This is a genomic window from Bacteroidota bacterium (genome assembly GCA_016183775.1).
Lineage (GTDB): Bacteria > Bacteroidota > Bacteroidia > JABDFU01 > JABDFU01 > JABDFU01.
Genome location: JACPDY010000007.1, coordinates 1 through 45,218, shown reverse-complemented (window position 1 = coordinate 45,218; position 45,218 = coordinate 1). Strand labels below are relative to the sequence as shown.

Sequence of the window (45,218 nt, the reverse complement as noted above, 5' to 3'; positions counted from 1 at the left end):
CTTATGGACATCTATACCGCAACCGGTTGTTACAACCTGTTTGAATTTTATTTCTTGCATTACGTTTCATGTTTTGCACGAAGTTAAATATTCATCCTCGGTTGGTGTGCTTCATTCTAGCTCATGACCATTTCATGTTTAGTAAGTATTATATAATTCATTGGCTCGCCTTACGATAGAGTGAACCATCTAACCCAGCAATATTGATACCACAAAGGTATGGACTATGGGATGAATTCAAGATTAGAATTTGATTAGAAGTACTTGCAAATTGAAATAAATGCGGAACTTTGCTGTAACAATGGATATAAAAATTCTCATAATTGAAGATGAACCCAAAGTAGCATCTTTTATTAAGAAAGGACTGGAGGTTAATAAATTTCAAGCGGAAACCGCTTACGATGGGGAAATAGGTCTGCGAAAGGCACTTTCAAAAAAGTATGATGCAATTATTCTTGACATTAACCTTCCCAAAGTTAACGGCTTTGATGTATGTAAGCAGATACGGGAACACAACGCACGTGTTCCTATTTTGATGCTTACTGCACTTGGAACAACTTCTGATAAAGTTACAGGTTTTAATCTCGGAGCAGATGATTACCTTGTGAAACCCTTTGAATTTGACGAGCTGCTTGTGAGAATAAGAGCTTTGTTGAAAAGAAGTCAATCCGAAGTATTATCAGATAGCTTACTGAAAGTAGCTGACCTGGAAATGGATTTAAACAGCAAAACGGTAAAAAGAGCAGGAAAAAAACTTTTGATACAGGGACGAATATCATTGACCTTTATATTTTTTACCTGAGAAAAAAGATTGACAAGAATTTTTCTCCCAAGCTGATACACACACAGGTTGGTATGGGGTACCTTCTTAAAGAAGGAGACGAATAATGCAGATCAGAACAAAGCTGACATATCAGTTTACCATCAACGTTGCACTAATATTGATTCTTTTTTCTGTGGCTATTTATTACTTCTCCTCCAATTATCGAGAACAGGAGTTTTACTCCAGATTAAAAGATAAAGCCATTACTACTGCCAAACTTCTTTCACAAGATGTAAAGGAAGTGAATCCTTCAATATTGAAAGCAATTGATAGAAATTCTGTAAATAACCTTCCCGGAGAAAAAGTTACGATATACGATTTTAAGAACACTTTACTTTATGATAGTAATGATGATAGTACACTTGCTGCTGCTGAACTGATAAACAAAATAAGGCTTGAAAAAGAAGTTCGATACACTGAAGGAGAAAGCGAAGTAATCGGTGTATTATTTGAGGGGCAATACGACAGGTTTGTTGTTATAGCTTCAGCCTTTGACAAGTATGGTTTTAGTAAACTCCGATTTTTAAAATACGTCTTATTGATTGGAGTGCTTATTACTATTGTCCTTACGGTTATTACGGGATTGTTTTTTTCCAAGCAGGCATTACAACCCATAGCAAATGTGGTAGGTGAGGTAGATAAGATCACAGTTTCCAATTTGTATTCACGTGTAAATGAAGGAAACGGAACAGATGAGATTGCTCAACTGGCTATTAAGTTTAACAAAATGTTGGAACGTTTGGAAGCAGCCTTTGAGATGCAGCGGAGTTTTGTTTCCAACGCCTCACATGAGTTAAGAACCCCTCTTACATCGCTAACGGGGCAAATTGAAGTATCATTAATGAATGATAAAATCAATGAGGATACCAAGCAGCTTCTAAAATCTCTATTAGACGATATTAAAAATCTAAACAAACTTTCCAATGGATTACTCGACCTTGCTCAGGCAAGCCTGGATATTTCAGAAATCAAAGTGGCTCAGATACGAATTGATGAATTAATTGGTCATGCAAGAGCGGAATTATTAAAACGAAATAAAAATTATAAAATAGGCGCTGATTTTAAAGAGTTCCCGGAGGAAGAGAAAAAACTTATATTGACCGGTAGTGAACAGTTATTAAAAGCAGCTATTATTAACATTATTGAAAATTCTTGCAAATATTCTGTCCATAAGGAAGCGAATGTTGCAATTTCTTTTAAGGAAACCGGAATACATTTAATTATTACTGATAAAGGAATAGGCATACCGCAAAAAGACCTGGAACACATTTTTGAGCCCTTTTTCAGAAGTGAAAATGTAAAATCTTATTTGGGTCATGGAATCGGATTAACATTAACGCAAAGAATTATTAAGCTACACCAGGGAGAAATAAGCATTAACTCCGAATTAAATAAAGGAACCTCCGTTAGTATTTTCTTGCCATATTGATGGGCAAATCGTACTATTCATGTCCACACTATTTCAATTAATTATATTTGTTCTTTTTGTCCCATTTCATTTATCACAAATAGTATCGGATCGGAAATTAAAAAACACCATGCTTTTTATGCAATACCTGTACCTACCTCTTGGTATGTTGATTGGGGGCATAATTGTAGCAGTATGGATAATAGCTCAGTTTTTCAAGGCTATTTTTCATTGCATTTATATTCTAATTGATTCACCAACATCACAAATAAAATTATTCTAATTGGATTCTAATCTAAATCTAATACTCCTCAAATTCTAATTTAAAATCTTTGTACCGGTGCAATAGTTATAACCGGACAATTACTGAAGCAATTATGTTTACTGATCGAATTAAAAGTTACTCCATTTTTTCTGATATCGGTTTTGCATTGCTTATTTTTCTTTTACTGGCAATGCTTTCCTCCTGCAAAACCATGCAACCTTATATAGATAAAACGGATAAGCTATTGCAGTCTAAAAGGTACAGGGCTTGTCTAAAAGAGAGGGATGAATTGTGCAGTGCTAACCAACAATTAAAAAATGATACCACTGCGCTTGGTCAGCAATTACGAAAGCTGCATGGAGAGTATAATGACCTGGGCGATAAATACAAAACACTTTCCACTACTTCGGGCATGAAGCTGGCTCAAATGAGTGAAGATTTAAAAAATAAATCCAAAGAGCTGGAGAGAAAAGAAAAACTGCTCCAGGAGCGTGAACAAAAGCTAAAAGAGATGCAAAGCATAATTGACAGGCAGGATTCCCTGGTTAACCGATTGAATACTGTTGTCAAAAATGCTTTGCTTGGTTTTAATCCTGATGAATTGACAGTAGAAATGAAAAATGGGAAAGTATATGTTTCCATGTCAGACAAGCTCCTTTTCAAATCCGGGAGTGCCGAAGTAGAGGTGAAAGGAAAAGAGGCTTTAAAAAAATTAATGGAAGTGCTGAATAAAAATACAGATGTAGATATACTAATTGAAGGGCATACCGATAACGTTCCCATTAAAACAGCTGTTTACAAAGATAATTGGGACTTAAGTGCGGCCAGGGCAACGTCTGTTGTGCGCCTTTTAACGGATGAATACAATGTTGAAGCGAAACGGGTAACCGCATCAGGCAAGGGAGAGTATTTCCTGTGGCTCCCAATCTGACAAGTGAGGGCAAAGCCAAAAACAGGAGAACAGAGATTATCCTCTCTCCCAAGCTCGATGAATTATTTAAACTATTAGAAACCCGGAAAAAATAACACGCTGATACCATGAATACAGAAGATGATAAAACAAAAATCAGAAAGCAATTAAAATATTTGCTTATACTGTTGCTCCTGCTAATAGGATCGGGTATTGGGAATGTTTTTTTTATGCTAAACCGGAATAGCCTCAATACAGAAAGAGATACAGCCCTTCTTCATGCTGACTCTTCACTTTCAGTAAAACTCCAGGTTGAAAAGTATTTAATGGAAGCGCAGGCAGCTTTGAATAATTGTAAAAGCAACAATGATGAATTAAATGCTGCTATCTCAAAATTGAATAACGAGATAACAGAGAAGCGAACGGTTATTGAAAAAATAACTAAAGACAATGGTAACGTTTCGGCACTGAGAAAACAGCTTAAAGATACAAAGAAACTCCGTGATGACTGTGAAAAACAGGTAAACTCAATCCTGAAAGGCAACGGAGACCTCCAAGCTAAAATAGCTGCATTAAACAAAACACTTGCTGATCTTAAAAAGGACAATGAAGGTCTCAAAAAGAAATTAGAGTGGGCAAAAGACCTGAAAGCCTATGAAGTAGGAGTGATGAATTATAAAGTAACCAAGAGCAAGCAGAAACCAACCATAAGAGCAAAAAAAGTAAATAGAATATCCGTATCATTTACACTTGCAGAGAATATGGTTGCAGAATCCGGCAGCAAAAATATCTACCTCGTTATCTATGATCCACAGAAAAGTGTATTGGCAAAGACCAGTGAAAAATTCACGAATACTAAAACTAATACGGAACAGGTTTATTCTTCTTTGAAAACAATAGACTTCAAAAATGATGAACAGAAAATAACTGTTAATTACGATACAGATGATAAACTAACAAAAGGAAAATACAAGATGGAAATATATGCAGATGGCAGCCTAAGCGGTAAAAAAGAATTTGAATTGAGATAATATAATGTCATACGGTAATTATAAAAGGCACAGTATGCGTTCAACATGGGCTTTGATTATAGCCATTGTTGCACTGATACTATCGCTTGCCTGCTTATTAGAACAATACAGAATAATTAAACTATACTAAAACAAAATCAATATGAAAAAAGCTATCAAAGCCGGAGTTGCTATAATGACAGCAGGCATCTTTTTAACAGCCTGCAAACAGCAGATTGATGAATCTGTTATTCAATCTTATACCAATGAAAATCAAATTTTGGAGCAAAAAGTATCCGAGATGAAAGCCTTTAAATACAAAACATCTTCTGATATAGAGAAAAAACAGACAGAGATGGTTGCTGCCATTGATCCTAAGAAAAAAGTAGCCTATGAAAAGGATAATGGGGTAAAATCAGAATTGAAAAGCATAAAGGAGAAAATAGATAAAGCAACCAAAGAGTACGAAGGAAATTATAGTTCATTGGCTAAAAGCATTGAAACCAACAATACTTTTATTGCTTCAATTCCCAAGTCTGAACAAGACGAAGAAGCTATTAAAACAGATTGGCAACAAAATATGTCCGTGTTTAATGGGATTATTGAAGCAAACAATGAGTTGCAAAAACAGATAACAAGTTTATCGCAGCAGTACAATGATCTGGTAAAGCAGATTGTGAAAAAATATGGTAAAACCGAGACAGATAAAAAAGCTATAAAGAAAAAGTAATTTTACATTGTGCAACAGACAGTAATAAGTTCGTTTTCATTTCTTGTTTGGTGTTTTGATTGAAGTTTTATTGTTGCACTTTAAGTTGAAGGGGAGAAGTGTTACGTCTCAGCAGCGGTAATACTTCTCCCTTCTTCATTTTTTATGTCTTCTAATGAAAGGATCGCAAGTAAAGCATAAAGTGAGCGATTTTATATCAATAGCTGCTTCTGTTTCTGTAATAAGAGGTATCGCTACCGTATGAAGCCATTGGCAAAAGGAACTATAAACTGGAGAAAGATGCTGCTTACGGATCGCGATTCAAAATCGAAGCCTTTTTGATAGTTGCAACTACTTCTAGTGATGTAAAAATTAAGTCAATCATTTTTGAGGGCAAATGAGCGGATTGTCCGGCTGAAAGGAAGAATTATTTTTTTATTTCGATAAACGAACATATTTATATGAAAAATTATAGTTAAAATTTGCTTATGGATAAGCCATATTTGAAAAATTACCTGATAAAACTATCTTTCCGGCGCTATTAGAGGCTTTTACCCGATTGTGCAACAGTTCGACCCCAAATGGCGCCCTTTAGAGGTTGTTTAAAATTTATCCCTGCATTTTGCTATGGCGCTTTTTTTCTTCTTAACACCCAATACACCCCTTTTACATCATTTTTCCACTTTGGCAGCAATAAAATAAGAATAATTTCTTCTATCAATTCAAATGCAGTTATTACTGTAGCAACATAAAACAACCCGTAAAAAATTGTTTCAAAAAAGAATACGGACAGTAAAAAAACTCCTTGTAATAAAGCAGCTGTTTTTGCCAAGTAAGTATGGAAATTACTGGGTTTTTTATATTTTAATAAAGAAAGGGATAATTGAATAAAAAATAAAACCAGTAATCCAATAATAGCTAATCCTTCTTCCCTGATAAATTCCGGGTTGGTTTTAAATAGCGCTATTATTGCTACTAAAACAGTTAAGTCATCGCCAATAGAATCCAATTTTGATCCTAAAATGCTCGCGGCTTTATATTTCCGGGCAAGATAACCATCAATCATATCGGTACAAAAACTCGCAAGAAGCAACCATTTGAAAATATTCAACTGACCTGAAAATATAAGGATAATCAGTAGCGGGGAAGTAATAATCCGATAGAGCGTAATGATATTTACTATCCTTACTGCACGTCCTGACATAAAAAGCAGCCCATTAATAGTTTTAAGATTTCTCTTCTTCATCTTTTTTAAATACCAGACATTTTATAATCAAAAATCATTCCTATTCATTCTAGAGATTACAAATCAATTTTTTCATCTGCAGTAAGGTAAACGAGGCATTGTTTTTGAACTTTTAAGGAAAAACTGAACTGATGGATTCAATTACTCATACCGCTCTGGGAGCTTGTTTGGGGGAAGTTATTGCCGGCAGACAATTGGGAAAAAAAGCTATTCTAGCAGGCATAATAGCAAATAATATTCCGGATGCAGATGTGATTTTTCAGCTTTGGATGCAGCCGGTGGAGGGACTATTGGCTCACCGGGGTTTTACGCATTCTATTTTGTTTGTCCTGCTTTTTTCTCCCGCATTGGCATTTGTTTTTAAAAAGATATTTGCCCATGCAATGGTTTCCTATAAACGCTGGCTGTTTTTATTTCTAAGTGGCTTAGGACTGCATATTTTTATTGATGCGTTTACAGTATATGGTACGGGTTGGCTTGAGCCCTTCAGCCATACGCGTATTAGCTTTAACTCATTATTTATTATCGACCCCCTTTTTACTCTCCCGCTTTTGCTTGGCACTGCGCTACTCCCATTTCAGAAAAATTCAATTAAAAGAGCAAAGTGGGTGAAAATAAGTTTGGTCATAAGTGGAATTTATTTCACAGCTGCAGCGTTGAATAAACTCCATATAAATAAGGTGGTTGAAAAAAATATTTCAATACAACAACTCCCCCATGATGATTACATGACTACTCCCACTCCTTTCAATAATTTATTGTGGTATATTATCATACCCACTAAAAACAAATATTACACTGGCTATTATTCTGTATTTGACGGCAATCGGCTTGTTCCCTTTCAAATTATTAATAAAAACGATTCCCTCTTATCCCAACTATGCGACTCTGAAGAACTGCATAATTTTATCCGCTTTACAAAAGGATATTATTGTATCAACCTGCAAAATGATTCAGCTGTTATAAGTGATATGCGCTTTGGACAAAATGGCGGATGGTATATACATAACGCCCCTTTCATTTTTAATTTTTACACACATGGAGATAAGCATTATTGTAAAAACCTTCAACAGAGTAGATTTGAATCTTTAAATGCTCAATCAATATATGGATTAATCAGACGGATAAAAGGAAAGAATATGAGCTATGAAAAATGAAATGGTCTTTTATATACTTTACCAGGCTTTTGTTTTTTGTAATAAAACCGGCTCTTGCGGAGAAATTTTTTTGAAATTTTTTTTCTTCCGGGCGCCTTTCTTGCTTATATCCCCCCGATAACCAGCTTCTTTTTCTTTACGACTATCCAAATCATCTCTTATTTCTGGGCGAGGTTTTTTTGATATGCCCTGTTTACTTTGACGATTATTTGTACTTCTTGATGTTTTCATTTTCGTTATACCTGAACAGGTGATTCAACATTTGCATCCATGGTAATCTTCAGCTTGAGGGCTTTCGATACGGGACATTCATTCTTTGACTTTTCAGCACAATCTAAAAAATTCTTTTCGCTTATACCGGGCACTTTTGCTTTTACAACAAGATGCGATTGAGTAATAGTATTCTCTTCCAATGTAACGGTAGATGTTGTTTCAATCATTTCAGGAGCATAACCTGCGTCACTTAACAGGAAACTTAATTTCATTGTAAAACAACCTGCATGTGCAGCTGCAAGTAATTCTTCAGGGTTCGTCCCTTTGTCTTCGGAATAACGGGTGTTCCATGCATAAAAAGCATTGTTTAACAATTTGCTTTGCGATGTAATTTTTCCGCTTCCTTCTTTACCTGAGCCATGCCATATAGCAGTTGAAGATCTTTTCATGTATATATATTTTTTAGATTATTATTAAATGTATAAGTATACCAAACCCCGTTACCGGGGTTTGGTTGATTTTTCTGCTTTCCTTTCGCCAGCATTACCTGGGTCAAGTTGTAAGGGTTTGCTTCTCAGATTTCTCTGTTGGAATCTCCCCTAAGCAGATTATCATTTAATCTAATACATAAATATCATGCCATTGCGAATTGAGAACATTTGATAAGAAAATTGTTAACATGATGGGGAATTTATTGCCGGTTTAGTGATTTTTTTTCTCTTTCCAAGTATCACATAAAGCATAAACTCAAACTATATATTTATTAAAACTTCCGTAGTTATTAATTATTTTCCCTTTCCTGAAACTTAATATTATTAACAAAAATCCACTTATCAATTCGTTGTAGATAATTATTTCGCCTGCAAGTAAAAAAGGAGACAACATTATCCATAATCCGGAGGCAATATTTATAAATCGTATGGGCCTTATTATTTCTCCCATAGCAATTACAGAAAATGTTATTATCAAAGCTCCAACAAAATGATCGCTGTCGGCTAATGCGTTTGTGTGCCCGAAGACAAAGGGAGAGAACATCAGCCAAACCCCGATCAAAGATGAAAGGATTAAATTCCAGGGAACTGAAAAATCTGAAAAAATTTCTTTTACGGTTTTTCTAAAAGAAGTCAGATCATGTCTTATGTATTCAATGGATTTTTCCGAAGTGGTACCTCCCAGCCAGAATATTCTCCATACTGATTTTCCTTCCTTTTTACTTTTTCTTAAAAATTGAATTGAAGCAAATACTTCATCAAAGGAGCAGGGAATCATAATAAGCATAACAATAGCAGTAAAAAGACAGATAGAACACCATGAACCAACAGCAAGAGGCTGCAAAATAATTAAAGTAATACTTATTGCTCCCAAAGGAATTATTAAAATCCCGAAAAAAATTACGGCCCAGGGCATAGTTCTCCAGCGGTTTTCTCCGCCTAAATATCCCATCATTGCGTCCAGCATATAAGAAAAAGCGCCGAGCCCGGCATCTGAAACGGGCCAGGCTTTTGAAACATCTGAGTTTAAAACATTTTCAGTTCCTTCACCAAAAAAAGGATCCCAGGCAGTGTTAATATATCCCAATTGATAGGCAGCTAAATAACGTGAAGCAAAAAAGCCGATCCAGCCAAGAAAGATTATGGGAATCCGCTGTATCCATGAGGAAGGGTTAACTGACCAGCCCGGTGGCACATCGGGTCCTGGTTCTTCATATAGTTTCACTCCGGGAACACCCGGAGCTACAATTGCAAAGGCAATTACAAGAATACCAATAATGGTATCGTTGTTATAACTAACCGCCTCGGGCGCCCAAAATATAAGAGGGGCAACATTTAACCACAGTCCGACAATAGCTGCAGCCCAGGGAGCCCACAGCCTGAAAGGATTGATAGAAAGTAAAGTAAATAAGCATATTAAAAAGCCGCAAATAAAATCATTAATCACCATGGGCTCACTATTATAGATGAAAGTTAAAGGGGCAGCGATCAACCAAACGCCAAGAAAGAAATTAGCAAAATGCATCCACACTGTTTGCCGGTGATGAACATGATGATTGAGCATCTTTTGGTCTTCCCTCACATTATCTGTTTCTTCTGTTTCAATTACCATAATTTTATTTTTTAAATCGGGAGGGCAGCTTTAATTTATTCCGGAGATACCATTTTTTGGGGTCGGATTTTAATGCGGCGATCATTTTAGGCAATGTTTTCCGCAAAGAATATTGAGGTTCCCAATCCAATATTTTTTTCGCTTTTGAAATATCAAGCTCCATGTGGTTGTCGGCCATATCGATCATCCAGGGTTTGATAAAAGAATCTCCGAAAATGCCCTGTACCCACGCCCCGGTTTTCGCAATAAGTTTAGGGATCCTATATGTTTTAAACGCTTCGCCATGAATCAATCTGCCAATCTCCTTTTGCAGGTATTCATAACTTAATGTTTCCGGCTCTCCGATATTAATAGTAATATCTGCAGGAAGTTCGGCACGCTTTTCAACAACTTTAACAATTGCTTCCACCAGGTCATTTATGTGAACAAAAGGATTTCCATGTGTTATCTCCCCGGGGAAAAAATGAGCTGTTATTTGATTTTCATAAATGCGTTGTATGTGGTTGGCAAGCGGAATAGAGTTGCCGGTATCATTATAAACCCCCGCAATCCTTAAAATCACAACGGGGATATTGGCTCTTTCGGAATGAAGGATTGCTTCTGATTTTATTTTTGATTCAGGATAGTCCCATCCTGGTGCGAGGGGCCAGTCTTCGTTAATTTTTTGACCCGGCCTTGAAGGAGCATAAACCAACAAACTACTGGAGAAAATAAATTGTTTAACATCAAAATTTTGTAAAGCCTTCAATAATTTTTGCGTGCCCTGAACAGTAATTTTATCATATAGCGGACTTGGCTTTCCCGAAAAATCATAATAAGCTGCAAAATGAATTACTGAAGCGATTTTATTTCCGTAACCCGACCGGATTTGAGCCATCGCCGTTTTAATACTTTCTTCTGAAGCGATATCCATATGAATAAATTCAGAAGTGTTTTGATATTCGCCCCTATCCGTACCAACCACACGATACTGTTTAGAAAGCCTGCTCATTACCGCTCCCCCAATGAAGCCGCTGCCGCCGGTAATAATAATAACATCCTTTTCTTTTTTTGTTACTTCTTCATCCATGATTAACCAGATATTAATTACACTTACATTATAGCTAAAAACCATGCCGCTAATCTGTGCTGAAGAAGAAAGGATTTTATACCAGTAAATATCTTATAAAGTCAAGGTTTCAATGAACTACCCCTCCCCAGAGGATCGGTATCAAAAAAAGTCCTCTTCTGCCAGCGGAAAATTCGCAGCAGAGCTGCGGGATATTGAACCCGATCCCTCATCTCGCTCAAGAGCCTTTCCCGGCAGGGAAGGGCAAGACTATGTTTTCGCAAAAAAAGTGAAACCCAAGTCTCGCTAATAAAATTTTGCGAATTATTTTCCCCATAATGCCATAAAATTTCCACTTATCATTCTGCATTTTAGATATAGAATATATTTATTAAAGCCAATTTGAATTTGGCATATAATTTATGCAGGAAACATGACTAAAATTTAATAATTAATTAAAAAAATCTAAAAATGAAAACAAAACTATTTTTAATTGCTGCAATCATCTTTTCCATAAGTGTAAGTGCAGAGAATTCTTTCAAACATGAATATTGCGCCAAATTGAAAGACGGAATCCTTACCGTAACGCATGAAGGGACTCCAATAACATCGGATATAACCCTTGCCAACGGAACCACAATTAAAATTGATGGGACAGTAATACAGAAAGACGGAAGTACAGTGATGTTAAAAGAAGGGGAGTGTATCAATAAGGACGGAAAAATAATGAAGGAGAAAAAAGAAAAATCTCAAGAAAAAACGACTAAAGAAAAATACAAATAATTGCTATCCGGCCTAAAAAGATTATTATAATTCAATAACCTGCCAAAAGCAATAAAAAATAAAATTTATGAAAACAGAATTGAAAATTAAAAAACATATAAATAATGAGGGCCAAACAGAAACCGCTGTCAGCGAGATCAGAGATTATACCGGTTATATTAAGACAAACCTTCCGCCATCTTCCAAACGAAGCGATTCTGATATTAAAAATGCTGTATTAAATGTTATAAAATGGAACAGCTCAATTGATGAAAACAAAATAAAAATAAAGGTCAGGGATGGATGGGTAACACTGGAAGGTTATGTGGATTGGGAGTATCAAAAATCAAGAGCAACATATTTAGCAGAAGATATTAAAGGCGTTGTGGGAGTTAACAATTTAATTACTGTTGTTCCTGTAATAACCCCGGCATTGAAAGAAAAAATAAATGCCGCCTTTCGGGCGCAACTATTATCCTGATGCGAAAAAAGCAACAAGTATAAATACGCATTCATATAAGGGAATATAAACCGGGTCCGAAAAAAAATTAAAGTGAAATCATATAGAAGTTTTTATGTAAAACAGAATATATCATGCACTTCTATAAAATATAATTATGGAAACAAAGGAAATTAATATTCCGGTCAGAAACCTCACGTTAAAAGGTCACTTAAATATTCCTTTGGGGGCTAATTCCCTTGTTATATTTTCTCATGGAAGCGGCAGCAGTCGTTTCAGCGCCAGAAATAATTATGTTGCAGAAATATTGAACAAAGAAAAAATCGCAACACTACTCGTCGATCTGCTAACAGAGAGCGAAGACCGTATTTTTGAAAATCGTTTTAATATTTACTTGCTTACCAAACGTCTTATTACTGTTACCTCATATATTCACCAATTACCTGAACTGAAAAAACTTCCCATCGGTTATTTTGGAGCGAGTACAGGCGCGGCTTCGGCATTGCAAGCTGCGGCACAATTAAACGACCTGATCCATGCCATCGTTTCATGCGGCGTCCGCCCCGATCTGGCCGGTACATTAATCCAGGTAGAAGCGCCCACATTACTAATTGTTGGCAGCCTGGATACCAGTGTTATTGAACTAAATGAACAGGCGTATTCCTTACTTCGTTGCGAAAAGAGAATGGAAATTGTGGAAGGAGCATCTCATTTATTTGAAGAACCGGGAAAACTCGATAAAGTTGCCGAATTGGCTACTAAATGGCTCAAAAAGCATCTTGTAAATCCTAAAATTAAAACTCATGCTGTTTCAGAATCGACATGATGCGGCATTGCAGCCGATCCCTTACTTAAAAAAAGATAAGGATGAACAACCTGAACACGAGGAAGAATTCTCGATCGATGTTGATTCATATAAAGTGGTATACCACTCCTCCATACGAATACCGGGAGAATTATGCATTCACCTACCCTGTTCCCATTTGGGATAATATAAAATCATTAACACTCTTAAAAATAAATCAAAAAATGGAAAACAAACAAATTACAGATGAACTGTATTTCTGCGCCGCGCAATGCACCAGATGCTATGATGCCTGCCAGATAGAAAAGGAGAAAGATAAATTACAACGCTGTATGATGCTCGACCAGGACTGCGCCGATATATGCCGGCTAACTGGTCAGCTTTTAGAAAGAAACTCTGAAAACACAGAGCTTTTTCTAAAATTATGTGGTGAAATCTGCGAACGGTGTGCGACAGAATGCGAAAAGCACTCCGACTTAGAACATTGTAAAAGATGCGCAGAGGCGTGCCGTAAATGTGCCGAAACGTGCCATAATCAACAGCCCGTGCATTAAAACAACCTATCTACAAAAATATTGGCAATGTTTACTTTAAAATTAAGCTCCTAACTGCATAAGGGAACATATTGTGTCCTATCCGGTTATACATTATGAAAACTTAAATAGCAGCGGCTAAATACAAAAAAATGCCATAAACCGCTGGCATAAGCTGTTTCCTCAAAAGCATTTATGTTTCCTCATTAAGAAGGATTATTTTTATCTTAGCTCTATGCAAATAGACGAAAAAAATAAACCTATCCCGGATGAGGCCATTCCTGTTTCCTCCGAGTCTCAATTATTACCTGATATAGATGAAGTAACGGATGGAAATGCAGCTGAAACCATTGTATCAGAAGACGAACTGGCATCAATGAGTAAATCGCAGCTCGCGGATAAGCTGGAAGAACTTCTTGCACCCGAAGATGTAATGTCAGAAGTGGATATTATAAACCTGATCAAGTCAGCCTATGATAGATTGGTTAAAGAAGAGTACGCGCACAAGTTGAAAATCTTTACACAGGACGGAAGCCCGGAAGAAGACTTCACCCCACGCATTGATCCATTGGATGAGAAAGTCGAACGCCTTTATAAGGAATTTAATAAAAAGAAAGCTGAACTGCGCAGACAAAAGGAAAAAACACTGCAGGATAATCTATCAACCAAAAGACTCATCATTGATGAATTAAGAGAACTGTTAAAGAGCGAAGATCATTTTTCAAAAGCATATAATAAATTTCAGGCTCTCCAAAGTAAGTGGCGCGCAACGGGGAATGTACCCAGGCAGGACATGCATACCCTGCAGGAGAACCATCATTTTCTTACCGGAAAATTCTACGAAATAGTAAAGATCAGCAATGAGCTGCGCGAGCTTGACCGCAAAAAAAATCTTGAAATTAAAAATGAGCTCTGTGAAAAAGCGGATAAACTTGTTGAAGAGCCCTCATTGAAAAAAGCGCTTGACAGCCTTCGCTTTTTACAGGAAGAATGGCGTACATCAAATAACCTGAGTAAAGAGTTAAGCGATCCCTTATGGCAACGCTTTAAAGCCGCAACCGATAAAATATATGAGCGAAGAAAAGAACATGTGGCGCAGGTAAAACAACTGCAGCAAGCCAATCTTGCAGCCAAAATTGCCTTATGCGAACAACTGGACAAGCTGGCAGAAACTGATCTTTCCTCTTATAAATTATGCAGGGCGGCTTCTGAAAAAGCAGAAACAATATGGGCCGAATGGCAAAAAATCGGCTTTGTTCCTAAAAGTGATAACGGTGAGTGTTGGAAAAGATTTAAAAAAGCGCGCCAGCACTTTTACAATGTACTCGATGCATTTTATGCCAGGCAGCGTCGCGAATTCGGACAAAACCTGCAAAAGAAAATTGATATTTGTGTCAGAGCGGAATCATTGCAGGAAAATACCGACTGGGCCGCGACAGCGGAAATACTTAAAAAAATGCAGGTCGAATGGCAAGCTATAGGCCCGGTGGCTGTTAAGGATTCACAACCAATATGGAACCGGTTCAGGAAAGCCTGCGATCATTTCTTTGAAAATAAAAACAAGGAAATAAAAGAAAAGGAGAATGCACTTTTGGCGAATGTACAGGCAAAACAGGCAATAACAACAAGGGTTGATCAACTGCAACCATCAGGCGATATGAACCAAAACCTGGAAGAGCTTAAAAAGATACAGGAAGAATGGGCTGCTTCAGGACCTGTTCCGGTGAGAGAAATTGACAGGCTCAATAACACATTTGGAAAAGCCGTAGAAAATTTTCTTGAAAAAATAAAAGACAGTACTCCCGGACAGGAAAAAATATTTTACCGGCTTAAGTACGAGCAAATGCGTAAATACCCTCAGGGACAGGAACAGATAAAGCGAGAACGATTCGCTATACAGGATAAAATCAAGAAACTGGAAGCTGAAGCAAACCAGTTGGAAACCAACCTGGGCTTTTTTGGAAAATCAAAAAAGGCAAATCCAATCCTGGATGAATACACGAAAAAACTGGAAGAAGTGAAGCAAGACCTTGGTAAACTGCGGGAACAAATAAAATCAATTCCTTCTATTTAATCCGGCTTCGACTCCGCTCAACCGGCATACATTAAAAAACCAACGAGCCTTCTCATGAAAAAATTCTTAATTGCTTTTGGAGCGTTCGTTATGTTCTTTATTAGCATTGGGTCAATGTTTAAACTGATGCATTGGCCTGGTGCGGGCATTCTTTTGACATTCGGAATGTCATTACTTTCAATGATCTTTCTTCCATTTTTTTTCGGGCAAAGAATATATGAAAACAGAAGTGGGCTAAATATATTTGTAAATATTTTCGGATTTCTCTCCATTTCATCACTGTTTACTGGTGTATTATTCAAGGTTATGCACTGGCCCGGGGGTGGACTCATGATAGTTATGGGATCGTCATTATTAGTGTTTCCCACTTTAATATTATACACAATCCAACAGTACCAGGAATATGACAGAAAATTCAGCGAATTCTGGAGAATGGTATTTCTTACTCTATTCGTAAGTGTATTCTTTTTTGTCTATGGCCTTAATTATTCGAAAAATATTTTATATACCTATTTAAAAATAGAAGACGCTTTACTGAAGACAAATGAGAACACTAAAGAAATAAACACTTTACTGTTGGCTAACATAAAACTCAGAACTCAGGGAAACGCCGAAAACTATCAGCATTTACGGGACGCATCTGTGGCGATCAATGTACTATCAAACCAAACAATTAAAAATGTTGAACAATTAAAAAATGAATTGATCGCCCATGTAAGTTATCAGCCCGTTGACGGCACATCGGATCACTGGAATATGACCGGCTTAGATAATTACGATATTCCGACTCATTTTTTAGGCCAGGCCGAAAGTTCGAATGGTCGAGATTTGTATGAATCCTTAAATAACTATAACCAACAAATTATTGCCATCCTTACAGAACTTAAAATGGAAAAAGCAGAACAAAAGCTCTTGTCCTTCAACGGGCTTGATCTCAAGATCAAGGATAACATGAATATTGACGAATCTTCCACAACCACCTGGCACGAATCAATGTTCTATATGACTCCGCTATCGGGGGCTGTTACTTTATTAACAAGTATCCAAAGCCAGGTACTTAATATTGAGACAAGAGCACTTCTTATTATAAATAATTCTATAAAATAAATTAGGCTCCGGGAGTTTAAAATAAACATCTTTGGTTTTTTACTCCATTTCCCCATTCCTGAAATTCATATTACGTATGTTGTCGTGCATTGTACGTTTTACCCGTATGGGTGGTTGGTAGCAATAGCCTACCATGATCTCATGCGTGTTGTTGCTGTAATTTCTTATGGCTGATGTGGTCATATCAAATGAATAACCAAATCTGAATCCTCCATTTTGAAAACCTACCATTGCCACAACAGCATCCGTTAAACGGTACGAAACACCTCCCCATACCCTTTTTTGCCAAACAACCCTTACATTCAGATCAAGCTGTGTTGAAGTCAGGTCTGTCTTCGCTAAAACAGAAGGGATAACCTCCGCATTCCTTGAAACCGGGAATGGGCAACCAGCCATTACATACACATGCTTTGCATTTACGAAGCTGTAATCATCAGGTACATTCAGCGGATTGCCATTAGCTGCAGGGGCTTTTAATTTAAATGAAGAAGGAGTTAAATGAGTGGATGAAATACCGAAATACATGCCTATTGGATTGGTATAATAAACACCCAGTCCGAGATCATACGATTTCCTTCCTCCGGTATTAATATCGGGAATTGAGGCGTCCTGAGCAACAGGATCGGTCGCAATCCATACTCCGTTCAATTGCTTTTGCATCATGCTTGCCTCAAATCCCAGGGCTACAGTCCCTGCCCATAATGCTCTATGATAGGAATAGGAGATTTTAGCAAATGTGGTTTTATCAAAACCAAGCTGGTCCTGGCAAAACGTTAAGCCCGCACCACCGTGAAATGGAGTTGACTGAAATACAGGAGCATCAAGTGCTATCAGTCCTGTTCTGGGAGCACCTGGGAAATTCTCCCATTGTTGTCTCAACAATACTGTTCCACAAATGGCGCCATCGGTTCCTGCATAAGCCGGGTTGACAGGTAGTTTGTTGAACATGTTTTGACTGAACTGTGCGTCTTGCTGCGCAAATGAAACTCCGCATAGAAGTGTCAGTGCTATTATTTTTAGTGTCTTTTGCATGGTTAAATTTTTTATAGGGTGAACCGTTCCTTACAAATATTGTTTTGTAAAAAGTTAACTACTACGCAATTCCTTAAATCTTACTTCTGGATTTTTATATGATCAACGAATGGCCATTCCTGATCTATTATAAGGTCCCGGAAGTTTTATTCCTGTTGACCTGTAAGCTACTTCCCGCTATAATGATCACGGGTTAATTTTATTATGACTTCCTTTTGCGAATTCATCTATTTGAGCTAAAGCCAGTTCCTTATTCCCGACCACATCAACAGTAATTTTATTTTGCTGTCCCCTGTAAAGCCTGTTATAATCTCCTAAGCGAATAAAAACTATTTGCCCCTTATCGGATACTGCCCAAACCAGATTCTGACTTTTGGTGTTTATCTTAACTCCTCTTCCTTTATTATAAGTGAATACAGTGTTTTTATTTTTCTCCACAACATAAATATTATTACATACGATAACATTATTATTGTGGTCGAGAAGTAAATTTCCAAGATCTATACTTAACTCGTCAGGCAATGGAGAAAGCGGTCTATCGCAATTCCATACTCCCATTTGTGAAATCATAAAAACTCTGTTAGTTATCCCTGAAGTTTTAGCAATTGAAACCAATTGATCATTTCGTTTTTCTTCCTTAGTCGCAACATTTTCTTCATACTCTTTGTGCTCCCGGGTAAATTTTTCAAGAGCAGACTTATAATCATTTTCACTTAGCACAGGTTTTACGTTAACAGCTATAGTAGTGTCAGCCTTTTTTAGATTTGCGATATAACTTCCCATCGATGGCCCGGCTTTCAATATCATATTGTCCCATTTTATTTTGTAAAATTTTGAATTGAAATTATTATCGGTCACTTCAAACATAACGTTATCGTACAATGCCAATTCAGGAAATTGCTTTTTATCGACCTGCAATTGGAACCGGTATTTTGAATTATCCGCTACGTCAACATCATCAAATTTATCATCTGTAGGATATTCAAATTTTTGAATTTGTGCCGATGGTTTTGCAGCCATCTTATGACCACTTATTTTCTGAACAGAATCTCTACCCGCATATATCCATTCCCTTTTCTCTTCATCCAGCCTGTATAAATTATAATTATTATCGGTATAATCCGATTTCATTTTTACATGAATTCCTTTCCCTTGTTTTAATACTACAGGTTTATTATCGGAAAACCCGCTTAACTCTATCATCCCGGCCGACTCCAATGTGTAATTCTTGCCTGCTGAATCATACCCCATTGGAATTCCTGAAAGAAAAATATCTTTGGGACCATTAAATTCCCTGAACTTTATATTTACTTCTCCGATAACAGGTGACCCATCTTCAAAAACAAATGCATTAGCAGGCACATGGATAGATGTTCCTGAAGGATACCTGATCCAGGCTCCTTTTTTTGCGTCAATACTCCTTTCAGTGTATGCAACACTTATATCGTTTAAAGGAGGAGCAATGAACGGTGTTTCTGTATTTACATTCCGAGTGTCGGGGATGACTTTTGCTACCTGCTTGCCGGCAGTTTTAGTCTGAGTATTATACAATATCAAAGCTGTTGCGAAAACTGTTACTACAGCAACTACTGACCAAATCATCGTTTTGTGGAGCAATAGTTTTTTAATCAGGGTATAATTGCCCAGCACTTTATCGAAATTATTATATCCCGCTATCTCCGCACTGTCAGGCAGCTTTCTGTCAGTCAGTATTTTTTTGCGATTATTCATGGGTAAAATTATTTTTAAGTTTCTCCAATATCCTGTAGGTTTTAACCTTCGCGTTATTCTCCGTGATATTTACTATTTCTCCTACTTCCTTAAATGAATGTTTTTCAAAATAACGCAACTCAATAATTTCCAATTCATCTTCAGAAAGTGTGGTGAGCGCATTCTGTAATTGATTATACTTTTCCTCTGAATTATTCTCTCCTTCTATTTCAGCGGCCATTTCACGAACGCCCTCCTTTTCAACAGTTAATACCATACTTATTATATTTCGTGCGTTCTGATCATAGATCTCATTACGTGCGATACGGTATAACCAGGAACCAAAAGGAATTCCCTGCGGCTGGTATTTTTTAAGGTTTAACATGGCCTTTAAAAAAACCTGTGATGTAATATCTGCCGCATCATCCTTCGACTCTACCCTTCTTACTATGAACAGAAAAATCTGCTCATGGTACTTATTATACAGGAGTGCGAATTTTGAAGGATCTTCCTTCGCCTGCCGGATAAGATCGGCTTCCTTATTGATCTGCTCCGGGGTTAGGTGATATGCTGCATTCAAAGTCATTATCCGTGTTTTGTATTAATAACTGAACGAATGATCAAAAGATACAATGAAATGAAGCTATGTGTATAAATGACTAATATTCAATAGATTAAACTTATCTTACTCCAGACCGATCGTTTTAAAAATATCCGCCATCGTATCGAGGTTCTTATCCAGCACCTTTGTTTTCAATTCGAGTAGCTCTGATTTAACAGGTATTTTCTTACTGTTTATTTCTGAAGTAGACACAATCCCCAATGTACCATTCCTGAGTTCTACAATAATTACATTATTAGCATTTTGCCAGAATATAATATTGTTGGGCGACAACCCGAGTCCTCCTTCACTCTGATAATAACGGTTTCCCATTTTATCTATGGTAATAACATTTTTTACAGCCAATTTTCCGCCGCCATTCTCATCAATAAATTCAACCGAAACACTTATAAGTTTTCCATAGGTTATTTGTGACTTCTTGCTGTTATTGTTCCTGAGAATTGTGCTGTTATAACCCCTGATCTTCATACCTCTTTCAAAATACTCCAGTTGAAGGGAAGAATTATTTAATGCCAGCTTCTCATTGGTAATAATATTGTCGTAATATTCCAACCATTGCTTCTCGGTCATTACACGTTCTTCATTGCTCATTTGCAGTAGCAATTCGTCCCAGGCCTTTTGCTTAACTAAAATGTAATCGTTATCGTATCTTTTCTTATCCTTTAAGAGATTTTTCTCAAATCTTTTGGCCCGTCGCACCAATGCTTTCTGGTAGTTGGAGAATCTCCTGTTGTATGCTTCACGACTTTTTTCCAGTGTACCTTTATTATAGATCGGATATGCGCTTATTTTTTCAAAGCCCTTGTCATTTTTGAGCTCAATTGAAAACTGGCTGTTATTATTATCGAAGCTGATGCGAACATCATTCCACTCCTTTTTCTTAATATATTTTTTTAAAAATTGTTTTTTAGTTAATTCACCGTTATACACCCAATGCATACCGTTAAAGGCAGTCAGCTCATTGAAATCGATCGCTCTGGAATACCTTGAACCAATATTGAAAGCGACCTCCTTTCTCCTACCCTTCATTTTGTAAAGCGAGAACCGTCCCCCAGCATAATTACTCCTAACACGTTTTGTGGTATTTATATAAGAGGCGTCAGCGTATCGTTCGTTGAACAAAAGTGTGTCAAAATTGTAGTGTACCGACCGGAAAATATCCGGGTAATTAAGATACGCTGCCGACAGTATGCTGAAATCCTTTTTTACTACAAGGTTCCCCGCTTTTTCTTCAGTTTTTTTAGGGACAATTCTATCTGTAGCAGGAACAATGGCAGTCATCTGTGAATCATCATCCTCTTCATATACAGGGTAGTTGATTTCAGCTTTGGGAAACATCCTTTTTATTTGCTCAATTTCATCCCCGCTGATCTCCTTATCAATTGACAAATATTTAATGTCAGCATCCCTGAATTTTTCCAGCTCCCGAAATTGGTTTACAATAATATTACCATTAATACTTAAATTGTTTATAGCTTTTAAGGATGATACTCCTTCTGGCAATTCACTGAGTACGTTGTTGCTTACATCCAATTGCTTTAACGATTTTAGCCGGAAAATATTCTGGGGCAGCTGAGTAATAAAATTTATAGGAAGGGAAAGAGAATCCAATGCAGGCAGCTTTGACAGGTTATCTATCAGTTTTTCATAATTCAACCGGCTGCTTCCGCTGAGCGTTAAACTTCTCAGCGAGCTTATTTCCGATATCCCTTTAGGATCATTTTTAAAATCATTGTCGATCAATTTTAATCCGACAAGGTTGATCTCTGAAAGTTTATCAAACATATCATCAAAATCAAGATTATTGTTGCCTTCAATTGTTAAAGATGTTAAAGTTTTAATGTTCTTAACATTGTCCGGCATCTTCTTTAGTTCATTGTCGCGCAAGGTTATGTTTGCAAGGTTTTTTAAAACAGAGAGCCGGTAAAAAACTTTCTTTAAAGTGTTTTCGTTGGCTTCGCCTTCGAATTCAATTGATCGGAGATTTTTAAACTCATGTATCTTATCTAAAACCAGACCAACGTATTCGGGGTTGGTCATATCAACCGTCAGTTCTTCCTGCTGATACAGCTTATTGTACAATTGATCCTTGCCTGATGCAATTTGTGCTGTACTAATCTTTAAACCCAGAACAAATAATAAGAGGACGGCTGCTATTCTTTTCACACGTAAATGTTTTGTAAGTATTAATTATCATGCCTGCCTGTCGATAGACAGGGAATATACCATGCAATCTTCATTCCATTTTGTCCTGGCTTAGCAAAGATGGCCATTACATACAGAACAAATGTTGTTGATATAACTGATACAACAACATAAAGATACAGCTACACAATCAATTGTTACTAATTGAAAATCAAATACATACAATTTATACGGATAAAAATTAAATAAATGCCTTTCATGAAAGATATCGCTATTCTAAAACAATACACGTACTTTTGCCGGCTGTTTGCAGGTGGCTAATGGCGCAGAGAAAATGAAACAAGAGATACCAATAGTTAAAGCTAATTTTACTTCAGATCAGATTTTCGTAATTTTTATTCTTGCGCTCACTCAATTTACTGTTGTGCTTGACTTTATGGTTATGTCGCCACTGGGCGATATGCTTATGAAATCGATGAGTCTCACCACTTCTCAATTTGGATTTTCAGTTTCGGCATACGCATTCAGCGCCGGTATATCCGGCTTACTAACAGCAGGTTTTGCCGACCGCTTCGACCGTAAAACATTATTGCTGTTCTTTTATATTGGATTTATTGCCGGCACTTTACTTTGCGGCCTGGCTACTTCATACCCGCTGCTTATAGCGGCACGTATTGTTACCGGTGTATTTGGCGGAGTTATCGGGTCAATTGCAATGGCCATTGTTACCGACCTGTTCCCAATTGAGCAACGCGGACGCGTGATGGGTTTTTTAATGATGGGCTTTGGAGCCAGTCAGGTATTGGGTATCCCAATTAGTTTATACCTCGCAAATAACTGGGGATGGCAGGCTCCATTTATAATGATTGTTTTCCTCTCCATAATTATATGGATAGCTATTCTCATTAAACTGCAACCAATCACCAAACATCTCGAAGTACAAAATGATCGCAATGCCCTGATGCACCTTTGGCATACCATTGCCAAACGCGATTACAGGATCGGTTTCTTATGTACTGCTTTGCTCTCCATCGGAGGTTTTATGATGATGCCATGGGGAAGCGCGTTTGCAATAAATAACCTGCATGTTACACAACAACAACTTCCTGTTCTTTTTATGGTTTCAGGAGTAAGTTCATTGATCATAATGCCGTTGATTGGAAAGCTTAGCGATAAAATGGATAAGTTTAAATTATTTACACTTGCCTCTATTTGGATGGCAGTTATTGTTGTGGTTTACACCAACCTTAGGCCCATACCCTTTTGGATGGTTATGATAGTGAATGTAATTCTCATGGTTGGTATTTTGAGCCGTATGGTGCCTTCAACAGCATTGGTATCGGCCCTCCCTGAACTCCAGGATCGCGGAGCATTCATGAGTATCAATTCTTCCCTGCAGCAAATTGCGGGCGGAATTGCCTCAGCGGTCGGAGGACTGGTAGTAATCCAAAAAGATAAATTCAGTCCGCTTGAACATTACGATACCCTTGGCTATTTAATTATTATACTCACAGCGATGACCATTTATATGGTATTTCGCGTAAGCAAATTGATACCGGGGCATAAGTCTGAAAAAACGAATCCTTAACTTCTTAATCATCAGTCTTTTTGTTCTGCTTTAGCCGAGCGATAGAATGACCAACACACAATTGCACGATTTTTGATAAATAAGGCATTCCTTAAGAAATTATTAATTTTACAACCCGAACTCTTAAAACCATTATTTATGAAATAGCCATGCACCTAAACTCATGAAATGAAAATTGCATGGTATATTCCCTGTCTGTCGACAGGCAGCATATGACATTTATCAACTTATATAATATCTGCATATGAAAACTTTAAAGCACCTTCTTTCCCTGATCTTGTTCTTCGTGTTTGCCAACATCGCTTTTGCCGGAGGCGATAACGCATATAACATTATATTTAAAATTAAGGGCGCGATCAAAGATTCAAACTATTACCTGGCAAACAGTTTCGCTGATAAACATTACATACAGGATACTGCGAAAGTTGATGCAAACGGACTACTAATATTTACAGGTAAGGAAAAATTAGAAGAAGGCCTTTATGTGCTTATCCTTCCTAAAAAGAAAAGTTTCGAACTTATTATTGATAAGACCCAGAACTTCAAATTGGAAACGGACACAACCGACTTTATGAAGTACATGAAAGTAACAGGGTCGGACGACAATAAAGTATATTATGAATATGTATCATTTCTCATTGCCAAACAAAAGGAAGCGGGACCTTTACGGGAGCAGCTTCAAAGAGTTAAAAACAATAAAGATTCCACTAAAATGCTTAGTGACAAGATGAATAAAATTGATAAAGAAGTAAAATCATATTTTCAGAATTTTGTTAAACAGCATCCCAAAACACTCACAGCTAAAATGATAGCCACAATGTTGGATCCGGAAATACCTGCGGCACCCATTCTTTCAAACGGCCGCCCTGACTCCACATTCGCGTGGCGCTATATGCGCGCCCATTTTTGGGACAATTATGATTTTTCGGATGAACGCCTGTTGTATACGCCGATCTTACACAGCAAGATGAAACAATTTATTGATAACATGACCTACCCTTTCCCGGACTCAGTGGCAGCCGCTCTTGATATTATCGTTGAAAAATCACGCGCCAACAAAGAAGTCTTCCGGTATGTTGTCGCCAGCCAAACCTTCGCTTATGAATCCTCGAATCTGATGGGAATGGATGCCGTATTTGTTCACCTGGTAGAAAAGTATTACATGACCAAACAGGCTTTTTGGGTGGATTCTGCCCAACTTGTCAAGATCAATGAACACGCCATCGCCCTGAAACCATTACTGATAGGGAAATATGCTCCCAACCTTACCCTTAAGGATTCGTCAATGCACGATGTTACTTTATACGACATAAAAGCACCTTATACGATTATTTATTTTTGGGACTACAACTGTAGTCATTGCAAAAAGGTTACTCCGGTACTGCTGGAATGGTGGCACAAAACAAAGTTCAATGCAGTAAAAATATTTGCGGTAGGCACCGAGACGGATGCCGCCCCCTGGAAAAAATATATTATTGAAAACAAACTGGATTGGATAAATATATATGACCCCTATGCTCAATCAGGATTCAGAAGCAAATACAACATTATAAGCACTCCGGTTATGATCATTATGGACGAGAATAAAAAGATAGTCGCTAACAGGCGACTTGAATCAGATCAACTGGATGGCTTTTTTGAACATCTTATCAATCAGAAGGTGATCGATAAAAAAAATTGAGGTTTTAGGTTAACGGTTTTGTACTTTCACACTTAAAGAAAGTGACTCCAAAAAGTACTTTAACCCCATGACCAACTTAATTAAGACACGAAAGACACTGTTTTTTATTGTCATAGGTTGGTTTATATTACGAGTAATCCTTCTGAATTTCCTAAATCACTTTACTTTATTTGAAGCACATGACATCGCCGTAAATATGGTAAAAAGCGGTGAGATGAAATACTTTTTTTACAACCAGTATAATTATAATTATCAGTTTCCTGTTTATCCTTACCTGTTATTTCTACTCTATAACTTATTTGGTATTATTCCTAAAGCCGGGATCATACTAAATTGTGTTTTTCATTCCTTGTCAGCGCTATTGGGGTTTCAGGTCTTCCATTGGTTCACGTCCAGGAGCAGAATTCAAGTCGTCAAAGATCATGCTTTGCCCATTTCCTTTATTACTTCACTTGGAATATTGTTCCATCCGCTCATCAACTATTACACATTGATGATAATACACCCCTTTTCATTGGATCTGTTAATGATGGTTGTTTCACTTTTCCTGATGATCAGGTATCTAAAAAAGTCCGACACCCGCAATATCATTATTTTTGGTTTCGCCTTTGGATTAACATTGTTAAACAGAACCTCCTTTATTGTATTGATCTTTCCATTTTTTCTTTCCCTGATTTTGACTCATTCATTTATCCATGCGTTTAGGAAATCATTCATTGTACTCCTGATAGGCATTACTTTTTTATCACCCTGGCTTTACAGAAACTACTCCATTTATCACAAGCTGAGCCTTATATCAAGTGTAGGACTAAACTTATGGCTGGGAATACAGGAAAAAACAGAAGGAGGAGCAAGTTTACCGGACGGAAACCCTTATCACTTAATAATACCTTCCAATGAATGGCCGGATATCATTCATCTCAATTCGGAGGAACAATCCGATTATTTTTTAAAAAAATATAAGAAGATCGTAGTCAATGAACCGATGCATGTATTAAAAATGTATGTTATTAAACTAAAAAATTTCTGGGCATTCAGATCGAAAATAGGAATAGAATATAGCAATGAAATTAAACGTTTGATCCCATTTTACAAATGGGGGTATGTGATCGTACTCTTTTTAGCAATTTACTTTCTTGCAAAAAGTCCGAGAGACGCATTGATCATTTTCTCAATCCCTATATCATTATCATTACTCCAGGCAATTTTTTATGTTGAAACCCGGCATCGGGTAATTATTGAACCACTGCTTTTGTTCATGGCAACTTGTACAGTGTATATCTTAAACAACATTTTATCCCGAAAGAAAAATGTTTAAGATGACAGGAAAAACATATACTGCAACGGTAATTACTCTGCTATTAGTGGCGGAATTGATCATAAACCCGATTGGTGAATTTCCCTTAAATGATGACTGGGCTTACTCAAGTTCCATTGCCGCATTCGTAAATGCCGGGGTCTGGAAAACTTCCGATTGGCAGGCAATTCCTTTTATACCTCAGTTCATTGCCGGAATAAGTCTATCCAAACTATTTGGGTTTTCATTCACAATTTTAAGATTCATATCAATTGCGGGGCTGATCGCTATAATTATTGTGTTTGACAAAATTTTAAAGTCATTCAATGTAAATGACATTATACGATTTGTGATTTTATTATGTTTCGCATTTAATCCATTAACGTTGTCACTTAGCAATACATTTTTACCTGATGTATTTACTGTTCTTTTAACTCTCGCAGCCTTTTTATTCATGCTGAATTTTTTACAACAATTTAAAATCAGCCACCTGGTTTGGTTCATTTTCTTTTCGATTCTGGCAACCCTAAACCGGCAGACCGGCATAGTACTACCCCTGGCCTTTGGCTTTATATATATAATTGCCGGAGAAAACAGAATAAATAAATTTCTCATCGGCCTTCTCCCGCTAATTTTAAATCTGATATTTCTTTTCCTCTATGAATATATTGCTACCGCTTTAAAAATATTACCGGGCAATTATCACCTGCAGACGGGTCATATACTCCATTCTATAACCCATCCTGATATAAAAATCCTTAAAGCTTTTTCCTATTACTTTATCACATCCACTATCGCACTGGGTCTGTTTATTTTACCATTAACCATCTTCCATTATAAACACCATTTTCATCAAATACTCCGGTCGCTTTGGGCGAAATTATTTCTGACAGGCTATATTGCATTAATAGCCTTAAAAGTCATCCTTTCGGGAAACATCTTTCCCTTTGTCGGAAATATGTTTTATCCAACCGGGACAGGTCCGATAATTCTTACCGGATTTATTACAAGCGAACTCCAGCCGGGATCCGTAACATCGAAGCTTTTTTGGATAACATTAAATTTTATGGGAGCATTGAGTTTTTATACTGCATTAGTTTCAATTATAAATAATCTTTCTGTACAAAAAATCGTCGCATCAAAGAATATCATTTATCTGTTCTTCCTGATATTTATGCTTTACCTCACTCCGATTTGTTTAAGTTATGCAAATGACCGGTATTTACTATTCCTCTTACCTTTTCTACTGTTGATGTATACCTTATCTGTTGATTTTTCATTTAACAAAAGATGGCTCTTTATTGCCCTTGTTCCTTTGATCTGCTTTTCGGTTATGAGTACACATGATTATCTGAGCATCAATAAAGCCAGGTGGAACGCGGCAAATTATCTAACCAACGAGCTCCGTATTTCTCCCGGCAATATAGATGGGGGGTTCGAATTCAATGGCTGGTATTTATTCAGTACAAAAAATTATTTTGCAGATCATACAGGTCGTTGGTGGTGGATCAATGACGACAGTTATATTATCACTCCAAAACTAATAAACGGCTATAAAATAGAACGTGAATTTATTTTCTCATCATGGATATCATTTGATTTTAATAAAATATATGTTTTAAAACGCATACCGATAAAAGCGACAAATAACAATCCACTTATCCTTCAAAACTTCCGACCATCCATTTCCGTATTGAAACTTCGGATTTTTTGGCGAATTTGGCACTATAAACAATATAAACATGAAGAAAATTACTCTTTTGCTGGCCATCAGCATACTCAGCCTGACAGGTCGTTCACAGCTCAAAACCCGCAACTACCTGATCGATCCCGCGCTGGCTCCAAGGGAACATAATGTTGACTTCAAACATCTTCGGCTTGAACTGGCATTCGATCCCGCAAAAGGAGTGGTGAGGGGAAACGCAACCCTTCGTTTTAGTCCCTTGCAACAGAAAATTGATTCAATTATACTGGATGCCATCAACATAACTGTTAAAGAGATCAAACTGAATGGCAAACCGGTAAAATATAACAATGATAACTCTTTTATTACGATCTTTCCTGTTCCCGCATTGACATGGGGAACCACCGACAGCCTGATTATTGCCTATGAAGCAAGTCCCCGGAAAGGCTTGAACTTTATCGGATGGAATGATCCCAATAATTTAAGCCGGAAGCAGATCTGGAGCCAGGGGCAGGGAACCGACAACCGCAATTGGATTCCCTTTTACGATGAGATGAATGATAAATTGACGACTGAATTGATCGTAAAATTTGACAAAGAATACAAAGTCCTTTCTAATGGAAAATTTTTAGGTGCAAAAGATAATAAAGACGGAACACTCACCTGGCATTACTTAATGTCACATCCGCATGCGCCCTATTTGGTCATGCTGGGTATCGGGAAATATGATATTAAAGAAACCCGGTCCGCCTCAGGTGTACCCATGCATTTGTATTATTATCCCGAATGGGAAAACAGGGTGGAAACCACTTATAAATACAGTGAACGCATGGTTGACTTCTTTGAAAAAGAGATTGGCGTGAAATACCCCTGGGAAAGCTATTCCCAGATTCCTGTTCAGGATTATATGTATGGTGCCATGGAAAATACTACTGCCACTGTATTCGGCGACTTCTTTTTTGTTGATGAGCGCGGCTATCTCGACAGGTATTATATCGGCGTGAATGCGCATGAACTGGCCCATCAATGGTTCGGTGACTTTGTTACAGCGCGTAGTGAGGCTCATCATTGGCTGCAGGAAAGCTTTGCCACCTATTACAACCAGCTTTTTGAACGGGAAATTTTTGGTGATGATCAGTTTGACTGGGCAAGAAGAAATGCCCAGAACTCCGCGCTCGAAGAATCTTCAAAGAATAATTTCCCGGTTGCGCACAGTGAAGGAGGTACCGTACGGCATTATCCCAAAGGGGCTTTTGTATTGAACATGTTAAAATATGTTGTGGGAGGTAAAGATGCTTATAACAAAGTCGTTAAATACTATCTCGAAAAACACAAATACGGCAATGTTGATTCACAGGATCTGCTCAACGCGTTTCATGAAACGCTGGGACTTTCATTGGATTGGTTCTGGGAAGAATGGGTCTATAAAGGCGGTGAACCAAAATATAATGTGACTTTACAGGAAATGGGTAACACCGTTCAATTTATGGTGATACAAACACAGGAACTTGATAATATTAATGGCTTACCGGTTATGGGTCCTAACCTGCAGGTTGCTTCGAATGATCCTTTTGTTTCGTTGTCCAAAAGCGACAGCAGGCCATCGGGCTTATATAAAATGCCGGTATGGTTTGAAGTATATTATAGTGACGGAACAATGGATAAAAAGCAAGTGGTGATCGACAAACAAAGTGAATTGGTTTCCATTTCAAACCCTGATCAAAAAAAAATTGATTATGTATTATTTGACCCGAACAATAATATTCTGAAATCAGTTGCTTTCAATAAACCATTTGAAATGCTGAAAGCCCAGGCATTGAAAGCCCACTATATGCTCGACAGGTATGACGCAGTGGCGGCAATGAGAAATATCGCGATCGAAAAGAAAAGAGAACTGCTGACAGCAGTATATAACAAAGAAACATTTCATGCGATCAAAAGTGAAATTATTGCCCAACTTGTAAATGACAAAGAACCAAAAAGTGTGGCGCTAATTATAAAAGCGATCTCTGATAAAGATGTGCAGGTAAGAAAAACCGCGTTAAAAGAGATCGTTGATCCTTCTCCTGAAATGACAACAGAACTTGAAAAACTTCTTACAGACTCATCATACGAAATAGTTGCTTCTGCCCTGGACAAATTATGTTATTACAACCCTGCTAAAACCTCAGCATACCTTGAGGCAACCAAAGACGTTGAAGGAACCGTCGGGAGAAATGTTACTATAAAATGGCTGGAAATAGCATACACTTCTACAGGAAAAATACAGCATGCAGATAAGCTGGTTACATATACCGGTAATTCCTATGAATTCCGCACAAGGGTAAATGCTATGAATGCATTAAAAAAGTGCAACTACTTTGATATAAAAATGGTCGACAACTTAACTGATGCTATACTAAGCCATAACAGCCGATTGAGCCGCCCAGCCCATGAAGCACTGGGTTATTTTTATGAACAGAACAAATACAAAAAAATTATCAGCGATCATCTCGCTTCCAAGCCGTTGAGCAATTGGCAAAGAAAAAAACTGGAAGGGTATATGTCTGCGACTTCGGATTAAAGCTGAAAAGCAATAGAGATTTAAACACATTATTTAAGATTCCTTGCTTATCACATACTCCCATCCTATATTTATGCACACCCTAATCCATTTACCATGTATAACATTATCCGAAAAAATATTACGTACGCCTTATTCATAATTTGCCTGGCCGGGGTTGCTCAAAAACCAAAACTTTACCCGGTTCAGATCGCTTCAGGTTTTACAAGACCGACCGATATAAAACATTGCAGCGATTCAAGACTATTTGTTGTCAATCAATCAGGCACAATAAGCATTATGAGTAAAACAGGGGTTGTGAACCCTACCCTATTTCTTGATATAACAAGTAAAGTGAACTCCGTCGGAAATGAACAGGGTTTACTGGGACTCGCTTTCAGTCCGAATTATAAAACCGACGGATATTTTTTTGTGAATTATACAGGTGGCACCAGTGCCGGATACACTGTCATTGCCCGTTATTCCGTTGATCCTGCTGACTCAAATAAGGCACTGCCGGGCAGTGAACTGATATTGTTGCAATTTACTCAGCCATATACCAATCACAACGGCGGCAATATGATGTTTGGCAAAGACGGATATTTATACATTTCGCAGGGTGATGGTGGAAGTGGAGGAGACCCCAATAATTACGCGCAGAATAAAAATGTATTCCTTGGGAAGATGCTGCGCATTGATCCGTTCACGGGCATAAAATACTCGATCCCGGCAGACAATCCATTAGTGGGACAAACAAGTGTTAAGGAAGAGATATGGTCACTGGGACTGCGCAACCCCTGGCGCTGCAGTTTTGACAGGATCACAGCAGATATGTGGATCGCGGATGTAGGGCAGAATATTTATGAAGAAATAGATTTTCAGCCCGGCTCATCACCAGGCGGTGAAAATTACGGATGGAGGTGTTATGAAGCTACAAGTAACTACAACACCGGCGGTTGCGGACCGTTGTCAAACTATACCTCTCCGGTCTTCAACTATCCTCATAATTCGGGCAATGGCTGTTCGGTAACAGGCGGGTATGTATACCGCGGAACACAATACAACAATATGTTTGGCAGGTATTTCTTTACCGACTTTTGCAGCGGACGCATCTGGTCTATACGACGTACAGGAACAAGCACATTTGTAACCGATACCATCGGAAGCTTTACAAAGAATGATTACAGCGCGTTTGGCGAAGATGATGCCGGAGAGTTATATCTTACCGGGAATTCGAGCGGAAAGATCTGGCACCTGATTGATACTTCTTCCTGTAAGCCGGTGGCATTTTTCTCAATCACCGATACACTTGTTTCCTGCGGAGCAACATTAAAGCTGCAGGCATTAACCGGGAACAATTTAACTTATCAATGGCAGCTCAATGGATCCGATGTAAATGGCGCAACATTATCATCTTATACCGCCTCCGTAACCGGAGATTACTCTGTCATTGTCACCAAAGGAATTTGTTCAACTACGTCAAAAACGGCTCATGTTAAACTCAACGACTGTTCAGGTATTAATAAGCTGATCGAAAATTTTTCTTTAGCGGTTTATCCCAACCCAAATAATGGAACTATCACAATTGAATTCGATCAAGCAAAACAAAACATTCAGTTACAGGTGGAGTTCAGATTATATTCGATGACGGGACAGCTTGTATGCAGTAAAAAGTTAGCGGAATCCAAAAACTTCCTTGATTTAGCAGCGAACGGCGTTATGAACGGGATATATTATTTCGTTATCCGTTCACCTGAAACGATACTTCGGCAGGACAAACTGGTTGTGTTCAGGTAAGTTCAGCTTGCAACATTTATATTTACGGGACCTAAAATTGTCAAAAGTATTTTTATTTCTTATCTTCAAACAGAAAACAAAGGAAAATGAAAGTTAACTATTTGGTATTGGTTATATTATTTTCATGGAATACAACTTTCGGTCAGAACGGAGCATTTTTTTCGCGCACCTCCGAAAACAACCCACCTCAAAAACACAAGATCAACTGGAAAGTTAATCCCTTTGAAGGAAAAGTATTTATTGAGAATCGTGGGCAGTTCGATACATTATTAAAATCCGATACCAGGGTATGGTACGGTGCCGAACTGGGGGCCGTTAAGGCCTATTTTACTTCTGAGGGCTTGACTTACCGTTATGATGAATATCCTAAAAAGAGAGATGCTAAAGAAGAAAATGAAGAAGCTGAACAGGAAGCTTTCAAAATACGCAAAACACATTACTTTAAAATTTTGTGGGAAGGAGCGAATCCCGATGTGACTATAGAGGCTTCAGAAAAACGATCCGACTATTTTGTTTATGCCACCGGACCCGCCTCATCGTTGGAAGCAAATGTGTTCAAAAAAATAACGTATCGGAATCTTTACCCAGGAATTGATGTGGAATATATTTTTCCAAAAGATAAAGAAGGATTAAAATATACTGTTATTGTGCATCCCGGAGCAGACGTCACAAAAGTAAAAACTATATACATCGGAGCAAGATCTCTTAAAGAAAGTAAAGAAGGTGATGTAATTATAAAAACTGAAATGGGTGATTTTATTGATCACGCACCGGTAAGTTATTATGAAGGAGAAACGGACCGCAAAATATTCACAAAATTTAATTTGAAGCGGCAGGGCTCATCATTCGTTCTCCCCGACTCGTATGATGCAAACAAAACGCTTGTGATAGACCCCTGGATCACAAATCCATTCGGAGGTACGGCAGATGGATGGGACATCGATTACGATTACAATGGAAATGTTTATTCGGGTACAAGTTCCCGTCTTGTTAAATTGAATAGTGTAGGGGCATTGATATGGACCTATATTCCAACAACACTGTATTGTGATTTTACAGTTGACAGGGTGACCGGGAATAGTTTTATTGTCGGCATAGGCGGAGGTACCGCAGGCAGCGTTGAAAAAGTTTCAACAACAGGTGGACTAATGGGAACTTACTTTTCTCCCGCACCTATTGCCGGAAGTGTGAGAGAGTTCTGGCGCGCTGTATGGAATCCCTGCACCGATCAGATAGTAATTGGAGGAGGGGGCACAGGGGGCACAGCCGGGCGCTATCAGGGTGCTATAATAAATACAAATTTAACCGGATTCAACTTTCTGAATGTGGTTGCTGCCCCATCGAGCAGTCGCGATATGGTCGGTGTTGCAATTGACCCTGCCGGAACAACTTGCTATATGGCTTGTTGTTTTAGAATCCCCTATAATGTTTTAGTTAAACTACCCTTACCCCCCCTTACACCTACATTATTTAACGTTAACAATGGATACCAATTTTCGGAGCAATCGCATAACCGATATGCCGGTTCATTTCAAAATGGAATGAATATTATGACAGCGGGAAACAACGGAGTTTATATGTGGGATGGGTATACACTTTCCAAATTCAATAAAACTACAGGTGCTTTAATAACCAGCAATGCTATTCTGCCCCCTGTAATTGTTGCAGGAGGCATTGGAACCTCTGTGAAAACTTTTTGGTGTGGGATAGATGTAGATGCATGTGAAAGATTATATGTTGGATACCAGACAACGATCAAGGTATTCAATACTTCTTTGGTGCAAACCAATGTGATTAATCTTCCATCCAATCTGGATACAGTACACGATGTAGCCATAGGATATAAAGGGAAAACACTGTATGCCTGCGGCGAAAAATTTGTTACTTCCATTGATGTTGCAGGACAAGCAACCGACTCAATTGCAAAGGCAATAACTCCGGCCAGCTGTTCATGTAATGGCACCGCTACGGCCTCATTGTTTGTTCAGTGCGGAAACCCGGCTGCTGCAGGTGTAATGTATTCATGGAGTAACGGACAAACCACCCAAACGGCAACCGGCCTGTGTGCAGGAATACATAATGTTACCCTGACCTACAATTGCAAGCCATATCCTGATACTGTAAAAATTACCTCACCAAGCGGCCTGGCTATTACTCAATCGCAGACAAATGTTCAGTGCTACGGCGGAAATACAGGCAGTTCAACAGCAAATGTAACAGGAGGAACAGCTCCATACACCTACAGCTGGTCCCCTGCAGCTGGAACAAATGCCACTGCCGGTAGCCTCACTGCAGGTACTTATACTGTTTCTGTAACAGATGCCAATGGGTGCAAGATCCTTTCGATTGTACAAATTACCCAGCCTAATCCGCCTATCACCGGCACATCAAGTGTAAATAATAGTTGTACAACAACCGGCAGCGCATCTGTCACTGTTGGTGTTAGCACACCTTATTTATACACCTGGAGCAATGGAGCAACCGGTCCAACCACAAACGGACTAGTAGCAGGCAATTATACCGTAACAGTTACGGACGGTAATGGATGTTCACAAACAAAAATATTTACCATCACAGGAACCAATCCTGTATCAGCCACATTTACGCAATCAAAAATAAATGCATGTACAAATACCGCAGTAATTTTTACTCACACCGGTACAACTGGTACACATTCATGGTCGATCACTCCTGGTTTGGTATCAGGCACAACTACAAATTTTTCTTATACTTTTTTGTCTGCCGGCACATATACTGTTACCCATACCGTTACTAACGCCGGTTGTACGGCAACTGTTACAAGGAATGTATACATAACTAACTGCGCGGCCCCAACAGTTACAGCTACAGGCAGCTCTGTGTGTCCCGGGTCCTGCGCTACAGCTACCTCCAGCGGCTCCGGAGGAACAAGTCCATATACCTACTCCTGGAGCAATGGCGCAACCACACAAAACATCAGCCCGTGTCCTTCGGCAACAACTACTTATACGGTTACCATAAGAGATGCCGGAGGGAGCACTTCCACATCAACAGCTATAGTAATGATCAATCCGGCTGTAAATCTTACAACCACTGCAACAGGTATAAGTTGTAACGGGGGAGCTGACGGCTCAGTATTCGCCTCAGCCGGAAACGGTACTGCACCTTATGTTTACACCTGGAGTAACGGACAAACCACATCCACAGCCACAGGCCTTAACTCGGGCAGTTACACTGTAACAGCTACTGATTCAAAAGGATGTACCGCGACTTTCACAACTTCTTTGATTTCACCTCCACCTTTTGCCGGACAGTTTACGAAAGGTACCGCCAATTGCGCCTCCTGCGGATGCAAAGAGTGGATCATGGTAACCGGCACCGGAGGAACAAGCCCCTACTCTTACACCTGGCCGGATAGTTATGTAAACAGATACAAAAATCAGTTGTGTCCGGGAGCTTACACGATCAATATTAAGGACAAAAACGGGTGCAGTATAAATGTTAACTTGTCGGCGCCATAAACTTACCGGCAACTATTATCAGCTTCTCACTGTTTCTCCCTTCATCTTAATGATCTCTATAAAAGGACGATCCTCGATCTTGCTATCAAGCCACCAGATGTAATTGAAATTCCGCAAGGCCGGTATCTGTTTGTTCTTTTTGTTCAATGCCCCGATCTTTTGTCTTAACGATTTAAAGGCTTCCGCTTCTTCCTTTTTATTTTCAGCAGCCGGCAGGTCCTTCACAAAAAGATCGATCATCGCCTTTTCAAATTCATTGTAATAGTTATTCTTTATCATGAATCGCTTTGCGTTTTTTGCGACGGAAACAAGCAGGTCATAGTTCCCTAACTCATAATGGATCATTAACAGGAATCTTCTTGCATCTGACTGTATCTCTATCCACGAATCACTTTTCGAATGAATAATCTTTGTAAGCCATCTTAAAGCTTCACGAAATTGTTTGTTGATAAAATAGCCTGTGAAAAAATTATTATACAATAATATTTTGGTTGTTTCTTTCAAACCCTCCTTATATGCTTCATGTAATTTTATCTCGTTCATTACATTTAAAACCTCCGAAGGCATACCCATCTTTAAAAAGGCACTCATGAAATTTACCAGGATGTGCAAATAAGTTATTGAAACATGGTTTGTTTTCCCTCTTGATGAAAGACCGGAATAATAATTTGTCGTCCTGTTGTATAAAGAACCAACTTCTTCTTCCCGGTAGGGAAGAGCAGGATTTGACTGCAATGTCAGCGTTAACCCGGAAATAGCTATCAGGTAACTTTCAGCACGAAGTTCCAGTTTGTTTTTATCCGATTCAAGATAGTGCAACCATTCCTTTTTCCTGGCATATTCCCTTTCGGAATTATCTCCCAACAATAAAGCTCCGGCATAATGCGCATTATAATAAGATATTTTAGAAGGATAAGAGATCGCCATTTCCGGAGATGACAATAACGGCGACCTCAGAATTTTTTTAACCTCTTGCAGGTCAGTAGTGCCTTTCACCTGGCTTTCATGACACAATTGAAACATTCTCATCTGAAGATTTTTTAATTCAAGGTGATTTTTAAGGTGGTCAACATAATTTATGCTTTCTGCAATTCCCTTTTCTGTATATTTTTTCAAATCCTTTGAATAAAGTCCGCTGAGCAAAATGTTTAAATAAATATTATTAATGATATTCAAATAGGCATAGCTTTCATTTTGCAAGGCTATTTTTCTTGCCTTAACAATTAATTTCATAGCGGTCTTAAGTAGGCCTTTGCTGAATAGCAATTCCGCCTGAGAAATAAGGGTTCGCAAATTGAAGGATGTGTTACTATGGGAATGACACACAGCGAGACAATCCAATAAAGCTTTAAAAAGGTAATTTTTAGACTTTGAAAAATTAAGAGCGCCTCCGCTTTCTTTCAATTTTAAAATCAATTCTTTTTCATTATATTTTTTTTGTCTATTGATGATGTCAAAAATTCTCAGGTATGTTTTACTTTGTGAACCAATGTTATTTTTCGTTGAATTTAGCTTAAAAATGCGCTTTTCGTGCGCATTCATACCCTTGATCAACACAAAAAGTTCGTCGGATGGAGTTTTCATTTTCGTTGTTATTTTTTACCAAAATAAATATACAAATTTCAATTTGAAATTATTAGTATTTTATTATTGATACCGCTATTTTAACAATTGATAAAGTAATTTTAAGTGATTTTTGGTTTGCTTTAAGGCTATTTATTTACAACCTTTATTACAATTGAATCTCTTTCGAAACGTAGTCAATAATATTGAATGCAAATTGCCTGGTACATGAAAATGAATTTTAAAAGAAAAAATAATTGTAATTCCGGAAGCAGGCAGATCACCTTCTTGTCTACAGGTACAGGCATATCGCCTGGTGGCATGACCATTGCCAAGCTTTGCAGAAAGGGGTGCGGAGATGCAGGCAAACCCGCAATAGCATTTACTACCAATACAACTATTTATGCAGGAAATATCCTCAGCTTTACCAACCAAAGCACAGTTAGTTCGTGTGACGCAGCTGCCACCAGCTGGCAATGGGCTTTCACAGGCGGCACTCCATCTTCATCTACTTTACAAAATCCGACAGGCATTGTTTATAATACAGCCGGAACCTATAGAGTTAAGTTAGTTGTTACACCCTGTGAAAAAGATTCTTTAATTAAGAATAGTTACATTACTGTTAATGTCTGCGGAAGTATCACCGCCACAATAAATTCGGCAATGATATGCAGAGGTACGGTATATGCCAAAGGCACTGCGGCATGTGCCGATTGTGGTTGTAAAGAGTGGGTGATGGTAACTCCACAGGCAGGACAAAACCCTACTGCTATATCTGCTCTGATGGATATAGAAACCAACTTTGTACGGGTACTTATACTGTAATGCTAACATAACAACTCCATGATTTACTTAAAGAACTATACATCATTACTAATTATAGTCGGGCTTCTTATTGCCTGCAACATGTCTGCGCATGGCCAAATGAAAGATTCAGACTCTGAACTTAAAGCCAGGCAATGGGTAAAAAATCAGATGCAATTGGGCTTCGAAGAAAACAAAGGGCAAATGGTCGATATGGATGGTAAGCCCACTCCTTATGTTTTATTTAAGGCCGAAACACCTAACATAATTATTTGGGTTACAAATAAGGGACTTACCTACCAATTTTTAAAAATGGAAGAGGCGGAACGCGATTCAGAAGAAAATCATGAAGAAAAGGAATCTGGTGGTGAAAAAATAAAAGGCGAATGGCAACACGTAGATATGGTTTTGAAAAATGCGTCAATTAAAAAAGAGAATATTATTACACAGGATGATATTACTCAAGGCAACATCAATTATTTTCTGACACATTGCCCCGATGGAATTTTTAATGTAAAAACATATTCCAAAATAACCATTAAAGAAGTTTACCCCGGTATTGATTGGGTACTCTATACTTCGCTAACCAAGCAAGGGGAAACCGGAAGGGGCCTGAAGCACGATTTTATAGTACACCCTCATGCCGATCCCAAACAAATAAAATTAGTTTACGAAGGCAGCGGAAAACTAAAAGTTAACAGGGACCAAATAGAGTTTGAAAACGATTTGGGTAAAGTTACCGAAGGAGAGTTGTTGTGTTATCAAGAAAGTAGATCAAATACCATCTCATCTCATTATACAATTAAAAAAAACTACTCACTACTATATTCTGGAGCAGGTAATGCTCCATCTAAAGGACACTCTGCTCTCTCCCCTTCGGGGAGAGCCGGAGAGGGGCTTTTCTCTTACGAAATAGCTATTAAAACCGGCAAATATGATCCGAACGATTCCCTTGTTATAGACCCACAACTAGTGTGGGCTACATTCTACGGAGGGTCAGGAGTAGATGGATTTCAGTCGGTCGCAACAGATAATGTGGGAAATGTATTAGTAACCGGCTACAGCACTTCAGCCAATTATCCTGTTCAAAGCAGTATTGGTGCATATTACCAGGGTATCATTGGAGGTGGAAATAGCTATGGAGATGTAGTAATTGTTAAATTCAACAATACAGGAGTTCGGCTATGGGCTACTTATTATGGTGGAACGGGTGATGATATGGGGCACTCCATAACTGCAGACGCTGGAGGCAACGTGTTTGTAACTGGACGTACCGGGTCAGGTAATTTTCCTGTTTTCAATCCCTTTGGTGGAGCATATTTTCAAGGAACTGGTGGCAGTATGTTTATCCTGAAATTTGATAATACAGGGAATCGCCTTTGGGCTACTTATTATGGATCCGGTGTTGCCAATTCAATCACAACAGACTCCAATGGTAACATATTTGTTACCGGCAATACTTCCTCTGCCAACTTCCCCGTATGTAATACGTGTGCGGGTTATTTTCAGGGTTATGGAGGTAATGGAGATGTCTTTATACTAAAATTCAACAATAACGGGGTACGCTTATGGGCTACTTTTTATGGGGGTAGCACTAATGCAATTGCCCTATCCGGTAACGGTTTTTCGGGTGAAACCGGCTTTGCTATAACAACAGATAACAATGGAAATGTTTTTGTAAGCGGCACAACGCTTTCCGATGATTTCCCTGTATGTAGTAATTGCCCCGGATATTTTCAGGGAACGTTGGCTGATACTTTTAGAAATGGAGATGTCTTCATTCTGAAATTTGATAATTCCGGTAATCGCTTATGGGCTACTTATTATGGAGGCTATACAGGCGACTATGGTTATTCAATCGCAACAGACGCCAGTGGCAATGTATTTGTATCCGGAACAACCGGTTCAAACGACTTCCCTTTATGCACTACTTGTCCGGGATATTTTAGCAACACCCCAGCTTTTGGTCATGATACACCCTTCATTCTTAAATTTGACAATTCAGGTAATCGCCTTTGGGCTACTTATTATGGCAAAGCTTTCACTACGCTTCTTACATTCGATAATTTAGCTGTGGACTCCTGCGGAACAGTTTATATGAGTTTTTCAGCACCTTACACTAATGCAAATGGTCCCGCTGTCCCCATTACAACCAAGCAATCTTGTGATGTAAATGGCTACTATGACTCCACTTATAATGGAGATCCGAACATTACGGGTTCGAATTATGGTGCTGATATTTTTATTACACAATTTTCAAATACCGGAGACTTGCTATGGGCAACCTATTTTGGAGGAGATGGACTTGATTACCGATCTCCTATTGCGGTTGATAATGCCGGGAGTCTTTTTGTTGGAGGGGAATGGACTGCATATACAATTAACAGTATCTTATCTAATCCAAATGTTGCCACTTATCCTTTAACCAATCCAGGAGGCGGAGCTTATTATAATGGAACATTTAATGGTGGGCAAGATGATAGCTTTATAGCTAAGTTTAAAAACATACCGCTTACACTTACTACAAGCTCTGTTAATGCGGGATGCAGCTGTAGTGGCAGTGCTACTGTTACGCCAAACGGAGGTTGTTCCGCTACATACTCATACCTCTGGAACACTGGGCAAACAGGGCAAACAATTACTGGTGTATGTGCCGGTAACTATTTAGTTACAGTAAGCAGCTCCGGCTGTATTGATAAAACAACAAGTGTAACGGTGTCTGCCGGAAGCGGTTTATCTGTAACTGCCACTCAATCCAATGCAGCTTGTAATGGTGGTACGAATGCGACAGCTACAGTAACTGTATCCGGAGGAGTTCTGCCTTACACTTATTTGTGGAGTCCCTCAGCAGGCGGGCAAAACACACCAACAGCAACAGGTCTTTCGTCCGGTGTATTTACTGTTACCATTACTGATGCCGCAGGCTGCATGTATAAACAAACTGTAATTATTACTCAACCCCAACCATTAAGTTTATTTTTTTCAACAACCTGGTCATGCCCGGCTAATGCAGGAACAGCAACAGTAAATGTGGGTGGTGGCACATTGCCTTATACTTATTTATGGAGCAATGGGCAAACCGTTCAAACGCCAACAGGATTAAATGCAGGTGTTACATACAGTGTAACAATTACTGATGTTAATGGTTGTACAATAAACGGAAGTGTTCCGATAGTTTATACTCCACTTGCTCTCATTCCATCCAGTACAAACATTAGTTGTTCAACATTCGGTTCTGCTGCGGTAACAATCGCAAGCGGAAAACCAGGGTATAATTATACCTGGACAAACGGACAATTGGTAGGATCAACAATTGGGCTTACAGCCGGAAATTATACTGTAACAGTTACAGATGACAGAGGATGTACTGCAACCCAAAACTTCACTATAACCGGCACAGCTCCACTTTCAGCAGATTTTACACAATCGCCCGGTGGAACAGTTTGTAAAGGCACAACAGTAAATTTTACACATACCGGTAGTGGTAGTCCTACAAATTACGCATGGACAGTTTCAACGATACCCTATAGTGGTTACGCCGCACCACCGGGAGGGTGGTACGGTAACATCTGTAGTCAATGTGGTCGATTGTTCAGCAATGCCTGTGGTAACCGCTACCGGCAGCTCAGTATGTTCCGGTGTCTGTGGTACTGTAACTGCAAGTGGTACGGGAGGTGTCAGCCCTTATACTTATACGTGGAGTACCGGCGCCACCACCCAGAATAGTACACCATCACCCTGCCCTACCCTTACCACAACTTACACAGTAACAATAAAAGATACGGGTGGGAACACATCCACTTCAACGGCAGCAATAACAATTAATCCTGCAGTCAGTGTAACAGTAACCCCAACCAACATAAGTTGTAATGGCGGAACAAATGGAAGTATAATTGCAAACGGAAGCAATGGAACGCCGGGCTATGCTTATAATTGGAGTAATGGGGTTTCAGGTTCAATGGTTTCAGGTTTGAGCGCAGGGAGTTATACCGTAACGATCACAGATAGCAAAGGTTGTACGGCTATTTCTGCTTCAAGTGTAATTTCACCCCAGCCATTGATCGGGCAATTTTCCAAAGGCACTGCAGGCTGTGCAGCTTGCGGCTGCAAGGAATGGCTAATAGTTTCAGCGAATGGCGGTACAACTCCATACAGCTATACCTGGCCCGATGGATATACCAATAGATATAAAAATCAACTTTGCCCTGGAGCTTACACTGTAAATATTAAAGATAAAAACGGGTGCAGTGTGAATATCAACCTCACTGCACCATGAGTCGGTTTTTGTTATAATTTTCTGAGTGAACTTTAGACAGCATAAAATAATACTTTTGACAGAATAATTTCCGAACATTTTTTTAAATACATATTTATGAACCATTCAAACCTATTCACAGGACTTTTTATCGGATTAATATTTAGCGGGATCATGTATTCCCAATCTCCGGAACGATTTTACCAAAATGGCAAATGTGGCTATCGCGACAAAAGTGGTACAATTGTAGTAACACCTCAATACGAGGCAGGGAGTGATTTTTATGATGGGTTAGTGCTGGTATTGCAGGGAGGAAAGCGTGGTTACCTGAATGAGAAAGGCGAGGTAGCAATACCATTTATATATGATGATGCTTCCGCTTTTTATGATGGACTGGCCAGAGTAACGCAAAACAGCAAGCACGGATTCATTAACAAAGATGGGAAAACAGCTATTGCAATGGAATACGATCTGGCGGATGACTTCATCAATGGCCTGGCTCGTGTAAAAAAAGATGGCAAATACGGATATATTGATAAAGCAGGAAAACCAATTATCCCGCTTCAATACTCCGATGCAAGAAATTTCTCTGAAGGAGTTGCCGCAGTTAAACAGGGAAGCAAATGGGGATTTATCAATCCAAAGGGAGATGTACTCTTAGCTTTTAAGTATGATGAAGCTTACCTCTTTCAGAATAACATGGTTGAAGTAAGAATGGATGGAAAAGAATTTTACATTGACAAAGCAGGAAAGTTTGTGAAAGAAATTGAGCGAAAAGAAAGTGAAGAGGAAGATAACAGGAAAAACGGAATAAAATAAATAACTAAACCACTCTGGACTGAAAGTCCAGAGGTTGTGGTAAAGAAAGTATTTCATTCTTTCTGAAATACTTAATAAAAATGCTCTGTGGCTCTCTACTGTAACCTCTGTGCCTACCCACCGAAGTGTTGTGTTACACAGATGCGAAGCTCTGTGTAACACAAAAATTACACAGAGAAAAAGGAGTTTCACAGAGAGCCACAGAGAAAAAAATATTTTTAGAAACTGAAAGTCCTGCACTGTAAGTGCATCCCTGCCTGCAGGCAAGGCAGGGTTTCAACTAACGAATGAGCCAATGAAACAAATATGTTTAAGCAATGCAAAGAGTAATGAAGGTATAAGGCGAGTTTCGCTTTACAATACGTTTTTTACAAAATGTATTCGGCCGAAAAATGAATTCGGAATACTACTACTTGTCGTTCACTTCACCTTTCAGTTTTTCAGCAATGCTGTATTCGCCCAGGCGCCAGGGGAATGGACATGGATGCATGGCCTCACTACATTTGATTCACCCGGTGTATTTGGCACAAAAGGCGTACCCAATCCGGCGAATATGCCTCCCGCATTATACGAACCTGCAGGTGAATGGAAGGACTCGGCGGGTAATCTTTATTTTTTCGGCGGACTTGGTTTAGGCTATTACAGCGATGTATGGAAATATGATGTATCCACCAATCAATGGACATGGATCAATGGCCCCGGCATTCCCGATCAATTGGGAGTTTATGGAACACAGGGAATCCCCGCTGCCGCAAATTATCCGGGTGGCAGAGCATACGCCTCACTGACATGGGTAGATAATGCAGGTAACTTCTGGCTGTTTGGCGGTACCGGATACAATGCTGTAAGTGCCGGAAATATGATGAATGAATTATGGAAATACAATGTTGCCACAAATCAATGGGCCTGGATGGGTGGCCCGAATAATATAAACAACAGTCCCGGATCATATGGAACAATGGGGGTTGCCAGTCCAACCAATATGCCGCCGGCCAGGGCGGAATGTTCTGCATCATGGGTTGATAATGCCGGTAACCTTTGGTTCTATGGTGGCAATGGCGGCATCAATAAGCGTTTCGGAGACATGTGGAAATATGATGTTACAACGAACCAATGGACCTGGATGAGCGGATCAAATATTTTTAATGCACCCGCAGTATATGGCACATTAAATGTCCCTGCAGCTGCTAATACACCCGGAGGCCGTTGGACCTATGCTTCATGGACAGATCTTACCGGAAAATTCTGGCTATTCGGTGGAACATTAGGTTCATTAGTGACAAACCAGAATGATATGTGGTTATATGACCCTGCTATTAATCAATGGACCTGGAAAGGAGGCAATGCAGCTGCAAACTACGGAACAAAATGTGTTCCGGCAGCAACCAATTTACCTCCGAAAAAATATGAAATGGTCATGAGCTAGAATGAAGCACACCAACCGAGGATGAATATTTAACTTCGTGCAAAACATGAAACGTAATGCAAGAAATAAAATTCAAACAGGTTGTAACAACCGGTTGCGGTATAGATGTCCATAAGGATA

32 protein-coding genes, 2 pseudogenes and 1 riboswitch are annotated in these 45,218 nt (G+C 38.6%); of the genes and pseudogenes, 24 read left to right on the top strand and 10 right to left on the bottom strand.

Annotated elements, in window-relative coordinates:
- Positions 1–307 precede the first annotated feature (307 nt).
- The 5 genes and pseudogenes from HYU69_01300 (at position 308) to HYU69_01280 (ending at position 5,146) form a co-directional block, all read left to right on the top strand.
- Positions 308–888: pseudogene (locus tag HYU69_01300) on the top strand (response regulator transcription factor).
- The gene (locus HYU69_01295) at positions 888–2,252 is read left to right on the top strand and encodes a HAMP domain-containing protein (GenBank protein MBI2268972.1); all 1,365 of its coding nucleotides are present in this window, start codon (positions 888–890) and stop codon (positions 2,250–2,252) included. Before HYU69_01300 ends, HYU69_01295 begins: the two are co-directional and overlap by 1 nt.
- Positions 2,253–2,686: 434 nt before the next feature.
- Positions 2,687–3,522: pseudogene (locus HYU69_01290) on the top strand (OmpA family protein).
- 12 nt (positions 3,523–3,534) lie between these two features.
- Entirely contained in the window at positions 3,535–4,437 is a 903-nt protein-coding gene (locus HYU69_01285; GenBank protein MBI2268971.1) for a hypothetical protein, read from the top strand.
- Positions 4,438–4,579: 142 nt separating this feature from the next.
- The gene (locus HYU69_01280; GenBank protein MBI2268970.1) at positions 4,580–5,146 is read left to right on the top strand and encodes a hypothetical protein; all 567 of its coding nucleotides are present in this window, start codon (positions 4,580–4,582) and stop codon (positions 5,144–5,146) included.
- A gap of 604 nt (positions 5,147–5,750) precedes the next feature.
- Here the strand turns inward: HYU69_01280 and HYU69_01275 are convergent.
- Entirely contained in the window at positions 5,751–6,329 is a 579-nt protein-coding gene (locus HYU69_01275; protein MBI2268969.1) for a CDP-alcohol phosphatidyltransferase family protein, read from the bottom strand.
- A gap of 173 nt (positions 6,330–6,502) precedes the next feature.
- Between HYU69_01275 and HYU69_01270 the strand changes: the two genes are divergently transcribed.
- Positions 6,503–7,528 carry a metal-dependent hydrolase gene (locus tag HYU69_01270; protein MBI2268968.1) on the top strand — a complete coding sequence of 342 codons (1,026 nt, stop codon included), beginning with the start codon at positions 6,503–6,505 and terminating at the stop codon, positions 7,526–7,528.
- Between the two features lie 18 nt (positions 7,529–7,546).
- On the opposite strand, the gene HYU69_01265 is transcribed toward HYU69_01270, so the two are convergent.
- The 4 genes from HYU69_01265 to HYU69_01250 form a co-directional block, all read right to left on the bottom strand.
- Positions 7,547–7,759: a hypothetical protein gene (locus HYU69_01265; protein ID MBI2268967.1), complete on the bottom strand. Its 213-nt coding sequence runs from the start codon at positions 7,757–7,759 to the stop codon at positions 7,547–7,549.
- 5 nt (positions 7,760–7,764) lie between these two features.
- Positions 7,765–8,190, bottom strand: coding sequence for an OsmC family protein (locus tag HYU69_01260; GenBank protein MBI2268966.1), 426 nt, complete (start codon positions 8,188–8,190; stop codon positions 7,765–7,767).
- Between the two features lie 63 nt (positions 8,191–8,253).
- A riboswitch (TPP riboswitch) is annotated at positions 8,254–8,352 on the bottom strand.
- Positions 8,353–8,488: 136 nt separating this feature from the next.
- Positions 8,489–9,844, bottom strand: coding sequence for a vitamin K epoxide reductase family protein (locus HYU69_01255; protein ID MBI2268965.1), 1,356 nt, complete (start codon positions 9,842–9,844; stop codon positions 8,489–8,491).
- 4 nt (positions 9,845–9,848) lie between these two features.
- Positions 9,849–10,913 carry an NAD(P)-dependent oxidoreductase gene (locus HYU69_01250; protein MBI2268964.1) on the bottom strand — a complete coding sequence of 355 codons (1,065 nt, stop codon included), beginning with the start codon at positions 10,911–10,913 and terminating at the stop codon, positions 9,849–9,851.
- A 450-nt stretch (positions 10,914–11,363) separates the two neighbouring features.
- Between HYU69_01250 and HYU69_01245 the strand changes: the two genes are divergently transcribed.
- The 7 genes from HYU69_01245 (at position 11,364) to HYU69_01215 (ending at position 16,633) form a co-directional block, all read left to right on the top strand.
- The gene (locus HYU69_01245; GenBank protein ID MBI2268963.1) at positions 11,364–11,675 is read left to right on the top strand and encodes a hypothetical protein; all 312 of its coding nucleotides are present in this window, start codon (positions 11,364–11,366) and stop codon (positions 11,673–11,675) included.
- 67 nt (positions 11,676–11,742) lie between these two features.
- Positions 11,743–12,135, top strand: a complete 393-nt coding sequence (locus HYU69_01240) for a BON domain-containing protein (protein MBI2268962.1) — start codon at positions 11,743–11,745, stop codon at positions 12,133–12,135.
- A 136-nt stretch (positions 12,136–12,271) separates the two neighbouring features.
- Positions 12,272–12,940, top strand: coding sequence for an alpha/beta hydrolase (locus tag HYU69_01235; protein ID MBI2268961.1), 669 nt, complete (start codon positions 12,272–12,274; stop codon positions 12,938–12,940).
- Complete coding sequence (locus tag HYU69_01230) at positions 12,918–13,106, top strand: hypothetical protein (GenBank protein MBI2268960.1); 189 nt, start codon at positions 12,918–12,920, stop codon at positions 13,104–13,106. Before HYU69_01235 ends, HYU69_01230 begins: the two co-directional genes overlap by 23 nt.
- Before the next feature lie 37 nt (positions 13,107–13,143).
- On the top strand, positions 13,144–13,473 hold the full coding sequence (locus tag HYU69_01225; GenBank protein MBI2268959.1) for a four-helix bundle copper-binding protein: 330 nt from the start codon (positions 13,144–13,146) through the stop codon (positions 13,471–13,473).
- A gap of 214 nt (positions 13,474–13,687) precedes the next feature.
- Positions 13,688–15,526 (top strand): DUF349 domain-containing protein, encoded by a 1,839-nt coding sequence (locus tag HYU69_01220; GenBank protein ID MBI2268958.1) that lies wholly within the window; start codon positions 13,688–13,690, stop codon positions 15,524–15,526.
- Between the two features lie 54 nt (positions 15,527–15,580).
- Entirely contained in the window at positions 15,581–16,633 is a 1,053-nt protein-coding gene (locus HYU69_01215) for a hypothetical protein (protein MBI2268957.1), read from the top strand.
- Positions 16,634–16,672: 39 nt separating this feature from the next.
- On the opposite strand, the gene HYU69_01210 is transcribed toward HYU69_01215, so the two are convergent.
- The 4 genes from HYU69_01210 to HYU69_01195 form a co-directional block, all read right to left on the bottom strand.
- Positions 16,673–17,665, bottom strand: coding sequence for a type IX secretion system membrane protein PorP/SprF (locus tag HYU69_01210; protein MBI2268956.1), 993 nt, complete (start codon positions 17,663–17,665; stop codon positions 16,673–16,675).
- Between the two features lie 186 nt (positions 17,666–17,851).
- On the bottom strand, positions 17,852–19,396 hold the full coding sequence (locus HYU69_01205; protein ID MBI2268955.1) for a hypothetical protein: 1,545 nt from the start codon (positions 19,394–19,396) through the stop codon (positions 17,852–17,854).
- On the bottom strand, positions 19,389–19,961 hold the full coding sequence (locus tag HYU69_01200) for a sigma-70 family RNA polymerase sigma factor (GenBank protein MBI2268954.1): 573 nt from the start codon (positions 19,959–19,961) through the stop codon (positions 19,389–19,391). The genes HYU69_01205 and HYU69_01200 overlap by 8 nt, the downstream gene beginning before the upstream one ends.
- 99 nt (positions 19,962–20,060) lie before the next feature.
- Positions 20,061–22,163, bottom strand: a complete 2,103-nt coding sequence (locus HYU69_01195; protein MBI2268953.1) for a leucine-rich repeat domain-containing protein — start codon at positions 22,161–22,163, stop codon at positions 20,061–20,063.
- Between the two features lie 313 nt (positions 22,164–22,476).
- Between HYU69_01195 and HYU69_01190 the strand changes: the two genes are divergently transcribed.
- From HYU69_01190 to HYU69_01160, 7 genes are all read left to right on the top strand, one after another.
- Positions 22,477–23,730, top strand: a complete 1,254-nt coding sequence (locus tag HYU69_01190) for an MFS transporter (GenBank protein MBI2268952.1) — start codon at positions 22,477–22,479, stop codon at positions 23,728–23,730.
- A 244-nt stretch (positions 23,731–23,974) separates the two neighbouring features.
- Positions 23,975–25,411: a DUF5106 domain-containing protein gene (locus HYU69_01185; protein MBI2268951.1), complete on the top strand. Its 1,437-nt coding sequence runs from the start codon at positions 23,975–23,977 to the stop codon at positions 25,409–25,411.
- 214 nt (positions 25,412–25,625) lie between these two features.
- On the top strand, positions 25,626–26,729 hold the full coding sequence (locus tag HYU69_01180) for a glycosyltransferase family 39 protein (protein MBI2268950.1): 1,104 nt from the start codon (positions 25,626–25,628) through the stop codon (positions 26,727–26,729).
- Positions 26,722–28,563 carry a glycosyltransferase family 39 protein gene (locus tag HYU69_01175; protein ID MBI2268949.1) on the top strand — a complete coding sequence of 614 codons (1,842 nt, stop codon included), beginning with the start codon at positions 26,722–26,724 and terminating at the stop codon, positions 28,561–28,563. Before HYU69_01180 ends, HYU69_01175 begins: the two co-directional genes overlap by 8 nt.
- Positions 28,451–30,955 (top strand): M1 family metallopeptidase, encoded by a 2,505-nt coding sequence (locus tag HYU69_01170; GenBank protein MBI2268948.1) that lies wholly within the window; start codon positions 28,451–28,453, stop codon positions 30,953–30,955. Before HYU69_01175 ends, HYU69_01170 begins: the two co-directional genes overlap by 113 nt.
- 96 nt (positions 30,956–31,051) lie before the next feature.
- Entirely contained in the window at positions 31,052–32,731 is a 1,680-nt protein-coding gene (locus HYU69_01165) for a PQQ-dependent sugar dehydrogenase (protein MBI2268947.1), read from the top strand.
- A gap of 86 nt (positions 32,732–32,817) precedes the next feature.
- Entirely contained in the window at positions 32,818–36,231 is a 3,414-nt protein-coding gene (locus HYU69_01160; protein MBI2268946.1) for a hypothetical protein, read from the top strand.
- 18 nt (positions 36,232–36,249) lie between these two features.
- Here HYU69_01160 and HYU69_01155 read toward each other — a convergent pair whose 3' ends face one another.
- Complete coding sequence (locus HYU69_01155; GenBank protein MBI2268945.1) at positions 36,250–37,815, bottom strand: hypothetical protein; 1,566 nt, start codon at positions 37,813–37,815, stop codon at positions 36,250–36,252.
- Positions 37,816–38,022: 207 nt separating this feature from the next.
- On the opposite strand from HYU69_01155, the gene HYU69_01150 reads away from it, so the two are divergent.
- From HYU69_01150 to HYU69_01135, 4 genes are all read left to right on the top strand, one after another.
- A complete protein-coding gene (locus HYU69_01150; GenBank protein ID MBI2268944.1) occupies positions 38,023–38,619 on the top strand; it encodes a PKD domain-containing protein in 597 nt (198 codons plus the stop codon).
- An 18-nt stretch (positions 38,620–38,637) separates the two neighbouring features.
- Positions 38,638–42,324 carry an SBBP repeat-containing protein gene (locus HYU69_01145; GenBank protein ID MBI2268943.1) on the top strand — a complete coding sequence of 1,229 codons (3,687 nt, stop codon included), beginning with the start codon at positions 38,638–38,640 and terminating at the stop codon, positions 42,322–42,324.
- 646 nt (positions 42,325–42,970) lie between these two features.
- The gene (locus HYU69_01140; protein MBI2268942.1) at positions 42,971–43,672 is read left to right on the top strand and encodes a WG repeat-containing protein; all 702 of its coding nucleotides are present in this window, start codon (positions 42,971–42,973) and stop codon (positions 43,670–43,672) included.
- A gap of 295 nt (positions 43,673–43,967) precedes the next feature.
- Positions 43,968–45,098, top strand: a complete 1,131-nt coding sequence (locus tag HYU69_01135) for a hypothetical protein (protein ID MBI2268941.1) — start codon at positions 43,968–43,970, stop codon at positions 45,096–45,098.
- Positions 45,099–45,218 lie beyond the last annotated feature (120 nt).

What these genes read in the sequence shown, in the direction of transcription:
- HYU69_01155 (MBI2268945.1), bottom strand. Translation starts at nt 37,815, where the DNA reads ATGAAAACTCCATCCGACGAACTTTTTGTGTTGATCAAGGGTATGAAT.
- HYU69_01165 (MBI2268947.1), top strand. Translation starts at nt 31,052, where the DNA reads ATGTATAACATTATCCGAAAAAATATTACGTACGCCTTATTCATAATT.
- HYU69_01245 (MBI2268963.1), top strand. Translation starts at nt 11,364, where the DNA reads ATGAAAACAAAACTATTTTTAATTGCTGCAATCATCTTTTCCATAAGT.
- HYU69_01275 (MBI2268969.1), bottom strand. Translation starts at nt 6,329, where the DNA reads ATGTCAGGACGTGCAGTAAGGATAGTAAATATCATTACGCTCTATCGG.
- HYU69_01190 (MBI2268952.1), top strand. Translation starts at nt 22,477, where the DNA reads ATGAAACAAGAGATACCAATAGTTAAAGCTAATTTTACTTCAGATCAG.
- HYU69_01135 (MBI2268941.1), top strand. Translation starts at nt 43,968, where the DNA reads ATGAAACAAATATGTTTAAGCAATGCAAAGAGTAATGAAGGTATAAGG.
- HYU69_01250 (MBI2268964.1), bottom strand. Translation starts at nt 10,913, where the DNA reads ATGGATGAAGAAGTAACAAAAAAAGAAAAGGATGTTATTATTATTACC.
- HYU69_01240 (MBI2268962.1), top strand. Translation starts at nt 11,743, where the DNA reads ATGAAAACAGAATTGAAAATTAAAAAACATATAAATAATGAGGGCCAA.
- HYU69_01230 (MBI2268960.1), top strand. Translation starts at nt 12,918, where the DNA reads ATGCTGTTTCAGAATCGACATGATGCGGCATTGCAGCCGATCCCTTAC.
- HYU69_01160 (MBI2268946.1), top strand. Translation starts at nt 32,818, where the DNA reads ATGAAAGTTAACTATTTGGTATTGGTTATATTATTTTCATGGAATACA.
- HYU69_01140 (MBI2268942.1), top strand. Translation starts at nt 42,971, where the DNA reads ATGAACCATTCAAACCTATTCACAGGACTTTTTATCGGATTAATATTT.
- HYU69_01255 (MBI2268965.1), bottom strand. Translation starts at nt 9,844, where the DNA reads ATGGTAATTGAAACAGAAGAAACAGATAATGTGAGGGAAGACCAAAAG.
- HYU69_01210 (MBI2268956.1), bottom strand. Translation starts at nt 17,665, where the DNA reads ATGCAAAAGACACTAAAAATAATAGCACTGACACTTCTATGCGGAGTT.
- HYU69_01285 (MBI2268971.1), top strand. Translation starts at nt 3,535, where the DNA reads ATGAATACAGAAGATGATAAAACAAAAATCAGAAAGCAATTAAAATAT.
- HYU69_01185 (MBI2268951.1), top strand. Translation starts at nt 23,975, where the DNA reads ATGAAAACTTTAAAGCACCTTCTTTCCCTGATCTTGTTCTTCGTGTTT.
- HYU69_01215 (MBI2268957.1), top strand. Translation starts at nt 15,581, where the DNA reads ATGAAAAAATTCTTAATTGCTTTTGGAGCGTTCGTTATGTTCTTTATT.
- HYU69_01280 (MBI2268970.1), top strand. Translation starts at nt 4,580, where the DNA reads ATGAAAAAAGCTATCAAAGCCGGAGTTGCTATAATGACAGCAGGCATC.
- HYU69_01175 (MBI2268949.1), top strand. Translation starts at nt 26,722, where the DNA reads ATGTTTAAGATGACAGGAAAAACATATACTGCAACGGTAATTACTCTG.
- HYU69_01170 (MBI2268948.1), top strand. Translation starts at nt 28,451, where the DNA reads ATGAAGAAAATTACTCTTTTGCTGGCCATCAGCATACTCAGCCTGACA.
- HYU69_01145 (MBI2268943.1), top strand. Translation starts at nt 38,638, where the DNA reads ATGATTTACTTAAAGAACTATACATCATTACTAATTATAGTCGGGCTT.
- HYU69_01265 (MBI2268967.1), bottom strand. Translation starts at nt 7,759, where the DNA reads ATGAAAACATCAAGAAGTACAAATAATCGTCAAAGTAAACAGGGCATA.
- HYU69_01205 (MBI2268955.1), bottom strand. Translation starts at nt 19,396, where the DNA reads ATGAATAATCGCAAAAAAATACTGACTGACAGAAAGCTGCCTGACAGT.
- HYU69_01270 (MBI2268968.1), top strand. Translation starts at nt 6,503, where the DNA reads ATGGATTCAATTACTCATACCGCTCTGGGAGCTTGTTTGGGGGAAGTT.
- HYU69_01180 (MBI2268950.1), top strand. Translation starts at nt 25,626, where the DNA reads ATGAAATACTTTTTTTACAACCAGTATAATTATAATTATCAGTTTCCT.
- HYU69_01220 (MBI2268958.1), top strand. Translation starts at nt 13,688, where the DNA reads ATGCAAATAGACGAAAAAAATAAACCTATCCCGGATGAGGCCATTCCT.
- HYU69_01200 (MBI2268954.1), bottom strand. Translation starts at nt 19,961, where the DNA reads ATGACTTTGAATGCAGCATATCACCTAACCCCGGAGCAGATCAATAAG.
- HYU69_01235 (MBI2268961.1), top strand. Translation starts at nt 12,272, where the DNA reads ATGGAAACAAAGGAAATTAATATTCCGGTCAGAAACCTCACGTTAAAA.
- HYU69_01260 (MBI2268966.1), bottom strand. Translation starts at nt 8,190, where the DNA reads ATGAAAAGATCTTCAACTGCTATATGGCATGGCTCAGGTAAAGAAGGA.
- HYU69_01150 (MBI2268944.1), top strand. Translation starts at nt 38,023, where the DNA reads ATGAAAATGAATTTTAAAAGAAAAAATAATTGTAATTCCGGAAGCAGG.
- HYU69_01295 (MBI2268972.1), top strand. Translation starts at nt 888, where the DNA reads ATGCAGATCAGAACAAAGCTGACATATCAGTTTACCATCAACGTTGCA.
- HYU69_01225 (MBI2268959.1), top strand. Translation starts at nt 13,144, where the DNA reads ATGGAAAACAAACAAATTACAGATGAACTGTATTTCTGCGCCGCGCAA.